We start from the raw sequence: 57,671 nt of genomic DNA, 5'->3' as shown, positions 1-57,671 counted from the left end.
CGACCCGCGGAGGACCGTGTGAACGACCGTCCGAGCAACCGTGTGAGCAGCGCCGGACGGCCCGATGGCCTGGCCCGGCGCCGGTTCCTGCGCGGCACCGCCCTCGCCGGGGCCGGCCTCGCCACGGGCGCTGCCGCCGCCCCGGACGGCGCGGCCGGCACCAGCGCCGTGATCGCTCCCTTCCACGGCGTCCACCAGACGTCGGTCCTCGCGGCCCCGCGCCGGGCCTGCGTGTTCGCCTCCCTCGACGTGACCGCCGGGAGCCGGGCGGAACTCACCGACCTGCTGCGCACGCTCACCGACCGGGCCCGCTTCCTCACCTCCGGCGGGACGCCCTCACCGGCCGGCATCACCGGTCCGCCCGCCGACTCCGGCGTCCTCGGCGACCCGCTGCCCTCCGGCCAGTTGGCCGTCACCGTCGGCGTCGGCGCCTCGCTCTTCGACGACCGGTTCGGGCTGGCCGCTCTCCGGCCCCGACGGCTGACCGCCATGCCCGCCTTCCCCGACGACGACCTCCGGACCGACTGGTGCCACGGCGACCTCAGCCTCCAACTGCACGCCGACGAGCCGGACATCACCCTGCACGCACTGCGTGATATCGCCCGGCACACCCGGGGCGCGATGCAGGTCCGCTGGCGGCTGGACGGCTTCTCCAGCCCGCCCCGGCCCACCGGCACCCCGCGGAACCTGATGGGCTTCAAGGACGGCACCGCCAACCCGGACGCGTCCAGCGCCCGCGAGATGAACCGCCTGGTGTGGGTGGGCCAGGGCATGGGCGAGCCGGACTGGGCGGTCGGCGGCAGCTACCAGGTCGTACGGCTGATCCGGATGCTGGTGGAGTTCTGGGACCGGGTCTCGCTCAGCGAGCAGGAGCGGATGTTCGGCCGCGCGCGCTCCTCCGGCGCGCCGCTGGACGGCGACCACGAGCACGACACGCCGCAGTACGCCGACGATCCCAAGGGTGATGTCATCCCGCTGGACGCGCACATACGCCTCGCCAACCCGCGCACGCCCGGCACGGCCGGCCAACGCCTGCTGCGCCGCGCCTACAACTACGACCGGGGCATGGACGCCAACGGCAACCTCGACATGGGCCTGCTGTTCACCTGCTACCAGCAGGACCTGAAGCGGCAGTTCGAGACCGTGCAGCACCGGCTGGCGGGCGAACCGCTGACGGACTACATCACCCCGTTCGGCGGCGGCTACTTCTACGCGCTGCCCGGGGTACGGGACGCCTCGGACTGGTACGGACGTGCCCTGTTGGGCTGAACCTGTCCGGACAACTCGGCGAGCGACCAAGTCAACACACAGTCAAGTTTTGCCCCAACATCCCTGACTTGGTGTTCACCCACAGGTCATCATGGCTCCGCCGACGCGCCCCGCAACGGGCGCAGCATCCGTGCTCGTACAGCGCACAAACGTTCAGTCCGGAGGGGAAGTCCACCATGGCCAGCAGAGGAACACGAGCCGCGCTGCGCAGTCTCGGCGCGCTCGCGGGAGCCGCCGCGCTCACCGCGCTCGGCAGCAACGCGCCCGGCTGGGCGGCCGTGCCCGCAGGCCAGGTCTCGACCGCGACGCCGGTCAAGCACGTCGTCGTGCTCTTCGACGAGAACATCGCCTTCGACCACTACTTCGCCACGTACCCGAAGGCCGCCAACACCGACGGCACGAAGTTCCACGCGGCGAAGAACACCCCGAAGAACATCGACACCCTCGCGCACGCCGGGCTGCTGAAGCACAACCCGAACCAGTACGCGCCCAAGCGGCTGTCCCCGTCCCAGGCGATGACCTGCGACCAGAACCACTCCTACGGCGCCGAGCAGTACGCCTACAACGGCGGCAAGGCCGACCAGTTCGTGCAGAACACCGAGGTCGACAAGTGCAGCGGCGGCCTGTTCGGTGAACCCGGCCTGGCGATGGACTACTACGACGGCAACACCGTCACCGCGCTGTGGAACTACGCCCAGCACTACTCCCTGAGCGACCGCTCCTACAGCTCGAACTACGGCCCGTCCACACCCGGCGCACTCAACCTGGTCTCCGGCAACACGCACGGCGTCGTCTCCGTCGACCCGGCCACCGGCAAGCAGACGGCGAAGCCGGACCCGTACGCCGTCCAGTCGCCCGACGCCAAGGGTGTCGGCACGATGATCAACGACCCCGACCCGGCCTGGGACGACTGCTCCGGCAAGGACCACACCAGCAGCAACGCGCTGGCGGCGATGCAGGGCAGGAACATCGGTGACCTGCTCAACGCCAGGAAGGTGAGCTGGGGCTGGTTCCAGGGCGGCTTCCGTCCGTCGACCGCGTGGAACGGCACGTCCGGCTCGTACGCCAAGTGCGACACCACCCACACCAACGTGGGCGGCGCGGCCGTGGTCGACTACAGCCCGCACCACAATCCGTTCTCGTACTACAAGTCGACGGCGAACCCGCACCACCTGGCGCCGAAGAGCGTCTCGGAGATCGGCCACAACGGCCGGGCCAACCACAACTACGACCTGACCGACTTCTCCGCCGCACTGAAGGCGGGCAAGCTGCCGGCCGTCAGCTTCGTCAAGGCCGGTGCGTACCAGGACGGCCACGCCGGCTACTCCGACCCGGTCGACGAGCAGCACTTCCTGGTGAAGCAGATCAACGCGATCCAGAGCTCGCCGCAGTGGAAGTCCACCGCGGTGGTGGTCGCCTACGACGACTCCGACGGCTGGTACGACCACGCCTATGCCGTCCCGCGCAACGGCTCGAAGGACACCTCGCTCGGCTCCAACGGCAAGGCCACCGACAGCCCGGCCTGCCAGAAGGGCCCGAAGGCGGCCGGCGGCTACGCGGACCGCTGCGGCCCCGGCACCCGCCAGCCGCTGCTCGTCATCTCGCCGTACAGCAAGGTGAACAAGGTCGACCACACCCTGACGAACCAGGCGTCCATCACCCGGTTCATCGAGGACAACTGGAGCACCGGCCGGATCGGTGACCACTCCTTCGACGCCACGGCCGGCTCGCTGGCGGGCATGTTCGACTTCCGGCACCCCAACGACAAGCAGGTGCTGCTGAACTCCGACGGCTCCGTGCGGCACGTCGGCCCCGTCCGGCACATCGCCCCGGTGGTCACAAGCATCACCCCGGGTCCGGCCATGCAGAACACGGCCGCTTCGACCGACGCCTCCGGCTTCCCGGTCCTGCCGGTCGGCCTCGGCGTGGGCGCCCTGCTGGCCGCGGGAGCGACCGGCACGTACCTGACGCTGCGCCGCAGGCAGCACGGCACCGCCTGAGCCCGTACCAGCACGAGTGACCGCGCCCCCGGAGGTCGTCCGGGGGCGCGACGCCATGCCGGACGCAGGCGTCGGGGCGTACGCGCGGTCGCCGAGCCCGGGCCGCGCGTCGGACACTGGGCCGTATGACCCGTCCGTGTGCGCCCGGCGCTCCCCCGCCCGGCCGGCGTGCCGTGCTCGGTGCCCTGGCCGGTGTCGCGTTCGGCGTGGCGGGCTGCTCCGGCCGTACGGCTCCGCCCGAACGCCCGCCCCAGGGGCCCGCGACGCCCACCAGGCCGCCGTCCGCGTCACCGGCGTCGCCGTTGCCCGCTCTGCCCCGCACCAGACCCTGGCGGCCCACGTCCGCCGAGGTCCAGCCTGCGGCGAAGCTGCGCGCCGTACAGCTGGTGGAGGCGATCGGGGCCTGGGGTGACGGGCACGGCGGAGTCGCGGCGGCACGGGCGCGGGTCGCGGCGCTCGGGCTGCCGGGGAACCTCGTGGGGCAGGCGGGTCCGCTGCTGCCGACGGCGGACCAGGCGGCGCTGCAGGTCGTGGACGCGCAGTACGGCGGGATCCTGTCCCGGTCGGCCAGTGTGCTGGTGGTGTGCCGGCAGTGGACCCGGCGCGGTGGCACGGTGAGCGCCGGCGGGACGACCGTCGACGTACGCCTGTCCCGGTCGGGGCGCGGCTGGACGGTCGACGCCCTGCGTCCGGCGCACCCCGGGCCGGCCGCACGCTCACTCGCGCCGGAGGTGCGGGCCGCGCTGTCCGACGACCGGATCGTGCTGCCGCCCGCCGCCGCGGCGGACCTGCGCAGCGGTCAGGTGCACACCAGCGTGGCCGAGGCGATGCTCGCGCTGGCGCGGACATACCGGCTGGAGGTGAGCGTCGTCCGCTCCGGGCATCCGCTGGACGTGTTCGGCACCAGCCGGCCCAGCGACCATCCGCGCGGCCGGGCCTTCGACGTGTGGCGGATCGACGGCCACCCGGTCGTCGACCCGGCGACGCCTCGCGGTCTGATCGAGCGGTTCATGCGGGGCGCGGCGGCCGCCGGGTCGTACAACGTGGGCGGTCCCGTGCCGCTGTCGGGCGGCGCCGCCGGTCAGTTCTTCAGCGACCCGACGCACCACGACCATGTGCACATCGGCTTCCGTGCCTGACACGTCACCCGGATGGCCGCGCGGCCCCCGTGCCCTCGCCGCCCCGGAGCGGCCCCACCACCGCCGGGTTTCCGGCTCGTTGCGGGGTTGCGGGGCGCGGGCGGACGCCGGAACGCTGGAGCGGACACGCCTCCGGGAGGGTCATGTGACTCCGGGACACGAAACAACCCCCTCCGACGGCCTCGGCCGCCGGCGATTTCTCGCCCTGTGCACCGGTCTGGGCCTGGGCACGGCCACCGCGTGCACGGCCGCGCCGCCGCATCCGCACGACACGACCGCCCGGGGCGGCCGGCGGCTGCGGCCGGAGGCGGAGCAGGACGCGCCGGGCACCGCCGACTGGCGTCTGGGGCCGACCGGGCCGCCGGACGCCGTGGCCGGCTACACGGACCGGGTGAGCGTGAGGCCGGGCGAGGCGTTCGGGCTGCACGTGTCGACGACCGCCGCCTCCTTCCGCGTCTCCGCGTTCCGGGTCGGCTGGTACGGCGGCCGGCGGGCCCGCCGGATCTGGGCGTCGGAGCGCATACCCGGCCGCTCCCGGCCGGCCCCGCGCATGCTGCCCGCGACGCGTACCGTGCGCGCCGACTGGCCGAGGACGCTGCCCGTGGACACCTCCGGCTGGCCGGAGGGCGCATATCTGCTGCGGCTGGAGGCGGACAGCGGCCACCAGCGGTACGTGCCCCTGATCGTCCGCTCCGCCGAGGGCGCGGGCCGCACGGTCCTGTTGCACGCTCCGGCGACCTGGCAGGCGTACAACCGCTGGGGCGGCAGCAGCCTCTACGCCGGCGCCTCCGGGGCGTACGCCACCCGCTCCCTCGCGGTGAGCTTCGACCGCCCCTACGACGGCGAGGGCGCCGAGAAGTTCCTGGTGTACGAGTGGGCGCTGGTGGTGCTGGCCGAGCGCCTGGGCATCCCGCTCGCCTACAGCACGGGCCTCGACGTCCACCGGGATCCGGGGGTGCTGCGGGGCGCGCACGCCGTGGTCTGCCTGGGGCACGACGAGTACTGGACGCCGCAGCAGCGGGCCCATGTGGCCGCGGCCCGCGACGCCGGTGCGAACCTCGCCTTCCTCGGCGCGAACACCTGCTTCCGCCGGGTCCGGCTGGAGGCCGGGGAAGCCGCGGACGACCGTACGGTGATCTGCTACAAGACCGACTACCGTGCCGACCCCTGCTACGGCTCGCGTCCGGCCCTGGTCACCACCGACTACCGGCTCCCGCCCGCCGCGGATCCCGAGTCCTCGCTGACCGGTGTGCTCTACGAGGGGTATCCGGTCGACGCACCCTATGTCGTCCGGGCCGCCGATCACTGGTTGTACGACGGCACCGGCGTACGCTCCGGCGACGCCTTCGCGCATCTCGTGGGTGTCGAGTACGACCGGGTCACCCCCGGCGCGCCCACCCCCGGCCCGCTGGAGATCACCGCGCATTCGGCGCTGGTGTGCGAGGGGCGGCCGAGCCACAGCGACTCGGCGTACTACACGGCCGTCGGTGGCGCGGGCGTGTTCGCGACCGGCACCATGCGCTGGGTGGAGGGCCTGGTGGCCGGGACGGGCATGTTCGGGCGGGACCACGGCATGGACGCCCGTACCCGCGCCTTCGTCACCCGCACCACGGAGAACCTTCTGCGGACCTTCGCCAAGGGACCCGCGGCGCGGCACGCGCCGCCACCCCGCCCCAACGCGGCGGCGCTGTACGGCGAGACCTGAGCTCAGGGCAGCGGCGTGCCGCCGGTCGCGTTGAGGATCTCGGCGGTGATGTAGCTCGCCTGTGGCGAGGCCAAGTAGACATAGGCGGGGGCCAGTTCGGCGGGCTGGGCCGGGCGGCCGAGCGGTGCCTGCTTGCCGAACTCCGCCGTGTCCGGCATGGTCGACGGGATCAGGGGCGTCCACACCGGCCCCGGTGCGACCGCGTTGACCCGGATGCCGCGCTCGGCGACCATCTGCGCGAGCCCCTGCGTGAAGGTGACGATCGCGCCCTTGGTCATCGCGTAGTCCAGCAGGTGCGGGCTGGGTTTGTAGGCCTGCACGGACGTCGAGTTGATGACGCAGCCGCCGGCCGGGATGTGCGGCAGAGCGAACTTCGTGAGCCAGAACATGCCGTACAGGTTCGTCCGCATGACCCGGTCGAACTGCTCGGTGCTGATCGCCTCGATGCCGTCCGGCTGGGACATCTGGTAGGCGGCGTTGTTCACGAGCACGTCGACGCGGCCGAACTCGGCGACCGCCCGCCCGATCAGGGCCCGGCAGTTGTCCTCCTCGCGGATGTCGCAGGAGACGGCGACCGCCTTGCGTCCGGCCTCCTCCACCAGCCGGGACGTCTCGCGGGCCTCGTCCTCCTCCTCGGCGAGATGGGTGAACAGCACGTCGGCCCCCTCGCGGGCGAAGGCGAGGGCCACCGCGCGGCCGATGCCGGAGTCCCCGCCCGTGATCACGGTTTTACGGCCGTCCAGCCGGCCCGCGCCGCGGTAGGACTCCTCGCCGTGGTCGGGCGGCGGGTCCATCGGGCCGGTCCAGCCCGGATGGGGCTGCTCCTGGGAGGGGAAGTCTGGGCGGGCGTGCTGGGTGACCGGGTTCGGCCGGTCACCGTGCTGGTCCGTCACGGTGGCCTCCTGCGTCTCGGGCGGACAGGACAGGCGACCGGGTTCCCGGATCACGCGGGCCGAAAAGCCCGGGAAGCCGGTAACGGCCCGCTGCGGCCGGTCGGTGACGGCCCACTGCCGTCAGTCCGTCGCCGCGTGCTGACCTCCCGCGCGCATGTGGTCCCTGCGGGCGAGGTTGTAGATCCGCAGGAGATGCTTGGCCACGGCACAGGCCGCGCGGTCGGCATGGCACTGACGGCACGTGCGCATGTGCTGCTCGTAGGTGAGGCGCGCGTTCTCCAACGCGCCGTTGACAGAAGACATCGACATCTCCGGGCAGGGCGCCGTCCCGGGGAACGGCGCCAAAGTTGACTGACTGGTACACCCAGAGACAAGGTGATCATGTTACTGGCGGTACTGGGAAACCGTGCCCTCGGTCACCGCCGCACGGGGGCCGGCGCGTGCGGGACCACCTCCGAGTGCGGCCTGCCGGGCGTCTGGGACGAGCCTCCGGTGGAGGGGCCGACCCCGCCCGCTGTCGCGCGGGCCCTGCATGATTCCTATTCAGATGACTGAATAGCCCGAGGGGGCCGGGCGGCTACTCGCCTGGCGCCAGGACGCGGGCCACGATCCGCGCCGCCTCCGCGACGAGCGCGTCGTCGGCCGGTGCGTCCTGGGCACCCTTGGCCGACAGCACGGTCAGCAGGAGCGGTGTCCCGCGGGTCGTCCAGGCCACGCCGATGTCGTTGGCGCTCCCGTAGTCGCCGGTGCCGGTCTTGTCCGCCAGCACCCAGTCGCGCGGCAGCCCCGCGCGGAACCGCGCGGCACTGGTGGTGTTGCCCCTCAGCCAGCCGACGAGCCGTTCGCGGTCGGCGCGGGCGAGTGCCCGGCCCAGGGTGAGCCGCTCGAAGCTGCGGCCGAGGGCCTGCGGGGTCGTGGTGTCGCGCGGGTCCCCGGGGACCGCACTGCCCAGATCCGTCTCCCACCGGTCGAGCCGGCTCACCCGGTCGCCAAGCGAACGGAAGAAGCGGGTGAGTCCGGCGGGTCCGCCGATCTGGCGGAGCAGCAGGTTGCCGGCCGCGTTGTCGCTGTACTGGATCGCCGCCGCGCACAGGTCCGCCACGGTCATGCCGGTGTCCACGTGCTCCTGGGTGCGCGGCGAGTTGGGCAGGATGTCGTGCGGCGGATAGTGGATCACCTTGTCCAGCGGCGCGCAGCCGCCGTGGTCGCGCAACACCGCCGCAGCGGCGAACGCCTTGAACGTCGAACACATCGCGAACCGCTCCCCCGCCCGGTGCGCCACGGTCCGGCCGGTGCGGATGTTGCGTGCGTAGACACCGAGCCGAGCGCCGTGCCGCTGCTCCAGCGCGGTCAACTCGGCTTCGGCGCTGCGCTGTTCACTGTCGGCGGTCGCCGAGGCGGCGGCTTCGGAGACCGCGCCCGCCGCGACGGCCGCGGTGGTGAGCACGAGGCCCGCCCTGAACAGACCGCGGCGGGCCATGGGGCGGGGGCCGGGGCCCTGGGAGCTGGGGCGGTGGGAGCCGGTCATGGGCACAGTCCTCCTGGTGGTCCGTGATCGCAGTCGTGGATCTTCGACGGGACCAGCGAAACAGGCGGACTCCTCCCATGTCCAAGAGGAAACTTTTAACGCTGCATGTCTTATTGCTATGAGAAGCCGTCTCTCCGGCCTGCGAGGACACCGGTTCATGCCGCTGCGAGTGAACTGAGATCCAGCCCGGTGACCGGGAGTGTCCCCCGGCGCGCCGGCATACTCGCTGAGCGGGGTACTCGCGGATTGTCTGACTGCTCGGGCTCGACGACGAACCGGTGCGGACGCAGGCCGCGTTGGCGCGGGACATCGGTGCCGACAAGGCCCGGATCATCGGCGTCCTCGATGACCTGGAGGAACGTGGGCTCATCCGGGCTGATCCGGCGGCATCCCTACCCTGCCGACCGGCGGGCGCGCGTACTCGCCCGGTCGCGGCCATCAACGAGTGGCTGTGATCAGCATGCGTCGCTAGAGCTCGTAGTCCTGGGCCAGCTCCTCCCAGCGAATGCTGCGAAGCGCAAGATCAGCATCCTCGCCTGACGGTACGTCCGGGATGGGCTGGAACCAGACGACGGTGAGGGCGGAACGGTGCAGCACCGGGTCGAGCTCGGGAGCGACCGCTGTCGAGCGGAAGACGCCGACGCAAGCCACGGAAGGCAGCACCTCAACAGGGCCGAAGGCGCCAGCGGTCTGGTCCGGGTACTCGCGGAAGGGCGGAACGAGATGAACCGGCGTGGAGGGAAACGAGCGTTCGGCCTCCCGCCGGAGGCCGCTGACCTTCATGTCGTTCATGGGCTTGCACGGGTAGCCCTCCAGCATCCCTCCGTAGGTCGAAGACATCCGCAGCTCGGTGAGCTCGATCGAACGACCGGACGAGAGGAGTATGTGGCTCAGCGACATGCCGACACCCTATGCGAGGCGGATTCCCCTGACCGCAGTGTCGAAGACCGGCCGGTACCGGTTCCACTGCTCGTTCGGCGCAGAGAGGAAGATCACGTACTGCGTGCCGTCGGTGCCGCTGAAGGCCAGCTCCACCGCCCGGTACTTGCGTACCCTGCCCTCGAACGTGAACTCCCAGTAGCCGGCGGGCCGTCCCCGGAAGGTCGTGCGTTCCATCCTGGCGCGTTCATAGCCCGGGTTGTCCCGGCGTGTCTGGGCCTCTTCGGTCTCCTGCCAGTGCCGGACCGGATCGCCGCCCGCGAACTGGACGACGCTGATCCTCAGGCCGGCCAGCCCGGAGATGTAGCCGACCTCGTCTCCGGGCAGGCTCTTGGAGGTCCAGCCGTCCCGTACGGGGACGGAGACGCCCGGGGCCGTCTGCTCCAGGTGGTATCCGCGCGGAACCGGCGGCAGCGACGGCGATGAGGAAGCACTCGGAGTCGCCGACGGGCGGGCGGGCGGCGCAGCGTCACCGCTCCCGCGCCAGAGCACGCCGCCCGTGATGGTGGCGGCCACCACCACCGTCGAGACGCTCCACAGCGTCATGCGGCGGCCGCGCTTTCGACCTCGTCGCGCGGGAGCTGCGGGGCTGGCCGCAGGCGCCGGTATCTGCGTGGTCGAGCGGACACGCGCGTCCACCTGCGTGGGCGGGTAGTCCAGGTCGGCGTTCGTTTCGGCCGCACGGCGCAGGAGGCGTTCGGCTTCGTGGGCGTCCATGCGCCGCTCGGGTTCCTTGACCAGCAGGCCCTCGATGACGGGGGTGAGGTGCCCGGCGTTGCCGGCGGGCGGGATCTCCTCGGTGGCGATGGCGTAGGCCGTCTCCATCGGGGTGCCCCGCTGGAACGGGGGCGACCCCTGGACGGCCTGGTACAGCGTGGCGCCGAGGGCCCACAGGTCGGATGCGGGGCCGGGCTCGGTGGTCCCGGGCCGGAGGCGTTCGGGTGCCAGGTAGTGGATGGTGCCGACCAGCTCGCCCGTCCTGGTCAGTGACGGCGTTCCGGTTTCCACGGCGATGCCGAAGTCGGTGAGGACGATCCGTCCGTCGTGCCCGAGCAGGACGTTGGCGGGCTTGATGTCCCGGTGCAGCACTCCGGCGTCGTGCGCGGCGCGCAGCGCGGCGGCCATGGCGCGGCCGATCCGGGCCGCCTCGCCGGGCGCAAGCGTGCCCTGCTCCTTGAGGAGGTCGCCCAGGGTGACGGAGGGTATGTACTCCATGACGATGCACGGCAGCCCCTCGTCATCGACGACGTCGTGCACCACGATGACGTTGGGGTGGGTGATCCGGGCGGCACTGCGGGCCTCCCGGCGGGTGCGCTCGTGGAGCCGCTGGACCTCGTCGTCGTGCAGGTGCGGCGGAACATGCAGCTTCTTGACCGCGATGTGCCGGCCGAGCAGCTCGTCCTCGGCTCGCCAGACGGTGCCCATGCCGCCACGGCCCACACGCTCCACCAACCGGTATCGGTTGGCTATGAGCCGCCCCAGATCCGACACCGTGGGACCTCCGCGCTCCTTGCATGCCTGAGCATGACCTGACATTTGCAGAAGCACCCTAACCCGTACCGCTTACAGGGACGTGACAGCGGCCTTCCCCGCCGGCACGGTATCCGGGCCATGGGCAGCCGGTTTCGGCCCGGTCAGGAGCGTGCACTGTAGGCAATCAAGGGGGAGGCGCGTGCCCTAGCGACGCCCGGCGCGGTCCCCGGGCATATGTGGAGTCTCATAGCCGCTACGGCGGTCGGCTGCCGTGCTGACTCCGACGCGGGCCGATCACCTCATGCCAGGGGGTCGAGGAAGGTGAGGGTGGAGGCGTCCTCCTCGATCAGTGGGGCGAGGGCGGCGTTGACCGGCCGCCGTACGGGGCCTTCCGCTGTGCCTGGAAGGCGTCCTCCTCCCGGTAGACCTCGAAGACAAGTTCCTCGCCCGCCGCGTCAGCATCCTGATGGTGTGCCGTCCGTCGGCACCGACCACTCCCACCTGAAGACCCATCGCGCCGCGGGGCTGCCCGTGGTCTTCATCGACCGGCCGGCCGTCGGCCTGTCCGCGGACAGCGTCGTCAGCTCCAACCGGGCGGGCGCCCACGACGGGGTCGCCCATCTCATCGCCCACGGCCACCGGCGTATCGGCTTCGTCGGCGACCTGCCCCTCAAGCTGTACACCCGCCGCGAGCGCCTCGCCGGATACCGAGCGGCCCTGGAGGAAGCCGGTCTGCCCTACGACCGCTCCCTGGTCACCAGCGCCCACGACCAGCAGGGGGCCGCCGCAGCCACCTCCCAGCTGCTCGGCCTGGAGGATCCCCCGACGGCCCTGTTCGCCGGCAACAACATGGTGGCGCTGGGTATGGTCGCCGAACTCTCCCGCACGGAACGGAAGGACGTCGCCTTCGTCGCCTTCGACGACGTGGCGCTCGCCGAGGCACTCGAACCGGCCCTGACCGTCGTCGCCCAGGACCCCGAGGAAATCGGCAGGGCGGCCGCGACCACCGCCCTGTCCCGCCTCGACGGCGACCGCTCCCGCGCCCGCACCGTCGCCGTCCCCACCCGCCTGATCGTCCGCGGCTCGGGCGAGCGACCCGCACCCGCGGTGCCGTAAGAACATGACGCGCCATCAAAGGACGCAGGTTCACATGGCGATCCGCACGGGCGAAGCAAAAGCCCCGGTCCACTCCGGGGATCCGGCACTGTGACCTGCACGTTTGCCATCAGGAACGACCGCCGCCAGGTGGACGCATCAGATGCCATATTGATATGAGTGCAGGGTGGATCTCCTGGCGCACCTCGAGGCGTACGTCGCGACGGCCGACGAAGCGAGCTTCTCCCGGGCGGCGGACCGGCTCGGTATCGCCCAGCCTTTGCTAAGCCGCCGTATAAAGACGCTGGAGGAGCACTTCGGCGGCCTGTTGTTCGACCGTGCGCGGCGGCAGATCACGACCACGGAGCTGGGGTTGCTGCTGCTGCCGTACGCGCGGGACGTGCTGGACCGGACGCAGCGGCTGCGGCAGGTCGCCGGTGCGGCCGGGCGGACGCGGATGCGAGCCGTCGGGGTGCCCGCGCACTGCGCCCCGGCGGCGCTGGCACGCGCGATCCGCGCCGGCGCCGAGCGCGGAATCACCCTCGGCATGCGTGAACTGCCGCCGCAGGAAAGGGTTTCCGGGCTGGCCGACGGCTCGCTCGGCTACGCGCTCGTGCGGGTTCCTCCGGAGCGGGGCACGTTGCGGGTGCCGCTGGGCCTGGCGTCGGCGCCCGAGGCAGCGGACGACGAGCGGCTTCCGGCGTACGACGGCCCCCTGCGCTCGGTCCATCTGGAGGATCTGCGGCCCCGCCGGCGCCGTACTCCCGAACCCCCGCCGCCACTGCCCGTGTTGACCCTGCTGGAGGACCACATGCCCAGTTGCGAGGACCGGTTGGAGCGTGCAGCAGCCCGGGCCGGGCTGCCCCCGGGCCGGTTCCGGCCGGCCGGGTCCGCCGCCACCGCGCTCGCCGACACCCTGGCCGGGCGGGCGCTGCTGCTGTGCGCCGAACCGTTCGCCCGGCAGCACGGGGCACGGTGGGCACCGCTGGGCGACCGGTCACTGCACCGGGGGTACGACGTGAGCGCCGCCCCGGACCGGGCCGGCGTGGCGGGCGTGCCGGACTGGCTGGCGCCGCTGCTGGCGTCGGCCGTGGGAGCCGTCGTCACCGGTCCCGGCGCACCGGGCCCCGGCGCCGGGGACGCCCCCGCGCGACTGGCGGCACGCGGATGAGCGCGGCACCGGTGCACCACCCGGTGTACGTCGGCGACCACGGCGCCCTCCTGGACGTCGCGGAGGCGATCGCCGCGGACTGGGCGGCCCTCGGTGTGCGTGGGTCGTTCCTCGCACGGAACCTGGACACGGGCGAACGACTCGGCTTCGACGTCGAGGAGATGATGCCGCTCGCGTCGGTGGTGAAGGTCCCGCTCGCCCTCGTCGTACTGGACCGGATCGCGGCCGGGGGCCTCGACCCGGCGCACCCGGTGACCGTCGATCCGGCGCGCAGCAGCGTGGGTCCCACGGGGCTCGCGGCGTTCCGGCACCCGGCGACCGTGGCCGTCGGCGACCTGCTCCTGCAGATGCTGTCGGTGAGCGACAACGCGGCGGCGGACACCCTGCTGGAACTGGTGCCGGTGGCGGACGTGGACGCGCGGCTGCGTGACTGGGGGTGCGGGGACATCCGGATGCGGCACCGGATGAACCACATGTACGAGTGCGCCGTCGGGGCGGCGGGGAACGATTTCTCCCTCGCGCTGGAGCTGGCCGTGCGGGACGAGCGGACGGGCCGGCACACCATCGAGACCCTGGATCCGGCGTCCGCGAACGTGGGGTCGGCCGCGGCGTTGGTGGGGCTGTTGCGGCGGGTGTGGTGCGATGAGATCTCCGTTCCCGGGGCGACGGCGGAGTTGCGGCGGCTGATGGGCCTGCAGGTGTTCACGCACCGGCTGGCCAACGAGTTACGGGCGGACACATTGCGGTGGAGCGGGAAGACGGGGACGTTTCTGCATCTGCGACACGAGATCGGTGTGGTCGAGGCGGAGTCGGGGGATCGGGTGGCGGTGGCTGCACTGACCCGTGCGGGGCGCTGCGCTGGGCTTGCGGCGGATGTCGACCTTGCGATCGGGGTCGCCGGGCGGGAGGCGTTTGAGGTGTTGCGCCGGTGAAGAAGGCGTTCGCGTCGGCGCCGTCCGGGTGGGTTTGTCCGGCGGCTGCGGGCGCGCCGGGGTTGGGGTTGTCCGGCGGCTGCGGGCGCGTCGTGGTTGTTCCCGCCCGTCTCCGCCCTCCTCGCGCCGGTGTTCGCGCTCATCGGCATGGGCTTCGGCGCGGTGATCCGGCACACCGCGACCAACCTGGTCACCACCGCCGGGATGCTTCTCCTGCTGCCCGACGTCTTCAACGACAGCCATCTCTTCGGCCCGGGGCCTTACCCCCAGACGATCGCCGGCTCATGGAGCACCTACGCCGCCTGGCTGCTCGTCGCGGTGTGCCTGGCGCTGGTCGTCGTCCATCACCGCGACGTGGGATGCCCGACAAGGCCTGAAACCTGACAAGGCCTGACGAGACAGTCGGTCCCGGTCGCGGGCAGCGCCGACCGGCGACCTGGGGGAGGCGGTACGTGCAGGCGGGACGGCGGCTCCGGGCCGCCGGCTTGCGGAGGGCCCCGTCGTGGCTGCGTCCTCTCCGGCGCGGTCGGCGGAAGGGCCCCCACTGTGCCTACGCGGCCGGGAAGGCTCGGCCCCGCGGCAGGCCGGCGGTGCTCCGTGCGGCGTGGCCGGCCGGGACCTGTACGCCCGCACCCTTGGCCGGATCGGGAGGGGTGGGCGCTCCGTGCTGGTCGCGGGCGTCTCGGGCGGCGATCCTCGGATGCCGGACGGGATCGCAACGGTGGGGCGGACGGCCCGGCCGCCGTCTGTGCCGGGCCGCCCGCTGATGGAGTGCCGGTCAGGCAGGCTTCACCGCCGTGACCGCCGTCGCGACGACGGTGTTGTCGCACTCGGCGAACTCCCCGTCGTTCAGCGTGACTTGGTGGGCTCCGGCGCCGGGCAGGCCGACCACGAGCGTCGGGTAGACGGCGGGCTTCGCGCCGGACTTGCAGTAGCCGTCGCCCTCGCCCTGGACCTGGTGGAAGGTCAGCTTGACCCATGCCTTGCCGCCCGGCGCGAGGCGCACGGCCGATGCCGCGCCCGTGGGGGTCACCTTCAGCGGGCTGTTGTGCTCGGGGGAACCGTTGCCCGCGCCGGCCACCGTCGGGTGGCCCTGCAGGACGCACGCGTGTGCGGAGACGTTGGTGAACTCGACTATCGCGGCGCCCGTGCCGGTGCCGACCGGACGGTCGGCCGCCTGGTAGGCCGCCGCCTTCACGGCCGACACTGTGCACCGCGGCGCCGTAGCGGCCGTGGCGTGGGACGCGGGAGAGACCGGGGCGGCCGGAGTGGTCGACCTGCCGCCGGAGGAGGACCCCGAGGCCGACGTCGCCGTGGGGCCGGGACTCGCGGGGGTGGGGGCGGTGCGGGACGGGGCGGCGGAGGCCGGGGGCGCGGAGTGCGTCTTGGCCGTCCCGTCGCCGTCTCCCGGCCCGCATGCCGTGAGCGACAGCGCGGCGGCGATCACGGCCGTCGCCGACGCGGCGAGGCGAATGGTGTTGCGGTGCTGCATGGGGTCCCCCGATGTCCGGTGTTCGTGGTGCGACCGGCTCCCTGCCGGTGCTCATCGAGGGAGACAGAGCCGGCAGCCCCCGGGTTTCCGCTGTGGATCAGCTGTGACCGTTGTGGATCAGCTGTGACAGTTCCGTGAGGGGCAGAGGGGGGAAGACCCCGCCCCCCGGGGTACGGCAAGGGCGTCCGGCCCGACCTGTGCAGGTCGGGCCGGACGCCCTCGGAGCGATGCTCAGACCAGGTCGAACCGGTCCAGGTTCATGACCTTGTCCCACGCCGCGACGAAGTCCTCGACGAACTTCTCCTTCGCGTCGTCGGAGGCGTAGACCTCGGCGAGCGCACGCAGCTCGGAGTTGGAGCCGAAGACCAGGTCGGCGCGGCTGCCGGCCCACTTCAGCTCGCCCGTGACGGCGTCGCGGCCCTCGAACGTGGTCTGGTCCTCGGAGGTCGACTTCCAGGTCGTGCCCATGTCGAGCAGATTGACGAAGAAGTCGTTGGTGAGGACGCCGGGCGTCTTGGTGAGGACGCCGAGCTGGGACTGCTGGTGGTTGGCGCCGAGCACGCGCAGACCACCGACGAGCACCGTCAGCTCGGGCGCGCTCAGGGTCAGCAGGTTCGCCTTGTCGACCAGCAGGTATTCGGCCGGCAGACGGTTGCCCTTGCCGAGGTAGTTGCGGAAGCCGTCCGCGGTCGGCTCCAGCGCCTCGAAGGACTCGGCGTCGGTGTGCTCCTCGGTCGCGTCCACCCGGCCCGGCGTGAAGGGCACCCGGACCTCGAAGCCGCCCTCCTTGGCGGCCTTCTCGACCGCGGCGACACCGCCCAGGACGATCAGGTCGGCCAGGGAGACCTTCTTGGCGCCGGAGGAGGCGTTGAAGTTCTGCTGGATGCCCTCGAGGGTGCGCAGCACCTGGGCCAGCTCGTCGGGCTCGTTGACCGCCCAGCCGCGCTGCGGGGCCAGGCGGATACGGGCGCCGTTGGCACCGCCGCGCTTGTCGCTGCCACGGAAGGTGGAGGCGGACGCCCAGGCGGTGGTGACCAGCTGGGACACGGACAGGCCCGAGTCGAGCAGCTTGGTCTTCAGGGTCGCGACGTCGGCGTCGTCGATCAGCTCGCCCTCGCGCGCCGGCAGCGGGTCCTGCCAGATCAGCGTCTCCTCCGGGACCTCCGGGCCGAGGTAGAGCGACTTCGGGCCCATGTCACGGTGCGTGAGCTTGTACCAGGCGCGGGCGAAGGCGTCCGCGAACTCCTGGGGGTTCTCGTGGAACCGGCGGGAGATCGGCTCGTAGATCGGGTCGAAGCGCAGCGAGAGGTCGGTGGTGAGCATCGTCGGGAGACGCTTCTGCGACGGGTCCTGCGGGTCCGGGATGATCGCCTCGGCGTCCTTGGCCACCCACTGCTTGGCGCCGGCCGGGGAGTCGGTCAGCTCCCACTCGTAGCCGAAGAGGATGTCGAAGAAACCGTTGTCCCACTGGGTCGGCGTGGCGGTCCAGGTCACTTCCAGGCCGGAGGTGATGGCGTCCGCGCCCTTGCCGGTGCCGTGGGTGCTCTTCCAGCCGAGGCCCTGCTCCTCGAAGCCGGCGGCCTCGGGGTCGGCGCCCACCGCGTCGGCGGGGCCGGCGCCGTGGGTCTTGCCGAAGGTGTGGCCGCCGGCGATCAGCGCGACGGTCTCCTCGTCGTTCATCGCCATGCGGCGGAACGTCTCACGGATGTCGCGGGCCGCGGCCAGCGGGTCCGGATTGCCGTTGGGGCCCTCGGGGTTGACGTAGATCAGGCCCATCTGGACGGCGCCGAGCGGGTTCTCCAGCTCGCGGTCGCCGGTGTAGCGCTTGTCGTCCAGCCAGGTGGTCTCGGGGCCCCAGTAGATGTCCTCCTCCGCCTCCCAGACGTCCTCGCGGCCGCCGCCGAAGCCGAAGGTGTCGAAGCCCATGGATTCCAGGGCCACGTTGCCGGCGAGGATCATCAGGTCGGCCCAGGAGATCTTCTGGCCGTACTTCTTCTTCACCGGCCACAGCAGGCGGCGGGCCTTGTCCAGGTTGGCGTTGTCCGGCCAGCTGTTCAGCGGCGCGAAGCGCTGCTGGCCGGCGCCGGCCCCGCCGCGGCCGTCGCTGATGCGGTAGGTGCCCGCGCTGTGCCAGGCCATGCGGATGATCAGCGGGCCGTAGTGGCCGAAGTCGGCCGGCCACCAGTCCTGCGAGGTGGTCAACACCTCGGCGATGTCCTGCTTCACGGCCGGAAGGTCGAGGCTCTGGAACGCCTCGGCGTAGTCGAACTCCGCACCGAGCGGGTTCGTCACGGGCGGGTTCTTGGCAAGGATCTTCAGGTTCAGCCGCTCCGGCCACCACTGGCGGTTGTCACCACCCTGCGTCGGGTGCAGAGCTCGGTCATGGGCGACGGGGCAGCCGCCGCTCGCCCCCTGCGCCTTCGGGTCAGTGACGATCGCGTCGTGGTTCTCAGTCATGGCAATCCTTCCGAACTGTGCGGAACTCGGTGCTCAGGAACTGTGGCCGGTGGAGCAGTCGGGGCACGTGCCCCAGTAGACGACCTCGGCCTCGTCGATGGCGAAACCGCGGTGGTCGGAGGCGGTCAGGCAGGGCGCGTCGCCGACCGCGCAGTCGACGTCGGCGACGGCACCGCAGGACCGGCACACGATGTGGTGGTGGTTGTCCCCCACACGCCCCTCGAACCGGGCCGGGTGACCGGCCGGCTCGATACGGCGGACCAGACCCGCCGCGGTGAGTGCGTGCAGGGCCTCGTAGACGGCTTGCAGGGAGATGTGGCCTACGCGGTCGCGGACCCCGGAGGCGATCGCCTCGACGCCGAGGTGGTCGCCCGCCCGGACGGTCTCCAGCAGCGCGACGCGGGCCGCCGTCACGCGCAGGCCGGCACCGCGGAGCTCCTCGGCGGTGGTCGGGGTCGGGGAGGCGGTCATGAGGGGGAACCTACCCTCATAAACACGAAGGGTTCAAGAAAACGAACGATGCAATTTTGGTCGCGTTCCGTCGCCTGCCGGCCATCTCCGCGTTCGCCCCCTCACCTGCCCGGACGTTCGCCTTCGCGTTTGCGTTCGCAGGGCACTGGCCGAGGGAGCGGGCAGCACAGCGCTCGGCGGCGGAGCGGGTCGGCGGGTGGGTCCGGGACATGCCCGCATCATGTGGCCCCGGATCGGCGACGGCCGTGCGGCAAGCCGGACGATCCTCCGAACGGGTGAGCCGGAGTGACGGTCATCCGATGGGCGGCTTGCGATCGCTGCGGGCTCACCCCTGTACGCCGGTTGCGACACCGGTACGCCGACTGCGGCACCGGCGCGATGCCGCACGGAGCGGGCAAGCACCCGGCACGCCGGTACGAACGGGGCGTCAGTCGGACTTCGGTCGCCGACCGGCGATCACCTCACGCCCCTGCGGGGTGGTGAGGTCGAGCAGTCCGGGCCGGTTCGCCGCCGGGTGCGGCGTCGGCGAGACGGGCGACGACGGCCGGCCGAATGGGGTCGCTCAGAGCGGCCGGCACGGTGGTGAACGAACACCTGCCTGGGCACCCGGCCCGACGCAGGGGCCTCGCCTCCACCCGGTCGTCCTCGGCCCGGCCCAGGGTGTCGTACGAGACAGCCGAACTCCGGCAAGGACGGCCAGCGTCGGATCAGCGGACGTCCCCGCGTCCGGCTCGGGCGTACTGGTATCGGCGGGCCAGGGCGTGGAAGGCCTCCTTCGGTTCCCAGTGCCAGCCGGAGGCGGGGTCCTCCGGGTGGTCCTTGAGGGTCTTGGTGAGGGCGTAGCTCGCCAGGTCGAGGTCGTGGCGCGGGTCGCCCGGGCGGTGCGGGGCGTCAGGGGTCACGAACTCGAACGCCATCGCCGCGTACAGGTCCATCGAGGAGAAGGCGTCGAGCAGGTGCGTCAGGTAGGCCGCCTGGGTGCGCTCGCTGCGGACCAGGTCACCCTTGATCTCCGGGGGTTTCTTGTCGTAGTCGACGACGTCCCAGCCCATGCCGTCGGTCTGGGGCGCCCCGACGTAGGCGCAGGTGCCGAACTCGGTGATGGCCAGCGGTTTGCCCCAGCGCAGATAGCGGCTCAACTCCCTTGTGTAGTCGGCCCGGTGAGGGAAGTACGAGTAGTAGTCGATGCCCATGATGTCGAAGAGGCGCCAGTCGACCTTGTCGTCCTGCGCGGCGGCGTAGCTCAGCCGGCCGTGGAAGACGGACCGCCCGACCACGGCCGCCTTCGCCGTGAACCGGTCGAGGCGGCGCTGCATCGCGGCGGGGTCCACCTTGCCGTCGAGCAGGTTCCGGATGCGTTCGAAGACGGTGTCGCCGGGGACGATCCCGGGCACGAACAGCCAGAACTCGCAGCCCACACTGAGGTCCACGGCCGCACCGTGCCGCCGCAGCCGCTCCGCGAACCGGCCGGTCTCGGCGAGGTGTTCCAGGATGTCGCGTTCCGGGACGTCACCGAGGGTCGGCTGCAGCCAGACACGCAGTCCCCGTTCGGCCGCCTCGGTGGCGGTGGCTGTGAGCCGTTCCACCCCGTCGCCCGTCACATCGACGGTGTCGGCGTGCAGCTCGTCGCGGATGACCCGGATGTCCTCGCGCATCCGGGCCGCGCTGAAGGCCGTGCCCGGCATCTCCCCCGCGCCCACGGTGTACACGACCCCGTGGTGGCGCAGTCCGTGACGCGGTCCCCGGCGCGGTCCGCCCTGCGCGGCGCGGGCCTCGCCCGACGACAGCACGGTCGCGGCCAGGCCCGCGGACGCCATGCCGGCCAGGAACTGTGCGCGCTTGATCCCCTTGCTCCTCTGCATACGGTCACCCTGCCGGGCCCGCCCGCCCCGGAGCCGTCCGCCGACGGTCTACGGCGAGGGACCGAAAGATGACCGTCCGGCGCCGAAGGATGACAGGGCCGGCATCAAAGGTCGCGTCCGCCTTCATGGTCCCGCCCCACATGGATAAAGCCGTATCTACGCCACATAAACCCCTCATGGTGAGAAACTCGGACTCCCACCCCGAAGGTGGCCGTCGAGAGGGACGCTGGTGGACCTGGACGCCGTCGCCGACGAGCTGTACGGGCTGCGGCCGGAGGACTTCGTCGCCGCCCGCGATCGCCACGCCCTGGACGCCCGCAAGGCCGGTGACCAGGCCCTCGCCCAGCAGATCGGCGCGTTGCGGCGGCCGAGCCTGGGAGCCTGGGTCAGCAATCTCCTCGTACGCCGGCAACGGGAGGAGGTCGAGCCTCTGCTGACCCTCGGCGAGGAGCTGCGGCGGGCCCATCGGGAACTGGACGGTCCGCAGCTGCGCAAGCTCGCCCGCCGGCAGAGCGAGGTGATCGGCACGCTCGGGCGGCAGGCCCGGCGGCTGGCGGCGCAGGCCGGGCGTCCGGTGGGCGAGGGCGTCCAGCGTGAGGTCGAGGAGACCCTGCACGCCGTGCTCGCCGATCCGGAGGCCGCCCGGGAGTGGTCGGCGGGACGGCTCGTGAAGCCCCTCAGCTCCACGTCCGGGTTTCCGGAGACCGACGAGGGGGTCCTCGAACGCCGCCCCACCGCCCCGTCGGCGACCAGAGCGAAGCAGCGCGCCGAAGAGGAGAGGACCGGCGGACGCGGCGCAGAAAGGCAGCACTCCGAAGGCGAGGGAACCGGCGGACGCGGGGCAGGAACGCAGCACACCGAGGGCGAGGGGGCCGGCGGGCGCGGGGCGGACGGGAGGAAGCGCGGCGCGGCGGAGGTGCGCGAGGACGAGCTGGCACACCGGCGGCGTCTCGGCGAGGCCCGCAGAGCCGCCCGTGACGCCGAGCGGGACCTGCGCGCCTGTGAGGCGAAGGCCCGGGCCGCCGAGCGGGAGACGGAGGAGGCCGGCGACCGGGTGGCCGCGGCGGAAGAGCGCGTGCGTGAGCTGCGCGCGGAGCTGCGCGCTGCCGAGGAGGAGCAGCGGCAGGCGCGTACGGACGAGCAGGCGGCTCGCGACCGGGCCCGGCAGGCCGATCGCGCCGTACGGCAGACGCGGCGGCACGCCGAGACGGCCGCGGCCCAGGCGGAACGGGCGGCCCGCGCGTCCCCGGGCCGTGCGCACCGGCTGGTCACCAGGTAGCACCGTGACGGGCGGCCCCGGACAGGAGGCGAGGAGCGATGGCGAGACCGATCTGGACCGGTGTCCTGACCTTCGGGCTGGTCACCCTGCCCGTGGGGCTGTACACCGCTACCGAGGACCACACCGTGCACTTCCACCAGCTGCAGCGCGGCACCTCGGACCGGATCCGCAACAAGCGGGTCAACGAGCGCACCGGCAAGGAGGTGGCCCCAGACAAGATCGTCAAGGGATACGAGATCGACGAGGGCGAGTACGTCGTCGTGGAGCCGGAGGAGCTGGAGGAGATCGCGCCCGGGCGGTCGAAGGTGATCGACCTGGCCGGGTTCGTCGACCTCCACCAGGTCGAACCGGTGCACTTCGCCCGCACGTACTACGTCGGCCCGCGCGGCAAGGAGTACGTGAAGGTGTACGAGCTGATGCGGGCGGCGCTGGACCGCTCGGACAAGGCCGGGATCGCCACGCTCACCATGCGCGGCAAGGAGTACCTGACCGCGTTGCGTGCGCAGCCGGGCGTGCTCGTCCTGCACACCCTGCACTGGTCCGACGAGGTGCGCGACCCCGCCGATGTGGTGCCCGAGCTGCCGGAGCGGCACGCGAGGGCCGGCAGCAAGGAGCTGCGGACGGCCGAGCAGCTGATCGACGCCCTCACGATCGACTGGGACCCCGGGGACTACCACGACACCTACGAGGAACGGGTCAAGAAGCTCGTCGCCGCGAAGCGGAAGGGCGAGGAGGTCGTCGGCGAACCGGAGCCGCCGGAGGCGACCAACGTCATCGATCTCATGGAGGCGCTCAGCCGGAGCGTCGAGCAGAGCCGGTCCCGGGGCCGCAGGGGCGGCGGGACACAGGCCTCCGGCAGGAAGCAGGCCGACGACCTGGCCTCTCTGTCGAAGGCCGAGCTGTACGCACGCGCGAGCGCCGCCGGCGTACCCGGCAGATCGAAGATGACGCGGGATCAGCTCGTCAACGCGCTCACCCGCAAAGCAGCCTGACCGTCACCGGACTCACACCGGCGGCGGCCCGCTGGTCCCGCGTAGGCGAGTTTCGGGTCCAACTCCGCCTCTACGGGCGCCAGTTCCGGGTTGGGCGGACAGAGGTCACTGCCGATGTGTGCCGGCGGATCAAGGCGGTGTGCGATGATCACTCGTACGGGTGCACCCGGTCCGGCCGTCCGTGGCATCAGGGAGGGGTCCGTCGTTCGGCAGCGAGTGTGATGTTTGCCATGTGACGTGATGGACCAGGGGTGAACGGGCAAGGTACCCCTTCATGCCCCACGCCAACCCTCTGCGGCAGGTGATTCGATGACCACGGCGACGACCCGGGCGCTCCGGACGACGCCGCCCGCCCGTACCGGCGAGACGACCGCCAGGGATTCCCCGGCCACCGCCATGCCCTCACTGCCGTCCCTGACGGGGCTGCGATGGATGGCGGCGCTCCTGGTGTTCGGACTGCACGTGAACAACTTCGGCTACTTCGGCGGTACCGGTGGCCGCCTCGTGACCTGGGGCTTCGGTGCCGGTGCCACCGGGGTGTCCTTCTTCTTCGTGTTGTCCGGCTTCGTACTGACCTGGTCGGCACGGCCCCGCGACCGCGCGCTCGCCTTCTGGCGGCGGCGTATCGCGCGCGTCTACCCCGTGCACCTGGTCACCCTGGCCGTCGCCCTCGTCATGGCGTACTCGCTGGCGCACCAGCCGAGGCCGACGCCCAAACAGGCCCTGTCCAACCTGTTGCTGCTCCACTCCTGGTGGCGCCCCTGGTGGCAGACGCTGAACCCGGTCAGCTGGTCCCTTGCCTGCGAGGCGTTCTTCTACGCCTCCTTCCCCCTGCTGTTCCTGTTGTTGCGCCGGCTCGGCGCGCGCTGTTCGGCCGCGCTGGGCGCGCTGTCGCTGGCGGCGATCATCGTGCTGGCCTGGGCGGACGCCCACCACTGGTGGACATACGCGCTGTACTCCTTCCCCGCGGCCCGGCTGCCGGAGTTCGTCCTCGGCGCGGTCACCGCGCGGCTGGTGCTGCTCGGCCGGTGGCGCGGGCCCGGTCTCGAGGCGTCGCTCGCCCTGGCGATCATCGGTTACTTCCTCGTCCCGCAGGTCACGCCCGGCTACTCCGCCACGGTGTGCACCATCGTCGGGTTCTCGCTGCTCATCCCGGCCGCGGCGGTCGCGGACGTCCAGGGGCTGCCCTCGCTGTGGCGGCGCAGGCGGCTGGTACGGCTCGGTGAACTGTCGTTCGCCTTCTACATGATCCATCTGCTGGTGCTGCGCGCCGGCACCCAGTTGCTCGGGGCGAAGCCGCACTTCGGGCTGCTCGCGGGAGTGGCGGTCACCACGGTCGCGTTCTCCCTTTCGCTCGGCCTGTCCTGGGTCCTGTACGAGGCGGTGGAGTGCCCGGCAAGACGTCTGCTGCTGCGCCGACGCCGCCGCCCCACGCCCCCGCCGGACCCGGTGGAGGCACACGTGGAGACACACGGGGAAGCACCGGTCGCGGCACGGGACTGAGCAGGGTGAGGTCCTGAAGGTCTGCCGACCGGCCTCCCGGGGGGTGGCCCCGGCCTCCCTCCGCCACGCTCTCAGGCGCCCGGCGGTGCCCTGCCTGCTGGGCGGGCTGTTCACGCCGGAGGCCGACCTCTGGAGCCAGGGCGCGGCCGCCTGGTGGGGCGCCTTCTGCACGGACCCGGACAGACCGGTGCCGTTCTTCGCGGCGAAGCCGGACGAGCACCAGCTGTCCTGCCCGGACCGGTGGACGCCGTCGGTCTCTCCCCCGCCGCGCTCGCGTGGGCCGAGGAGCGTGCTCGGGAGACGGGAGCGTCGATGGGCATCGCGGAAGGCGAGGTCGGGGCCGGGGCGGCGTGCGGTTCCACTGCGGCGGCGCCCTTTTCCCTGACCACGCGGGCCACGGCCGAGCCGCGCGGGCCGTACGACCTGGTCTACGACTCCGGCTGCTTCCACCCTCTGCCCCCACACCGCCGCGTCAGCCGTCTCGCGCTGCCGGGACGCGTGCCGGCGCCCGGCGGGCACTTCGCGGCCCGCACGGCGGGCTCGCCCGCACACCCTGGTCACTGCGCCGGATGTTCCCCGGACCGGAGGGGATCGCACTGCGCGCGATGCGGCAGCAACCGGCGGACTCCGCGCTGTTCGCGGAGGACCCCTCCGGACGGCCCTGTTCCGCCGTCCCGGTCAGCCGGCCGCGTCCTTCCGGGAGTTCCCGGCCGGATCGCACGCACGGGTGACGTCGGCAACAGCCAGGAAAGTCCGGCGTGATCCGGGGTAGTCGGCCCACCGACACGGCCCGGTGGCACCCGCCGCCGGGCCGACACCGCTTGGCGCGACGCGGGAGCTGAGTCGGCACGCCAAGTGACCCCCGAGTCAAGGGAGTAGGAGAGAATGAGAGTGCCCGAGCAGGACATGGCCGCATCGGCGCCACAGGTGGTGAGTTCCTTCCTGGAACGGCGCCGGGAGCAGGTCGCCCAGCGCTGGGCCGACGCCCCCTTGTTCCGCTCGGTCTTCACCGTCTCCCGCGACGAGGCGGTGGAGGCGTGCAAGGCCGTGGTGGACTCCCTTTCCGACGTGGCGGTGAGCGGACGTCTGGAGGACATCACCGCACCCGGATTCGCGCCGGTGCGCGACCAGTTGGGGCGCATGACGCAGACCCTGGCCCTCACCGGCTCGACTCCGTCCCAGATCGCCGACGAGGTGGCCGGACTGCGCGTCCCCGCCGTGGAGTTGCTGCGCGAGGAGTTCCCCGATGCCGCCGCCCCGCAGGCCCAGGAGAGCGTGCTGGCGCTGACCCTGCTGCTGGGCACGCTGCGCCTGGTGGTGATGGAGACGGCGCTGGACGCGAACGCGGAGCTGATCGAGCGGCAGCGGCAGCAGCTGCTCGAAGTCGCCACCCCGGTCATCCAGCTGTGGGAGGGCACGGTCGCCGTCCCGCTGATCGGAACCCTGGACAGCGCCCGCAGCCAGGTCGTCATGGAGTCGCTGCTGGAGGCCATCGTCGAGCAGCGGGCCCGGTTCGCCATCCTGGACATCACCGGAGTGCCCACGGTCGACTCGCTCGTCGCCCAGCATCTGATGAAGACGGTGGCCGCCGCACGGCTGATGGGCGCCGAGTGCATCGTCTCCGGCATCCGTCCGGCCATCGCACAGACGATCGTGCAGCTGGGCATCGACCTCGGCTCGGTGCTCACCCGCGCCTCACTGGCCGACGCCCTCGCCTACGCACTGGGCCGACAGGGCATCGAGGTCTCCCGTGCGGACGCGGGTGCGAGCGCGCGGTGAACCAGCCCACTCCCGGTCAGCCGGCCCAGGTGCCGGTGCTCGCCCTGGGCGACGTCCTGCTCGTCTCGCTCCAGGGCGAGCTGCACGACGGCATGGCCGAACAGCTGCAGCAGGACATCACCAGCCGCATCGCCAGCAGCCGGGTGACCGGCGTGGTGCTCGACATCTCCGGGGTGGACGTCGTCGACTCGTTCCTCGGCCGGGTGCTCGCCGAGATCGCCTCCACGGCCCGGCTGCTGGCGGCCCGTACGGTGCTGGCCGGGATGCGGCCCGCCGTGGCGATCACGCTCGTGGAGCTGGGGCTCGCCCTGCCCGGTCTGGTCACCGCGCTCGACGTCGACCGCGCTCTGGAACTGCTGGCCCGGAGGGGGACGTGATGCAGGCGTCCGGCCAGGCGTCCGCGACCAGCCTGCCCATCGGCTCGGACGCGGATCTGGCCTGGGTGCGGCAGCAGGTGCGGCGGTGCGCGGCCCAGCTGGGCTTCGGGCTCGTCCAGCAGACCAAGCTGGTCACGGCGGCGAGCGAGCTGGCCCGCAACACGCTGGTGCACGGCGGCGGCGGCCGGGCGGAGATCACTCCGCTGAACAACGGCCGCAGCCGGGGCCTGAGGATGTGCTTCACCGACAGCGGCCCGGGCATCCGCGATCTGGAGCTGGCCATGACCGACGGCTACACCACCGGAGGCGGTCTCGGCCTCGGCATGAGCGGCGCCAAGCGGCTGGTGCACGAGTTCGCCGTGGACACCGAGCCCGGCCGGGGCACGACCGTCACGGCCGTCGCCTGGGTGACGCAGGTTCCCTCGTCGCGTCAGGGGGCGGGATGAGCCGGGTGTGGGAGGTACCGGTGGGCGACTCCACTCGGGTACGCGATGCCCGGACGGCCGCCCGGGAGGCATGCGCGTACGCGGGCCTCGCCCCGCGACGGACCGCGGCCGCCGAACTCGTCGCCACCGAGCTGGCCACCAATCTGCTCAGGCACGCGGGCGGCGGCCGCATGGTGGTCAACCTCGTCGGGCCGCCGGCCGGCGGTCCGGGTGTGTCGGTGCAGCTCTTCTCGCTCGACCACGGGCCGGGCATCGCCGACGTCCCCGCGGCGCTGCGGGACGGCTACACCACCGCCGGGGTCTCCCTCGGCGCCGGTCTGGGCAGTTGTCTGCGCAGCGCCGACACCTTCCATCTGTACAGCGCGCCGGGCCGCGGCACCACGGCGACGGCCCGGTTCGACCCGGGGCACGCCGGGCCCGGGACGCCCGCGGTGCAGGCGCCGGCGGGCGGGATCTGCGTCTCGCTGGCCGAGGCCGAGCAGTGCGGTGACGCCTGGAGCTGGGTGCGCTGCGGTGCCCTGCTGACCCTGCTCCTCGCGGACGGTCTCGGGCACGGACCCAAGGCCGCGCACGCGTCCACCGCCGCCGTGGCGGAGCTGCAGCGGGCCGCGCACCTGCCGCCCGCCGAGATCCTGCGCCGGCTGCACACGGCGCTGCGGCCGACCCGCGGCGCGGCGGTCGCCGTGGCCCAGCTGGACACGGACCGCTCGGAACTCGGCTTCGCCGGAGTCGGCAACACCGGCGCCCGGCTGCGTACCGGGGAGAGCTGGACGTCCCTGGTCTCCCATCCGGGGATCGTCGGGGCGTACTTCCCCGCGCACATCCCCGTGCGCAGGATGCCGTGGCGCCCGGACAGTCTGCTCGTGATGCACAGTGACGGACTGCCCAGCCGCTGGACGCCGCCGGACGATCCCCGGCTGCTCGCCCAGGATCCGGCCGTGCTGGCCGCGGCCGTCCTGCGCGACGCGAGCAGCCCCGCCCGCCCCGTACGCGACGACACCAGTGTGGCCGTACTGGCCCCCGACCGCCGGACCCGCACCCATGACAGCCGTCTCTGACACCTGGACCCTCGCCTCGGCCGCCGACGCGGCCCGTGCCCGTGCCCTGCTGGCGCGGCTCACCGCGGACGCCGCGGTGCCCGCGTGGGACCGCACCCGTTTCCTGGCCGCGCTCGGCGCCCGGCTGCGGCCCTGCCGGGCCGGGGCCCGCGTGGAGCTGACCGTGACCGCACACGCCGACGGCACCCTGCAGGTGCTGCTGCGCGGGGCCGGTCCGTGGCAGCGCACCCTCGTCTGCCCCACTCCCGTCACCGGGCCGCTGCCGCGGCCCGCCGACTTCGACGACGCCCGGCTCGCCGAGGCCCTCCTCGACGCCGACGAGGAGGCGTCCGCCGTTCTCGCGCACCTGGCGGAGACGGAGGAGCTGATCCGTTTCCATCGGGAGGAGCTGCACCAGACCAACCAGGGTGTGCTCGCCCTGCACGCCGAGCTGGAGGCCGCAGCGCTGGCCCAGCGGGAGCTGCTCGACGCCGAGCGGACGGCCCGCGCGGAGGCGGAGAACGCCCGGCGGCAGCTGACCTTCCTCGCCGATGCCAGCGCCGCCCTGAACGCCTCGCTGGACCACGAGGACATCCTGCGCCGGCTGCCGGAGCTGCTGGTCCCTGAGTACGCCCGGCACGTCGACGTCTGGCTCGTGGACGACGAGCGGACGCCGCCGGCCGAGCGGGCGGCGGCCTCGGTGACGGCGGCCCGCACCGGCCGGCCCCAGCACGCGGGCCCGCGGCCGGGCGGGCTGCCGGGCGTGGACGACCTGCCGGCCTCGGCGCTGTCCCCGGACCGTCCGCTGCTGTGTCTGCCGCTCGGCGTGCGCGCGGTGCAAGGTGTGCTGACCCTGGCCGCGCGCGGCGACCGTTTCGACCCGGACACCACGGTGATGCTGGTCGAGCTGGCCCGGCGCGCGGGCATCGCGCTGGACAACGCCCGCCAGTACCAGCAGCATCGCAACGTCGCCGAGGAACTGCAGCGCGCCCAGCTCACCGACCTGCCCGCCACGCCGGGCCTCGCGCTCGCCGCGCGCTATCTGCCGGCCACGCACGGGATGAACATCGGCGGCGACTGGTACGACGCCTTCCCGCAGCCCGACGGCAGTGTGCTGGCGGTGATAGGGGACGTCACGGGGCACGGGCTGCGGGCGGCGGTCATCATGGGCCAGCTGCGCACCGCACTGCGCGCGTACGCCGTCGAGGGCAACGGGCCCGCCCGGATCCTCACGCTGCTGCACCGGATGCTCCGCCACCAGCAGCCGGAGCTGTACGCGACCTGTGCCATCGCCCGGGTCAGGCCCGGGGATCCCCGGGTGGTGTACGCGGCCGCCGGCCATCCGCCGGCCGTCGTGCGCCACCCCGGGGGCGAGGTGCGGGTGCTGGAGGCCAGACCCGGGATCATGCTGGGCGTCCCGGTGCCCTTCGAGTACGAGGAGCACACCGTCGAGCTGCCCGCGGGCTCGACGCTCGCGCTGTACACGGACGGGCTGGTGGAGCGGCGGGCCGCCGGGATCGACACGGGCATCGAGCGGCTGGCACGGGCCATGGGCGCGCTCGCCCCGGTGCAGCTGGAGGACCTGGAGACCGCGGCCGACTCGCTGCTGAAGCCGATGCTGTACGACTCCGAACACGACGACGACATCTGCCTGTTGCTCTGCCGCACCACCGGGACCTGAACAGCCGCGCACCGGTTGACGCGGGCGTCAGGCGGTGGACGGGAAGCGGTCCCACACCCGGTGGGCGCCGAGGAGCCGGGTGAGCTGCTGGAAGACCGTCGTGGCGCCGTCGCCGGCGATCACACCGGGCGCGTCGGCGGGGATGCCGGCCGCCTCCAGCACGCTCTGTGCGCCCTTGGCGGCGCCGATGGCCTTGCCGTGCCGGTACGCCTCCGCCAGCAGCAGGCCCACGCGCGGGTCGGGAGTGCCGTTCCGGTCGGTGGGCAGGCCCGCCTTGGCATCGCGGGCGCCGAAGGCGTCGGCGCCGACGCCCGGGGAGCCGGCCACCAGCAGGGCGTCGAACTCCACGGAGCGTGCCGTGGCGTAGGTCCGCTGCACGCTCAGCGCGTCCTCGCCGGAGCCGAGGGTGCCGCCCGTCGGCGCGACGACCAGCGGGACCATGCCGCCGTCCAGCACCTCCTGGCGTACGGCCCGTACGCCGTCCAGGTCGCCGTCGGGGCCGGTGACGATGCCGATGATCCGGCCGTCGGTGGGCCAGGTGTGCCCGACCTGGGACAGGGCGGGGCTGGGCGCGACGTCGGCCAGGGGCACGGTGGGCTGCGGGGCGGGCAGGCCGAGGCCTGTGGCGACGCCCGCGCACAGCTCCGGGTCGATGTTCGCCAGCACCTGCAACGCCCGTTCCCTGATGGCCTGTTCGTAGCACTTGGCGAGTTCGAAGGTATAGGCGCCGATGATGTGCTCACGCTCCACGGGGCTCATGCTGAGCCAGAACCGGCGGGGCTGGCTGAAGTGGTCGTCGAACGACGCCGGCGCCTCGCGGACCTTCGTCGCCTCCGGCACCCGCACCGGAGTCTCGACGAACGCGCCCGCGTCGGCACCGGCCGTGAACGGGCAGCCGCCGTCGAGGGAGTTGGGCCGGTAGGGGGCCGCGCCCCGGTGCACGGCCGTCTGGTGCATGCCGTCGCGCAGCATGTCGTTGACGGGCGCGTGCGGCCGGTTGACGGGGATCTGTGCGAAGTTGGGGCCGCCGAGACGGGTGATCTGGGTGTCCAGGTAGGAGAACAGGCGCCCGGACAGCAGCGGGTCGTCGGTGATGTCGATACCGGGGACGAGGTGGCCGGGGTGGAAGGCGACCTGCTCGGTCTCGGCGAAGAAGTTGGAGGGGTTGCGGTTGAGGGTGAGCAGTCCGATGGGCTGCACGGGGGCGAGTTCCTCGGGGACGATGTTCGTCGGGTCCAGCAGGTCGATGCCCTCGAAGGTCTGGTCGGGGGTGTCGGGGAAGGTCTGGATGCCGAACTCCCACTCGGGGTACGCCCCTGCCTCGATGGCGTCGGCGAGGTCCCGGCGGTGGAAGTCCGGGTCGACGCCGTTGATGATCTGTGCCTCCTCCCACACCAGCGAGTGCACGCCCAGCTTCGGCTTCCAGTGGAACTTCACCAAGGTCGTCCCGCCGTCGGCGTCGACCAGGCGGAAGGTGTGGATGCCGAAGCCCTCCATCGTCCGGTAGGAGCGCGGAATGCCCCGGTCGGACATGTTCCACAGGGTGTGGTGGGTGGCCTCGGTGTGCAGGGTGACGAAGTCCCAGAAGGTGTCGTGGGCGCTCTGCGCCTGCGGGATCTCGCGGTCGGGCTGCGGTTTGGCGGCGTGCACGACGTCCGGGAACTTGATCGCGTCCTGGATGAAGAAGACCGGGATGTTGTTGCCGACGAGGTCGAAGACACCCTCGCTGGTGTAGAACTTCGTCGCGAAACCGCGGGTGTCCCGGACGGTGTCGGCGGAGCCCCGGGAGCCGAGCACGGTGGAGAAGCGGACGAACACCGGGGTCTCGACGTCCTCGGCGAGGAAGGCCGCCTTCGTCACGTTCGCCGCCGTGCCGTAGCTGCGGAAGATCCCGTGCGCCGCCGCGCCGCGGGCGTGGACCACACGCTCGGGGATGCGTTCGTGGTCGAAGTGCGTGATCTTCTCCCGCAGGTGGTGGTCCTGCAGGAGCACCGGCCCACGGGGTCCCGCCTTGAGCGAGTGGTCCGTGTCGTACAGCCGGGTGCCCTGGGCGTTGGTGAGGTAGCTGCCGCTCTGTGCCGTCCGGGCCTGGTCGGCGCCGGTGGGCTGCCCGGTGGGCGAAACGGTGGCGGGGCCGGTCTGGTCCGGCTTGGGCGGGAAGGGCTCATGGGGTTCGGTCGGCTCGGCGACCGACGGCGTGCGGGGACCGGGCTTGCCGGGGATGCCCTCCTCCGGGCCCGCGCCGTCACCCCGGAGGGCGTCCGTCACCTTGTCCGCCGCTCGCTTCAGGGGGTTCGTCTCGCTCATCTCCACCATTCCTTCGGTTCACGGGGCGGGCCCGGCACCGGCGTGACGGGGTGTCCGGCCCGCGTCGGCCACACCCGGGCATACGGCCGGCACCACGAACACATCAAGGGAAAGGAAAACGGGGGCGGCACGGCCTCGTACCGAGGTCCCCGGGCCGGTGCGTCCGAAACCGGCAATCACGGGGGATTTCCGGTCGGGGTGAAGTCGGGCCGTCTCCCATCGAGTAGCCGGGACGGCTGGCCCGCCGGACGCGTCCGTCCGGACCCGGGGACCGTTGAGCAGGGCCAAGTGCCCCCTGCCGAGGGTGTCGTCGTCAAGAGGGCAGGTTTCTTGACCCGAGCAGGCAAGCACCCGGCCGCCCGCACGAGCCACCTTAGGCGCTGCCCCCGGCCCCCGCAGTTCGGGAGACCCGGTCACGGGCGGTCACGGGTGGGTCGTGACCCGGATGGTCTTCAGTGACGGATCCGCCGCGTCGGCGATGAGGAAGCCGTGCTCGACTCCGCTGCGCAGGTACTCCAGCACCTCCTGCGTGATCACCTCGCCGGGCGCGACCACGGGCACGCCGGGCGGATAGGGGCTGATCATCTCGGCGGCGATCCGGCCCACGGCACGTTCGGCGGGCACCTGCTCGGCGGGCCCGAAGAACGCCTCGCGCGGCAGGACGGCCTGTTCGAGTTCGAGCACGCGCGGCTCGGGCAGCCGGACGGCGGGCCGTCGCTCCAGCGCACCCGCGTTCTCCACCAGGGAGCGCATGGAGTCCAGCAGGATCTTCTCGGTCTCGTCGTCGTCGGCGTGGGTGATGGAGGCGCTGATCCGGCAGGTGTCCGAGCCGCCCACGTCGACGTGCCGGTCGGTCCGCAGCCATTCGGCCGCCTGCATGCCGCTGATGCCGAGGTCCCGGACATCGATGACGATCTTCATGGGGTCGAACTCGGCCGCGAGGCCCTCCTCGATGACCTCGCCGCCCATCACGCGCAGCCCCGGCAGTTCGCGCAGTGCGGCCCGGATCCGCTCGGCCCGGTGGACGGCCCGCTCCAGCAGCTCGTGGCCCTGCTCGGCCATCTGCCGCCGCCAGCCGTCCAGGGCGCCGTACACCAGGCAGGAGGCGCTGGTGGTGCCGAGCAGGTCCTCGCGCTGCTTGAGCACCTCGGGTGCCACCCGGTCGTGCTGGAGGTGGAACACCGAGCTCTGCTCGATGGCACCGCCCATCTTGTGGACGCTGGTGACGACCAGGTCGGCGTCCGCGTCCATGCCCCACGCCGGGAGGTCCGGGTGGAAGGGCAGATGGGCGCCCCAGGCCTCGTCCACGATGAGCGGGACGTCGTAGGCGTGGCAGGCGTCGGCGACGCCCCGGATGTCGGCGCACGTGCCCCAGTCGGTGGGTGTGATCAGCAGCATGCCCTTGGCGTCGGGGTGTTCGCGCAGCCGGTCGCGGACGTCGTCGGGCTCCGGCGGATGGGCCAGGTGCCGCTCGGTGTCAAACTTCGGGTGGACCCAGATCGGCTCCACGCCGTTGATGATCACTGCCGCGATGACCGACTTGTGGGCGTTGCGGGACAGCAGCAGCTTCTCCCCCGGGCCCGCGACCGAGCACATCGCGGTCTTCACGGACAGGGAGCTGCCGCAGGTGGAGAAGAAGGCGTGCTCGGCGCCCACCGCGTCGGCCATCAGCTCCTGCGCCTGTTCCAGCACGCCCTGGGACTGCCGGCGGTCGTCCAGGCCGTTGAGGGTCAGTACGTCCGAGCGGAAGACGTCGATGCCGAGGACGTCGGCGACCCGGGGGTCGGTGCCGCGGCCCTGTTTGTGGCCCGGCGGCCCGAAGACCACGTCGCCGCGGCGCCGGAAGTCCTCCAGGGCCTCGAGTACGGGGGCGCGCGAGTGATCCATGAGTGTCCTCTTCCTCTGCCGGCGTACGCAGGGTGCGGCCCCCGAACGGGGCCGCACCCTCCGTGTTGCACTCGTCGCCCGCTCGAAACCCGGGATCCCCTCCTCAGCGACCCTCCCTCGCAAACCAAGCCTTCAGGGCCGTACGGCCTCAGAATCGCAGCCCGTGTCCGCGGGTCAGGATGAAATGCGGGTCGTGGCGGTGTTTGGCCTCGGCGAAGGCCGCCCAGCGGCTGCCGTAGTGGTCCCGCCAGTCGGCGTCCGACAGGGGCAGCGCGTTGACGGGATAGGCGACGGCGCCCCGGGACCGGGCGAGTTCGTACGCGGCACGGTTGGCGGCCACCATGGCCGCGACCGTCTCGGGACTGCCGGGCGAAGCCGTGCGCAACAAGGCGAACAGGTACAGCACTTCACCGGACGGGCGGCTGAAGGAGGGGGCGCGCAGCCGGCTGGAGAGCACCGGGTACAGCAGGACGAGGCCGGTGTCCCGCAGGTCGCGGAAGGCCGGGTCGGCGAGTACGGCACGGACGACGGGCTCGGCGCTGTCGTGCGGCAGCAGCAGATTGAGCCAGGGATGCGGGTGGAGCCACTCCCCCGTCGCCCGCAGGACCTCCTCGTCCGTATCCACGCGGTGGGCGAACTCCCCGTATCCGAGATCCTCCGCCTCCAGGGCCGCGGGATCGTACGAGAGCCCGGCGAGCAGGGTGCTGTCGTCGGGCGGGTACGGGCCGTCGTGCGGGGCCACGGCCTCGATCATGTACTGCCAGTCGTGCTCCCCGATCGGCCGTGCCTGACCCTCCAGACAGCTGAACCGCGGCTCCTCGGCGAGCCGCCGCTGGTCGGCGAGGCAGCGGGCCAGGCCGGGGTAGTACAGGCAGTAGCGGCGCACCCGGTCGGGAGCGGGGACCAGGCGCAGGGTGGCGGCCACGATGACGGCGCACTGGCCGAGACCGGCGAGCACGGCGTGGAACAGCTCGGGGTCCCGGCCGGGTGAGCAGATCCGGTGTTCCCCCGCTCCGGTCACCACCTCCAGTTCCAGGACCTGGTCCGCGACCAGGCCGTGCCGGTGGGTGGCGCCGCCGAGTCCGCCCGCCGACAGGACACCGCCGACACCCGCGCCGAGGTAGTCGGTGAGGACCGCCGGGGTACGGCCGTGCGGCAGGGTGGCGGCCAGCACCTCCCGCCACAACGCGCCCGCCTGTACGGTCACCTGGCCGTCCGTCACGGGACCGACCCGGTTCAGCGAGCGCAGGTCCAGGACGATCCCGCGGTCCGCCTGGCCCTGGCCGTACATCGAGTGTCCGCCGCCGCGCGCGCTCACCGGGATGCCCCGGGGTCCGGCGAACTCCAGCAGGTCCTTGATCTCGGCGGCGGACTGCGGGCGCAGGACGCCGAGCGGCTCGGACCGCACGAGGTGCCCGAAGTCCTGTGCGGCCTCCTGGAGGATCTCCGGACGGGTGTCCAGGGCCGGCCCGAAGCGGGCGGCGAGGTCGTGGGCCGTCGTCATGCCGGAATCACATCAGACGGGCCCGGCATGCGTCGAGACCGCCGTCAACTGCCTTCTGCCGACTGATTCTTGACGAGGTGCAGCAGGGCGGCGTGTGTCTCCGCGTCGGCCGCCGCGACGAGCCCGTCCGCACCGGTGAGCACGGGCTCGCCGTGCAGACCGGTGACCGTGCAGCCGGCCGCCTGGCACAGGGCGATACCGGCCGCGAAGTGCACACTGTCACGCAGGTCGCCGTCGGTGACATAGGCGGCCCGGCGGCCGGCGGCGACCCAGGCCACGGCGACGGTGCTGGAGATCACCCGGGGCCGGAAGCGTTCGGCGAAGCCCGGGTCGGCGAGGAGCCGGACCGCCTGGAAACCGGGGGCGTTGGGGAACGGCGGGTCGAGGTTCACGTCCACCAGCGCGGACCCGGCCGAGGGCGTCAGCCGCTGGTCCGCGCCGTCCCTGCTCACCCACGCCGTGTCGCCGTCGGTCCAGAACACCTCACCGCTGAACGGGTCGGCGGTCGCGGCGGCCGTGACCTCGCTCCCCTCGCGCAGGGCGACGTTCACGCCGACGAGCATGTTCCGTACGGCGTAGTTGAGGGTGCCGCACAGCGGGTCGACGAGCCAGCGGCGGTGGGCGTCGGCGGCGCCCGAACGGCCGCTCTCCTCGCCGGTCACGGCGTCGTCGGGCCGGGTGGCGCGCAGTACGTCCAGGATGGCCCGCTCGGCGGCGAGGTCCGCCTCGGTCGCGAAGTCACCGGCGGACTTGTCGTAGCGTGCGAGCCGGCTGCCGTAGAGGTCACGGACCACGGCGGCACCCGCCTGGGCCGCGGACAGGGCCAGGCGGGCGTCGGATTCCCCGTTGGTGATCGACATGGGCGCAGACTACGCGGAGCACCGACGGTGTCAGTACGCGCCGGTCGGCGAGAAGGACAGGATCTGCTGGGCCGCGGTGCGCCCGCCGCCGACCGAACTGCCGCTGGTGTCGGTCCAGTTGCGCGGCGGGGTGGTCTCGGCGACCCGGCCGGAGAGGCCGAGCACGAGGCCGCTGTAGCGGTTGACCAGGCGGTAGGTTCCGGCGGTGGACGCGTTCGGGAGCAGGAACCACTGCTGTCCGACGGCCGGCCGGCCGCCCGGTGCCGCCGTGACCGTCGGTCTGGCGCCCCAGGCCCGGCCGGCCTTCTTCGTGGAGTCGACGCCGAGCAGCCGGCCGCTCGCGGCGTTGGTGAGGGTGTAGGCGCCGTCGCCGGTCGGGGTGAAGACCCAGGACGCCCGGGCCGAGCCGGTGGGCCCGGCCGGTGCGGTGGTGGCGGAGCCGCCCGGACCCTGGGCGAGGATGCGGCCGGCGCCGCCGGCGATGCGGTAGGCGCGGCCGGTGTCCACGGGCGCGGCCGCGGGTTTCCCGGTGTCGACGGTGATGTCGACGTACTCGCCGGAGGAGTCGTGCGAGCAGCCGAAGGCGCAGTAGGAGCGGAAGGACCTGCCGACGATCGTGGAGCCGGTGCGGTTGGCGCTGTCCAGGAACCAGCGGTACCAGGAGGCGTCGGTGTAGCCGCCGGTGTCCCCGATGAGGTGCCACTTCTGGGTCGTCAGGTCGTCGGTGGCGTAGAGGTACTGCGGCGATTTCCCGCTCTGGTCGACGGCCTGCGGTTCGCCGATGTACAGCCCGAGATGGGCGTCGTAGGCGATGTTCATGACGAACAGCGGAGAGGTCGGGGGCATCTTCCCGGCCGCGATCTGTTCGGCGGCGGTGCCGGTGTTGGCCGGGTCGTACTCGGCGGAGGCCGGGGTGTAGCCGGTGGGGTGGTCGGCGTCCACGGGGACGATGTCGCTCTCCCTGCCGCCGGTGCCGGGCTGGGACCAGGCGCCGGCATACCACTTGCGCCAGGAGCCGGGGGCCATCTTGGCGGAGATCGGGGCACGGGCCACGTGCTCGTAGAACGCCTTCCAGCCGCCGCTCTTGTCGATGATCCGGGAGCCGTAATAGACGTAGAAGTAGCCGGAGGCGGTGTCGACGAAGAGGCGCTGGTCGCCGTCGCCGTAGGAGTACGTCTGGTTCGGGAAGGCCGTGGTGTCCCCGCGCCCGGTGCTGTACGGGGAGGTGAGCACATGGTCCTTGACGGTCCAGGTGCGGCCCTTGTCGGTGGAGACGGCGTAGTCGACGGCGTCGTAGTGCAGTCCGTCGCCGAAGGGCTGCGGGGTGAACTCGTTGTGCACCAGGCCGTACCAGTCGCCGGTGTCGGGGTCGACCCACACTCCGGACAGGTCGCAGTAGTTCTTCTGGGCGTAGCCGGAGCCGCTCGGCGCGTAGGTCGCTTCACGGCCGGTGGGGCTGTTGTTGCAGCGCCAGGTGGTGTCGTCGTTGCGGTCGGCGGGGTTGGCGGGGTTCACCGCCTTGCTCAGTGTCTTGTCGAACGTGGCGGTGTCGAAGTCCTTGCCGGTGTAGAAGTCCCAGGTGCGCGGGTCCTTGGCGCCGTACAGCGCGGCGGACTGCTGGTAGTGGAAGGTGCCGTCCCGGTCGAGGTAAGGGCCGGCGGGGGTGTCCGTGGGGTGGGTGAAGGGCACCGGGGTCCCCACGGTCACGGTGTAGGTGGCGTCGGCGGGGGCCTGGGCCGATGCCGGGGACGCGGTGCCGCCGCACAGGACCAGGGCGGCAGTCGTCGACAACACCGCCAGGGCGCCGCCTGCTCTGTTCAAGAGTCGCAACTGTGCTCCTTGTTGCCGAAGGGCCGGTTGCACGGAACGATCCGGCCCGGCGGTTTCCTTCGGCAATGGACTCCAGTGCTGCGCCTCTTGCACTTTCGCGTGTGTAAGTCCGCCGGGGTGCCCCGGTCAGTGCTGCTCGGGCGGGGCGTCGGGCAGCAGGATGTCCCAGGTCAGCTGGTGGATCAGCGCCTCGTCCGGCTCCGTGGGACGGGCCGCGACGGGAGACGGGCGGGAGGGGCTGTGGCTGCCGCGGGAGATGCCTCCGCTGACGGTGATGTTGTGCTCCACCCGCGGGCGGCGATGCCTTTCGTAGGCGGCGAACGCGGCCTCGGGACCGGGCAGATCGCGCAGGGCCTTGGCGAGGACGACGGCGTCCTCCAGGGCCATCGAGGCGCCCTGGCCGGTCGCCGGGGAGGCCGCGTGTGCGGCGTCCCCGATGAGCAGGGTGCGTCCCTTCCGCCACAGCACGCCGAGCGGCATCTCGGTGGCGTTGGTGACCATCACGGGGCCCTCGGACGCGGCGACGATGTCCGCGGCGGGGGTGGCGTCCTTGCGTAGCAGTGGCAGCAGCTCCTCGCGCCACGGGGAGGGGTGCGCGGCTCCGCCGGCGGGCAGGGGTTCGGTGCTCACGCGGGCGAACCAGTACGTCTGCCCGGTCGGGGACGTGGCGTATCCGAAGGCGGTCTCGCTGCCCCGGACCATGGTGATGACGCCGGTGCCGTCCGCGCCCGGTGCGGCGCGGCTGTAGCCGTAGAAGACCCGCTGGCCCGCGTATGTGGGCCGGACACCGGGGGTGAGGATCCGGCGCACGGTGGAGTTCAGCCCGTCGGCGCCGACGACGAGGTCCGCCTGAGCGGTGCTGCCGTCGGCGAACCGGGCGGTGACGCCGTACGGACCGTCCGTGACGTCGGTCAGACGGGTGCCGTGGCGCAGGCGGATGCCGCGCCGGGCCGCCGCGCCCTGCAGGGCCGCGAGCAGCTCGCCGCGGCGCAGACAGCGGTACCGCAGGTCCGGGTCGGCCATCTCGCCGAGCGGGGCGTGCGTCAGCTCGGTTCCCTGGCTGTCGAGCAGCCGCAGGGAAGTCAGCGGAAAACCGACGGCGGTGACGGCGTCCGTGGCGTCGAGCTGGGCCAGGGCGCGCATGCCGTTGCTCGCCAGGGTCAGGAACGCCCCGCTGTCCTCGGCCGTGTCGGGGTGTGCCTCGTACACGGTGACGCCGTGTCCGGCCTTGTACAGCCCGAGCGCGGCCGCGGTCCCCGCGATGCCGCCGCCGATCACCAGTACCCTCGTCGCATCCGTCCCGCTCAAGTGCCGCTCCTTGCGCCGACAGTGGTGGTGACCATCTAAGGGCAGGGGCGGGCCGGTGCGGGGCTACGGGGGCCGAGATCCGGACAGGACCCGATCGGGGTGCCGAGGGGGCTGCCGGATGAAGGAGCCGGCGTTCACCGAGGCGGACCTGGTGTGCGCGCCGCGAGCCGTTCCGAGAGACACAGCCGCCGGTGCTGTGCCCTCAGGCGCCCCCTGAACGACGGGTTCCTGACGGGAAAATGGGTACTCCTCGGCCATGCGGGTGAGTGTGGTGGATGCGGGGTCGAACACGGTCCGGTTGGTGATCGCGGATGTGGAGGGCGGTGTTCCGCTGCCGGTGCACACCGTCAAGTGGAAGCTGCGCCTGTCCGAACATGTCGGTCCGGACGGCACCATCGCCGACGAGGCGGTGGAGCGGCTGGTGAAGGCGGTGGGCGCGGCGGGTGCCACGGCTCGCAGATGGCATGCGGCGGGACCGCTGGCCTTCGCCACCGCGGTGGTGCGCAACGCCCCGAACCGGCAGGAGGCGCTGCGCCGGGTCGCGGCAGGCACCGGGATCCGCATGTACACGCTGCCGGGCGAGACCGAGGCCGAGCTGACGTTCCTGGCGGCCCGGCGCTGGCTGGGCTGGCACGCCGGTCCGCTCGCGGTGCTCGACATCGGCGGCGGCTCCCTGGAGGTGGCCTTCGGCCGGGGCCGGCTGCCCGACTTCGCCGCCTCCCTGCCGCTCGGCGCGAACCGGCTGACCCAGGAGTACCTGGCTGACCAGGACCCGCCGGAACAGGCCGAGCTGAAGGAGCTGCGCCGCCGGATCCGCCATGAGCTGCGGGACGTGGCCTCCCGGATCCGCTGGGAACGGCCGCGCACCGCCGCGGTCAGCTCGCGGACCTTCCAGCAGCTGGCCCGGCTGTGCGGGGCGGCGCCCGGGCGGTGCGGCCCGTTCGTGCCGCGGGAGATGCGCTGCCGGGATCTGCGCAAGGCGGTCCGCACCCTGGCCGCGCTGCCCGCCGCAGAGCGCGCCCAGCTGCCCGGGATCTCCGCGCCGCGCGCCGCGCAGAGCCTGGCCGGAGCGGTCGTCGGGCACACGGCGCTGAAGCTCATGGGGTTGGGCGGGGCCGTCGTCTGCCCGTGGGCGATCCGCGAGGGCGTGCTGCTGCGCTACATCGAGGACGGCGCGGACTGGTGGACGGACGCCACCGGCGCCACCGGCAGCGCGGCATCACCCTCCGCGGCACCCCTGCGCATCGCCGGCCCACCGGCCTGACCGGACCTCGGTCGACGGGGTCCGCCCCGCCTGCACCGGCTTGCCCCGGTTCGTATTTCTCCAAGGATCCCGAAAGCCGCCACCGATCTGTAGCGATCATGACAAACGGGGGGTAGTCATGCCGGTATGGCATTACGTCGATCACGTTCGGGAACGCAACGGCTCGCCGCGCTCGTCGCCGCTGCGGCGCTGCTCCTCGTGGGCTGCGACAGCGGCGGGAAGGCGCCCTCCGGCGACGGGCGGCAGCAGCTGACCGTGGCGGCGCTGCCGCTCACCGACTCGGCCGCCCTCTATCTCGCCCGGGACCGCGGGCTGTTCGCCAAGGAGGGCCTGGACGTGCGCATCCAGCCCGTCCAGCAGAGCATCCAGGCGCTGCCCGCGCTGCTCAAGGGCCAGGTGGACGTGATCGCCAGCGCGAATTACGTCACCTATTTCCAGGCGTACGAGAAGGGCACCCTGGATCTGCGCATCCTCGCCGAGGGCGTCCGGATCGCCCCGCACATGATGGACGTCCTCGTGCCCAGGGACTCGGCGCTGAGGACACCGAAGGACCTCGCGGGCAGGAAGGTCGCCGTCGCCGTCCTCAACAACATCCAGTCCCTGACCCTGAACGCGATCCTCGACGCCCGGGGCGCCGGGCGGCCCGTCTACCGGCAGCTCCTGTTCCCGCAGATGGGCCCCGCCCTGGAGAAGGGCCAGGTGGACGCCGCACACGCGGTCGAACCCTTCGACACCGCCATCCGGGGCGAGTTGGGCGCGCGGGTGCTGCTGGACGCCGGGTCGGGCCCGGCGCGGGGCCTGCCCGCCAGCGGGTACGTCACCACGGCCGACTTCGTGAAGAGGAACCCGAAGGCGGCGGCCGGCTTCCGGCGTGCCGTCGAGGCGGCCTCCCGGCTCGCCGCCGAGGATCCGGGGGCGGTGCGCACGGAACTGCCGAAGTACGCCAGGGTGAGCGCGGACCAGGCCAAGTCGATCCATCTGCCCGCCTATCCGGTGACCGCCGACCCGGCCGCGCTGCACCGGCTGATCCGGCTCATGCGCGCCCAGGGGCTGTTGAAGAAGGACGTCGACCCGGCACCCCTGCTGGTGAAATGACCCGGCGTCAGGAGATCCTGCTGGGCCTGCTCGGCGCGGCGGTGACCTTCGGGGTCTGCGAGGCGGTCGCCCGCGCCGGGATCGTACGGCGCAGCTACCTGCCGCCCGCCTCCGAAGTCCTCGCCCGCGCCGTCCGGCTGGCGGGTGACCCGGCCTTTCTCGACGGGGTGGGGGTGACGCTGCGGGCGTGGGCGCTGGGCCTCGGGCTCGCCTGCGCGATCGCCGTTCCGCTGGGGCTGCTGCTGGGCGCGGTACCGGTCGTGGAGGCCGCCGTACGCGCGGTGATCGAGTTCCTGCGGCCCCTGCCGTCCGTCGCGCTGATCCCGCTGGTGTCGCTGCTGCTCGGGTCGGGCACCGAGACGGAGGTGGCGCTGATCGCGTACGCCTCGCTGTGGCCGGTGCTGTTCAACACCGTCTACGGCCTCGGCGAGACCGACCCGCTGGCCAAGGACACCCTGCGCGCCTTCGGGTTCGGGCGGCTCGCGGTGCTGCTGCGGGCGGAGTTGCCGGCCACCGCCCCGTTCATCGCCGCCGGTGTGCGGATCTCGGCCGCGGTCGCCCTGATCCTCGCCGTCGCGACGGAGATCCTCTCCGGCTTCGGCCAGGGCCTCGGCATCTTCATCGCCCAGGCCGAGACGGCGACGGACGGTACGCGGGACGTGCTGGCGGGGGTGGTGTGGGCGGGCGCCCTGGGGCTCGTGATCAACGGGGTACTGGTCGGGGCGGAGCGGCGCCTGTTCGCCTGGGCACAGCAACCCCCGGAAGCGGCAGGGCGGTTGCGGCAGAGGGCGCGGCGATGAACCGCACGACGCTGCCCCTGGTGCTGCGCTGGGCCGTACTCCTTCTCGCCGTCGTCTGCTGGGAGGTGGCCGCCCGTGCGCAGGGCAGCGTGTACTTCCCGCCGCCGCTGCGCATCGCCCGGCACGCCCGCGACCTGTGGTTCTCCGGACCCTCCGGCCATCTGTTCCTCACCCCGGCCGCCGTCGACACCATCCTGCCGAGCCTCGGCCGGATGGCGGCCGGTTTCGCGCTCGCCGCCGTCGCCGGGACCGTCCTGGGAATCGCGGTGGGCCGCTCCCGGCGGGCGTACGCGCTGTGCAACCCGGTGCTCCAGTTCGCCCGGGCCGTGCCGCCGCCCGCGCTGGTGCCGGTGTTCGTCGTGGTGTTCGACTTCGGTACGCCCATGCAGGTGGCGTCGATCGCGTTCAGCGCCGTGTGGCCGGTACTGGTCAACTCGGCCGAGGGCGCTCGGGCCACCGACCCGCTGCGGCTCCAGGTGGCGGCGGTGCTGCGGCTGACGGCACCGGAACGGCTGTGGTTCCTGATCCTGCCCTCGGCGCTGCCCCGGATCTTCGCGGGGCTGCGGCTCAGCCTGTCGCTGTGCCTGATCCTGATGGTGTTCTCGGAGCTGCTGCCGGGCAGCGACAACGGCATCGGCTTCACCCTCACCGACGCCCAGACCCGCTCGGACCTGCTCACGGTGTGGGCGGCGCTGGTGCTGCTGGGGACGCTCGGGTATCTGCTCAACACCGGGCTGCTGGCGATCGAGAAGCGGCTCGTCGGACCTGGGGCACCAGCGAGGAGGACGGCATGACGGCGGGCACGGTGCGCGAGGCGGTCGTACGGTTTCTGCGCGACACCGGCATGACCACGGTGTTCGGCAATCCGGGCTCCACGGAACTGCGGATGTTCCGCGACTGGCCGGACGACTTCACCTATGTGCTGGGCCTGCAGGAGTCCGTCGCCGTCGGCATGGCGGCCGGGCACGCGCTCGGCACCCGGCGCGCCGCCTTCGTCAGCCTGCACTCGGCCGGCGGGGTGGGGCACGCGCTCGGTGCCGTCTTCAACGCCTTCCGCGACCGGGTGCCGCTGGTGATCGTGGCCGGACAGCAGGCCCGCTCCCTCATCCAGGTGCGGCCGTTCCTCGGCGCCGACGAACCGGCCCTGTTCCCGCGCCCCTATGTGAAGTACGCCCGCCAGCCGGAGCGGGCCGAGGACGTGCCCGCCGTGCTCGCCGAGGCGTACCGGATCGCGATGACGCCGCCGCGCGGCCCGGTGTTCGTGTCCGTGCCCGAGGACGACTGGGACCGGCCCGCCGAACCCGTCACGCCCCGCACGGTGCACACGGCGTTCACCGCCGGCCCCGACGCCCTCGACGCGCTCGCCGCCCGGCTGGCTGCCTGCGCCCGCCCGGCGCTGGTGGTGGGGCCGGGCGTGGACGACGAGGACGCGCTGGAGCTGGTCCGGGCGCTGGCCGAGCGGATCCGGGCCGGGGTGTGGATCAGCCCGCTCTCCGGCCGCTCCGGCTTCCCCGAGGCGCATCCACTGTTCCAGGGGTTCCTGCCGCCGGTGGCCCGGCAACTGGCCGCGCGGCTCGCACCGTACGACGTGGTGGTCGCCCTCGGCGCACCGGTCTTCACCTACCACGTGGCGGACGACGGGCCACCGCTCACGCCCGGCACCGAGCTGTTCCACCTGGACTGCGACCCCGGCCAGGCCGCCTGGCTGCCCACCGGCACCAGCATCGTCACCACCCTGCGGCCCGCCCTGACCCGGCTCACCGAGCTGCTCGAGGAATCCGACCGCGACCCGCCCCCAGCCCGGCCGGCCCCCGCACCGGCCCGCGCCGGGCAGCACATCACCCCGGAACTCCTCTTCGACCTGCTGCGCGCCCGGCTCCCGGGCGAGCGGGTCCTCGTCGAGGAGGCACCGAGCCACCGCGACACCCTGCACGCGCGCGTGCCCGTCGCGACGGGCGGCGGCTTCCTCACCACGGGCAGCGGGGCGCTCGGCTGGGGCCTGCCCCTCGCGGTCGGCCGGGCGCTCGCCGACCGGCGCCGGGTGGTGTGCGTGGTCGGCGACGGCTCGGCGCTGTACTCGGTGCAGGCCCTGTGGACCGCGGCCCGGCACGCGGCGCCGGTCAGCTATGTGCTGCTGGACAACGGCGGCTATGCGGCCGTCCGCGCGCTGGGCCGCCGGATCGGCATCGCACCCGTCCCCGGCACGGACATCACCGGCATCGACTTCGTGGCCCTCGCGGAGTCCTTCGGCTGCCCCGCGGCCCGCGCCGAACACCCCGAGGTGCTGCCGGCCGCCCTGGACCACGCCCTGGGCCGGGGCGACGACACGGGCCCCTTCCTGCTGCACCTGCCGGTCACCGGCAGCGTGGGCACCCTGTACGAGCCCTGGGCCGGGTGAGGGATGCTGCGCCTCGACTCCGTCAGCCGGCACTTCGGCGACCAGCGGGTGCTGGACGGCATCAGCCTCTCCGTGCCCGACGGCCAGCTCCTCAGCGTGGTCGGGCCCTCCGGCTGCGGCAAGTCCACGCTGCTGCGCACCATCGCCGGGCTGCTGCCCGCGCAGGAGGGCACGATCACGATCGACGGGACACCGGTGACGGGCGTACCGGAGCGGCTGGCGGTCGTCTTCCAGGAGTACGGCCGCTCACTGCTGCCCTGGCTCACCGCCCGCGACAACGTGGCCCTGCCGCTGCGCCGCCGGGGCCTCGGGCGGGCGGCCCGGCGGGCCGAGGCCGAGACGATCCTCGAACGCGTGGGCCTGCCCGGGGCCGCCCGGCGCCATCCCCGCGAGCTGTCCGGCGGTATGCAGCAACGCGTCGCCATCGCCCGTGCCCTGGTGTGCCGGCCCTCGCTGCTCCTCATGGACGAGCCGTTCGGCTCCCTGGACGCGGGCACCCGCGAGGACCTGGAGGACCTGCTGCTGGAACTCCATCGCACGAACGACACGACCATCGTGTTCGTCACCCACGACATCGACGAGAGCGTGTACGTCGGCGACCGCGTCGTCGTCCTCTCCCCCGGCCCCGGCTCCCACGTGATCCGCGACCTGCCGGTCGGCCTGCCCGGCGAACGGGACCAGATCAGCACGCGGAGCCTGCCCGGGTTCGTGAAGCTGCGCACGGAGGTGGGACGGGCGGTGCGCGGCGGTGGCTGAGGCATCCTGGGAGGCACCAGGAGGCCGGGAGGTGGTGGCATGCGGTGGTGGGCCGGCGGGTGTGCGGTCGCCGCGGTCGTCGTGCTGGCGGGATGCGGGGCGTCGGCGGGCCGGGGAGCGGGTGCCGGCAACGGTGCGTCCGGGAGCCGGTCGGCACGCCCTTCCGGGGCGTCTCCCAGCGCCTCCGTGACGCCGTCCGGGAGCCGGTCGGCACGTTCTCCGGGGTCGTCCCCGAGCACCTTGGTGACGCCGTCCAAGGCCGCGCCCGCCCCGCGCTGTACCGCTGGGCACACGGAGGTCTCCGTGGCCCCTGGTGACCCGGTCCGGCGCCGGCTGTGCGTGCGCCCCGGGGCGGTGGTGACCCTGACACTGTCGCCGCGCCTGGACGACAAGCGGTGGACGAGCGTGCTGAGTTCGGCGCCCGCGCTCGTCGTGGCGTCCGCTTGGCGGGTGGACGGGCACGGCACGGGGCACGCCACCCTGCGCTGCGCGGGCATCCGGGGCGGTACGGCCGAGGTCACCGCTTCCGCCAAGGCGCCGGATGTGGCAGGCGCCGCGCGGCCGGTCTTCACGCTGGACATGAGCGTGGTGCCGTACCCGCAGGAGGGATGACCCCGGCACTCCGGAGCCGCCCCTCCGGTCCAGTGCCGGGAGAAATGGACTGGCCATTGTCCTCTGTGGGTGGGCAGGGACACACCAAGGACCTCCCGGAGTGCAGCGACGCTGCTGACGCAGGAGACCCGGCCACGCGAACGCGCGAACGTCAGCCGCTTGAGGACGTTTGGGCAGGAACCTGCCAGTAGTTACCGCTCCGGAGGCCGGATTTCCCGGGCGACCGGGGAAGCCGCCACGCTCTGGGCGCGGAGCCTGCCCGCCGTCTTCAGCAGCCGGTCGGCCGGATCCCGCAGTCCGGGATGGGCCAGCACTGTGTTCCGCAGTCCGCGCACCGGCCTGCGCCACAGCCGCTGGGCCAGCGCCACCGGGTGCGGGCGGGCCGCGAAGCCCTCGGCGACCCGCAGTTCACGGGTCTTCAGCCAGTCCTTGTACTCCTTGTCGCCGCGCCCGAGGTCCACGAGGGTCACGCCGTGCCGGGCGGCCGCCTCTGCGGTTCTCAGGTGCATCATCAACCCGGGTGAGTAGTAGTGCAGTTCGGGATCGTAGGCGGTGAACCAGGCCGCCAGCACGGTGCTCGACCGGGGGCCGAAGTGGGCCGCGACCGGCCGGTCGCCCGCGTACAGCACCGACAGCACCCCGGTGAAGTGCTCCTCACGGACCCGGAAGAGATGGTCGACGAGGCCGACGATCCACGGCCGGGAGAACCGGTCCATGCGGCCGGTCCTGCGGTACTGCGCGGACTTCCAGCGCATGAGCGTGCGCAGCGCCTGCGGATCGCGCTCGTCGAAGACGAACCGCAGCTCACCGATGTCCCGGCCGAGCCGCCGCTCCTTCTTCAGCGTCGTCTTGGCCAGGCCTGGATAGGTGCCGCGCAGCCACTCCGGATACCCGCCGTCGCCGGGCTTCACATCGATCACCGGTGAGGCGAAGGTCCCGGTGACGTGCGGCGCGAACGGCCGCTGTTCCTGGACCAGATGGTCGAACTCGAAGATGCTGAGCCGGCAGGCCCGCAGCAGTTCGCCCGTATCCCAGGTGACCCCGGGCCGGTGCACGAGCGCCTGACAGTCGGACAGTCCGAGCCCGATGGCCCGTCCGGTGCCGAGTGGCCCCCGCTCGTACGGGAAGAACCCGGCGGGCTCCCCGCCCTCACGCAGGACCGCGACCCGCGCGCCGCCGCGGTACCGGCCGACGCCGATCGTGAACTCCGGTGCGAGGAAGGGGTTGGCGTACTCGGGTGACTCGTCCATCGCGCGGTGCCAGGCCCCGCGCAGCTCGGGCGTCAGCTCGCCGGGTCTGTGGATGGTGATCTCCACCTCAGTTCGACCGCCCTTCGCAGGTCGCCCTGCCGCAGGTCGCTCTTCCGCAGGTCGCTTTCCCGCAGGACCGGCGAGCGGCGTGCCCGAGTCGGCACCGGTCGGTGAGGCGTGTGAATCATGGCTCATGGATCGCATGGGCGACCGCTCCCCCCATGACGCGCCGAACGCGTCCTGCCATTGGTACCGGTGTGCGCCGAATCCCCTCCGCGCGCGACTGCTCAAACGTCGCGAAACAGTACGCACACTGTCAAGGGTGCCTCAGGCGACGGATGATCCGCCACGGGTCTGCGGACATCGGGGTCAACCCTTTGCTCTTGACATGAACCTGTGCCAGCCCCGAGGCTTCCTGCTTGAAGTTGCTCGATTGACGCTCATTTCGAGCTCTTCCAAGCATCAGGAGCAAGAACAGCAAGACAGTCCGCAGTGCTGCGAGGGGAGCTGTTCCGCCGTGCAAAGACCGCGAAGACTGCGCCATCGTGTGCCGTGGCCGGCCTGGATACCGCTGGGGCTGGCGGCCGCCCTGGCGGGAACCACGCTCGCCGCCCCTGCGCCCGCCCAGGCCGCCGCCACCGCGACCGGGGCCGTACTCGACCCCGCCCACAGCAGCGTCAGCTGGCAGAGCCCGGTGTACGCCAAGGGCACCGGCGGCGGTGCCGAGAGCTGTCCGGATGCCGCGACCGACCCGGACAACAAGGTCTGCGACCGTTTCGACCTGACGGTCTCGGTGCCGGAGGGCTACTGGGACGACAACCCGGAAGGCGGCGTCCCGCTGTCGGTCAAGTGGGAGAAACCGTCCGACGACTTCGACCTGTACGTGTACGACGACCACGGCAAGCAGGTGGCGTCCAGCGCGGGCACCGCCGATCCGGAGGCCACGGTGATCCCGCGGGCGTCGGGGACCTACCACGTGGTGGTCGTGCCGTACGACGTGCACGGCAACTCCTTCACCGGCACCGCGTACCTGCCCGCCACCACCGACGCCGGTGACCTCACGTCCTTCTCGGGCGGTGACGGCAGCTACACCATCGGAGCCGGGCGGCTGACGGCCCGCGCCGACTTCCTGGCAGGCGGTCGACTGCGGCTCCAGGCCGACCCGTCCGGCTCGCTGAGCGATCCGGCGGGCACCGCCATCGTGCGCAAGCAGCCCGCCCCGGAGCGGCACACCTCCTCCTTCGACGCGGGCGACTACTACGGCATCCTTTCGCCGCGGGCCGTCCTGCGCGTGTACAAGAGCCCGCTGCGCTTCGGGCTGTACAAGCCCGACAACCGCACCCGCGTCTGGCAGGAGGACAAACCGCTGCGCTGGTCGACCGGCGGCATGCGGCAGAGCCTCGTGCGCGGCGCGGACGAGCAGTTCTTCGGCGGCGGCGAGCAGAACGGCAGTTTCTCGCACCGCGGGCAGACGATGTACGTGTCCAACAGCTTCGACTGGAACGAGGGCGGCTACAACAACTCCCAGCCGTTCTACCTCTCCAGCGCGGGGTACGGCGTCTTCCGCAACACCTTCGCCCCGGGCGTGTACACCTTCGGGCAACCCGTGACCACCGGGCAGCAGGAACGGCGCCTGGACGCCTACTACTTCCTCGGTGACGCCAAGCAAGTGATCGGCCAGTACACGGCCTTGGTGGGCAAGCCCTTCATGCCCCCGGTGTACGGCCTCGAACCCGGCGACTCGGACTGCTACCTGCACAACGCCAACCGGGGCGAGCGGCACACCCTGGACGCATTGAAGATCGCCGACGGGTACACGCAGAACCAGATGCCGCTCGGCTGGATGCTGGTCAACGACGGCTACGGCTGCGGGTACGAGAACCTGGAGCAGACCGCCAAGGGCCTGCAGGACCACCACGCCCAGCTCGGCCTGTGGACCCAGGACGGCATCGACAAGCTCGCCGACCAGGTGAAGGCGGGTCAGCGGGTGGCCAAGCTGGACGTGGCCTGGGTCGGCAACGGCTACAAGTTCGCCCTGGACGCGTGCGACGCCGCCAAGAAGGGGATCGAGGACAACAGCGACGCGCGCGGTTTCGTGTGGCTGCCGGTGTCCTGGGCGGGCGCCCAGCGCTGCGGGGTGCTGTGGAGCGGCGACCAGAAACTGTCCTGGGACTACATCCGCTGGCAGATACCGACCTACGCCGGCGCGACCCTGTCCGGTATCTCGTACAACACCGGTGACGTGGGCAGCATCTACCGGCACGACGCCAAGATGTACGCCCGGGACCTGCAGTGGAAGGCGTTCCTGCCGGCCGTCATGACCATGGACGGCTGGGCGACCGACCTCACCACGGGCAAGCCCGCCGACCAGCAGCCCTGGCTCGACGGCGAGCCGTACACCTCGATCAACCGGAAGTACCTGCAGCTGAAGGAGCGGCTGCTGCCGTACATGTACACCCTGTCCGCCGAGGCGGCGAAGACGGGTGTGGGCGCGGTGCGTCCGCTGTGGCTGGAGTACCCGGACGACCCGAACACCCTGGGGGACCAGGCGAAGTACGAGTTCCTGTCGGGCCGCGACTTCCTGGTCGCCCCGGTCTACCAGGACTCCGACACCCGCGACGGCATCTACCTGCCGAAGGGCACCTGGACCGACTACTGGACCGGCCGCACCTACCAGGGCCCGACCACGGTCAACGGCTATCACGCCCCGCTCGACACGCTCCCGTTGTTCGTGCGCGAGGGCGCGGTCGTACCCATGTGGCGCAAGGGGACGACGAGTTGGCAGACCCGGGACCGGCACGAGCTGGACTGGGACCTGTATCCCGCGGCCCACGGCACGAGCCAGTACACGCTGTACGAGGACGACGGGGTGACCCGTGACTTCGCCAAGGGAGAAGCCGCGACCCAGCGGGTGTCCGTGCGCGGCGACGGCAAGGGGACGACCGTCATGGTGGGCGCGAGCAGGGGTGACTACGCCGGCAAGGTGGACGCCCGCGGCTACCGGTTCACCGTGCACGGCGGCCCGGCACCCGCGCAGGTGCTCCTCGACGGCCGCCAACTGCCCGCGTCGGCCTGGTCGTTCGATCCCGCCACACAGGTCACGACCGTCACGACGCCGAGTCTGCCGCTGGACCGGGGGTTCTCGGTGCGGTTGGTCGACGGGAGGTAAAGAGACCGTATGGTCTAGTCCAAAGTCCTAGCTGGTCTAGTCCAAGTTATTGACGTGACCGCAACAGCTCTCGGAGGGTGGGGCTCCCCGCTCCGGGGACCTCCCCACCCCCACCCTCCGGAGGCACGCAGTGAGACCTCTTCGGGCATGTCTGAGCGCGGCGGCGGCCGTCACGCTCGCCGCCGCGGGCACCACCGCACTCGTCGCAAGCCACGCCTCGGGCGCGACCACCGCGCTGAGCAACCGCTGGTACGCCGCCGCCCCCTATCTGATGCCGCTGGACAACGACCCGCCGGACCCGGCCGCCATCATGGACGCGACCGGCCTCAAGGCCTTCCAGCTGGCCTTCATCCTGGCCCCCAACGGCGGCGGCTGCTCGCCCACCTGGGGCGGCACCGCGCCCGTCTCCTCGGACACGGCGGTGCAGTCGACGATAAACGCGATCCGCGCCAAGGGCGGTGACGTGTCGGTCTCCATCGGCGGCTACGGCGGCACCAAGCTCGGCCAGTCGTGCGCGGACGCCGCGTCCACGGCGGCGGCCTACCAGCAGGTCATCACCAAGTACGGGCTGCACGCCATCGACTTCGACCTGGAGGAGCCGGAGTACGAGAACACGGCGGCCATCAAGAACGAGATCGGCGCGGCCAGGATCCTCCAGCAGAACAACCCGGGCCTGTACGTCTCCGTGACGACGGCCGGTACGGCGGACGGCACCGGCTGGTTCGGCAAGCAGATGCTGCTGGAGGCCAAGTCCCAGGGCTTCACCCCGAACAACTTCTCCATCATGCCGTTCGACGGCGGCTTCAACGGAGCGGCGAGCCAGACCGGCGCGCTGACCAACTTCAACTCGATCCTGCAGTCCACCTTCGGCTGGGACCAGGCGACCGCGTACGCCCACGAGGGCTTCTCCGGAATGAACGGCCGCAGCGACACGGGTGAGTACTTCGCCCAGGCCGACTTCCAGACGGTGCTGGACTACGCGACGAGCCACGGCATGGACCGCTTCACGTTCTGGTCCCTGAACCGCGACCGGCAGTGCAGTCCGCCGGACAACGGGGGCCGTACGTCCGGCACGTGCTCCAGCGTCACCCAGAACTCCTGGGACTTCGCGAAGTACTCCGTGAAGTTCGCCGGCGCCACCCCGCCCACCACCACACCGACGCCTACCCCTACCCCTACGCCGACGCCGTCCTCCTGCAAGCCCGCGTGGAGTTCGTCGGCGGTGTACACGCAGGGCAACGAGGTCTCGTACGACAAACACAACTGGAAGGCCAAGTGGTGGACCCAGAACGAGGTGCCGGGCGCCTCGGAATGGGGACCGTGGCAGGACGAAGGGGCGTGCTGACGTGCAAGGCAGGACCCCCCACATGACCCGAGCCCGGCTCCTCGCGGTGCCGACCACCGCGGGCCTCGCCCTCGCCCTCACCCTGCTCGGCAGCACCGGCGCGGACGCCGCCGGCCCGCATGCCGCGCCCGGCGGCACCTTCGACCTGTCGGTCTGGGAGCTGCAGGAGCCCGTCGGCTCCCCCGGCCACCCGACCACCGTCCCGTCGTCCCGGCTCCAGGGAGCGAACGGCTACCAGGACGCCTACTTCTACACCGACACCCGCGACGGGGCGATGACCTTCTGGGCGCCCGAGAAGGGGGTGACGACGCCGAACTCGAACTACGCCCGCTCCGAGCTGCGCGAGATGAACCGCGACGGCAGCCCCGCCGACTGGGCGCTGTCCGGCGCGCACCGGATGAGCGCGACCCTGCGGGTGGTGTCCGTGACGCAGAACGTGTGCGTCGGGCAGATCCACCTCGGCACCGGCGGCTCCTCCACCAAGCCGCTGCTGGAGCTGTACTACCACGCGAACGGCGACATCGTCCTCGGCACGGAGAACTCGCCGTCCGGCGGGCAGACCGCGCACGCCGTGGGGCACGTCCCGGTGGGCAGGACCTGGAGCTACACCGTCGCCGTCTCCGGTGGCAACACCATCGACCTCACCGTCAACGGCGCCACCACCCACTACGGCATCCCGTCGTCGTTCCAGCGGTACAAGCAGTACTTCAAGGCCGGCTCCTACAACCAGTCCTCCTCGGACAGCACCACGAACGGCGCCCGCGTCGCGTTCTACGGCCTGACCGTCACCCACGGCTGAACCCGGCCATACCCGGCCCGACCTGCGCGACTGGTGCAATCGGCCGTACGGTCGTAGCGTCGGGTGCACGCGGTCGGACACGGTACGACGGGTGGGAGCGACCATGCGCGGATCAGTGATGGGAACGGCGGTCACCCTCGCGGCGGGCGCCCTGCTGACGGCGGCCATGACCACGGCTTCGGCGAGTCCGCCGGCCGCGGCCGGGCGGGTCGATCCCCCGCGCCCCGTGCTCGTCGACTGCACCTGGCACCAGAACGTCCGGCCGGCCGACTTCATCCTGGCCTGCGGCGACGGCAACAGCCGCCTCCTGGGGCTCCACTGGACGCAGTGGGGCCCGCACGGGGCGACGGCCACCGGTGTGAACGTGGTCAACGACTGCAAGCCGTACTGCGCGGCCGGTCGCTTCCACGGCTACCGGGTGACCGTCCGCCTGGACGAGCCCACGTCCTGGAAGAAGCACCCGTCCGTACAGCACTTCACGCGGATGAGCCTCACCTACGCCGGCGCCCGGCCGGACGCCTTCCTGCAGGTCATGACCTACCCACTCTGGGACTGAACCGCTCCGGCGGCAGCGGGCGGAGGCCCGGTGAATTGCGGTGCGGCGGCTCGTACCCCTCTGCTGAATCAGCTGGTCAGCGGGGTGGTCGACCTGCTGACCCTGCCGTCGTGGTGGGACGGTAAGGGGTTCGACGCGCTGGTCCCTTCGCTCTCCTCGCCCTCGGCGTCGGCCCCGCGGCACCTTCCCGGTGCCACGGGGCCTTTTCGTGTGTGCCGGGCGGTCGCGGCTCAGGCCAGCTCGACCAGCAGGTCGCCGCCCTCCACCTGCTGGATCCGGTTGATGGCGAGGCGCGAGACCCGGCCCGCCTTCGGCGCGGTGATGGTGGCCTCCATCTTCATCGCCTCGATGGTCGCGACGGTGGCACCGGCCGCGACCTCGTCGCCCTCGGCCACCGCCAGCGTCACCACCCCGGCGAACGGCGCCGCGACATGGCCGGGGTTGGCGCGGTCGGCCTTCTCGGTCACCGGCACGTCCGAGGCGGCGGCGCGGTCGCGGACCTGGATCGGGCGCAGCTGTCCGTTGAGCGAGGACATCACGGTGCGCATACCGCGCTCGTCGGCCTCGCCGACCGCCTGCAGCTCGATCAGCAGCCGGACACCGGGCTCCAGGTCGACGGCGTACTCCTTGGCCTGACGCAGTCCGTAGAAGAACGCCTTGCTGTCCAGGACGCTGGTGTCACCGAAGGCCTGCCGGTGCGTCTCGAACTCCCGCGTGGGGCCGGGGAACAGCAGCCGGTTGAGGGTGGCGCGGCGGTCCTTGGCCAGGCCCTCGCGGTCCTCCGCGGACAGCCCGGGCGCGGGCTTGGGCGCCGCCCGGCCCTGCAGGGCCTTGGTGCGGAACGGCTCGGGCCAGCCTCCGGGCGGGGTGCCGAGCTCGCCGCGCAGGAAGCCGATCACCGAGTCCGGGATGTCGAACCTGTCCGGGGTCTCCTCGAAGGCCTTCGGGGAGACGCCGGCGCCGACCAGGTGCAGGGCGAGGTCGCCGACGACCTTGGAGGACGGGGTGACCTTGACCAGGCGGCCGAGGATGCGGTCGGCGGCGGCGTACATGGCCTCGATGTCCTCGAAGCGGTCGCCGAGGCCGAGGGCGACGGCCTGGGTGCGCAGGTTGGACAGCTGGCCGCCGGGGATCTCGTGGTGGTAGACGCGGCCGGTCGGGGAGGCGAGGCCCGCCTCGAACGGGGCGTAGATCTTCCGGACGCTCTCCCAGTACGGCTCCAGGTCGCCGACGGCCCCCAGGTCGAGGCCGGTGGGCCGGTCGGAGTGGTCGGTGGCGGCGACCAGCGCGGACAGCGACGGCTGCGAGGTCGTACCGGCCATGGAGGCCACCGCGCCGTCCACCGCGTCGGCGCCCGCCTGGATCGCGGCGAGGTAGGTGGCGAGCTGGCCGCCGGCCGTGTCGTGCGTGTGCAGATGCACGGGCAGGTCGAACTCGCGGCGCAGGGCCGAGACGAGCTTTGCGGCGGCCGGGGCACGCAGCAGGCCGGCCATGTCCTTGACCGCCAGCACATGGGCACCGGCGTCGACGATCTGCTCGGCCAGGCGCAGGTAGTAGTCGAGGGTGTAGAGCCGCTCGGCGGGGTCGCCCAGGTCGCCGGTGTAGCAGAGGGCGACCTCGGCGATCGCCGTCCCGGTCTCGCGTACGGCGTCGATGGCGGGGCGCATCTGGCCGACGTCGTTGAGGGCGTCGAAGATGCGGAAGATGTCGATGCCGGTGGCGGCGGCCTCCTGCACGAAGGCGTCGGTGACCTCGGTGGGGTACGGGGTGTAGCCGACGGTGTTGCGGCCGCGCAGCAGCATCTGCAGGCAGATGTTGGGCACGGCCTCGCGCAGAGCGGCCAGCCGCTCCCACGGGTCCTCGGCGAGGAAGCGCAGCGCCACGTCGTAGGTGGCGCCGCCCCAGCACTCCAGGGACAGCAGCTGCGGCAGGGTGCGGGCGACGACCGGGGCGACGGCGAGGAGGTCCTTGGTGCGCACGCGGGTGGCGAGCAGGGACTGGTGTGCGTCGCGGAAGGTGGTGTCGGTGACGCCGACGGCCGGCGACTCGCGCAGATGGCGGGCGAAGCCCTCGGGGCCGAGGTCGACCAGCCGCTGGCGGGAGCCGGCGGGGGGCTCGCCGGCCGGCAGCGGCGGCAGCTTGGTGACGGGGTCGAGCAGGTCGGGCCGTTCGCCGTGCGGCTTGTTGACGGTCACGTCGGCGAGGTAGGTGAGCAGCTTGGTGCCACGGTCCGCGGAGGAGCGGGCGGTGAGCAGGTGCGGGCGCTGCTCGATGAAGGAGGTGGTGACCCGGCCCGCCTGGAAGTCGGGGTCGTCCAGGACGGCCTGGAGGAACGGGATGTTGGTGGCCACGCCCCGGATGCGGAACTCGGCCACGGCACGCCGGGCGCGGCCGACGGCCGCCTTGAAGTCGCGGCCCCGGCAGGTGAGCTTGACCAGCATCGAGTCGAAGTGCGCGCTGATCTCCGTACCGGCGTGGGTGGTGCCGCCGTCCAGACGGATGCCGGAGCCGCCCGGGGAGCGGTAGGCGCTGATCCGGCCGGTGTCCGGGCGGAAACCGTTGGCGGGGTCCTCGGTGGTGATACGGCACTGGAGGGCGGCGCCGCGCAGGGTGATGGTGTCCTGGGCGAGGCCGAGGTCGGCGAGGGTCTCGCCGGAGGCGATGCGCAGCTGGGCCTGGACGAGGTCGACGTCCGTGACCTCCTCGGTCACGGTGTGCTCGACCTGGATGCGCGGGTTCATCTCGATGAAGACGTGGTTGCCGTCGCGGTCGAGGAGGAACTCGACGGTGCCCGCGTTGCGGTAGCCGATCTCGCGGGCGAAGCGGACGGCGTCGCCGCAGATACGGTCCCGCAGTCCGGGGTCGAGGTTGGGTGCGGGGGCCAGCTCGATGACCTTCTGGTGGCGGCGCTGGAGCGAGCAGTCGCGCTCGAAGAGGTGGATGACGTTGCCCTCGCCGTCGGCGAGGATCTGCACCTCGATGTGGCGGGGGTCCACGACGGCCTTCTCCAGGAAGACGGTCGGGTCGCCGAACGCGGAGGCGGCCTCGCGGGAGGCGGCCTCGATGGACTCGCGCAGCTGGGCGGGGTCCTCGACGCGGCGCATGCCGCGCCCGCCGCCGCCCGCGACCGCCTTGACGAAGACGGGGAAGCCGATCTCCTCGGCGGCCCGCACCAGTTCGTCCACGTCATTGGAGGGCTGGGAGGACCCCAGCACGGGTACGCCGGCCGCCCGGGCGGCGGCGACCGCGCGGGCCTTGTTGCCGGTCAGCTCCAGCGTGGCCGCGCTCGGGCCGACGAAGGTGATGCCCGCCTCCTCGCAGGCGCGGGCCAGTTCCGGGTTCTCGGACAGGAAGCCGTAGCCCGGGTAGACGGCGTCGGCGCCGGCCCGGCGGGCGGCGGCCACGATCTCCTCGACGGAGAGATAGGCCCGCACCGGATGACCCGGCTCGCCGATCTCGTACGCCTCGTCGGCCTTGAGCCGGTGCAGCGAGTTGCGGTCCTCGTGCGGGAACACGGCGACGGTGCGCGCGCCGAGTTCGTAGCCCGCCCGGAACGCGCGGATCGCGATCTCTCCACGGTTGGCGACCAGCACCTTGCGGAACATCCTGGATTCCCTTCAGCTGCCTGCCGGCGACGAACACCATGGTGTCAGCCACGCCCTGCCGTACCTCGCGGCACACCCTAGGGGGTGCCCGCGCCTCTCGACGTGCGAAAACCATCACATCACCGGGGTGGGCGGCGCCACACTCGCGCGCTCTGGCCTCAGCATTCCAGGGATGTCATCGCCGCGTCGTGCGGATGCTCGGCGACCGTCTCCGCGGGCACGGGGTCGCGGTGCCGGGTCTCCGCGGGGACGGGGTCGCGGTGCCGGGTCCCGGCGGGAGCGGGGGTGCGGTGGTGGGTCTCCGCGGGAGCCGGGTCGAAGTGCGGGGTCTCCGCGGGGACGGGGTCGCGGTGCCGGGTCTCCACGGGGACGGGGTCGCGGTGCCCGGTCCCGGCGGGAGCGGGGGTGCGGTGACGGGTCTCCGCGGGAGCGGAGTCGCGGTGCCCGTTCCCGGCGGGAGCGGGGGTGCGGTGGTGGGTCTCCGCGGGTGCGGGGGCGTGGTGGCGCGTGGGCAGCAGGGGCCGTACGCGCGCACGCAGGCCTGCGCGGCGGCCGTGCAGGAGGCCGAGGACGATCGCCGAGCCCACCGCGACCAGGTGCTCGCGCCCGGCCAGGTTGGGCACGGCGAGGGACTCCCAGACCATCGAGCCGCCCGTCAGGGTGAACACCACGGGCGCGCGTCTGATCACCGAGAGATAGGTGAACAGACCGACGACTGCCGCGGAGGGTCCGGTGTCCAGCACCTGCCCGTACGCGTGCGGCAGGCCGAAACCCCACCAGCCGGGGCCCAGCGCGATCATCACGCG

General features: G+C 72.4%; 44 protein-coding genes and 4 pseudogenes (2 of these 48 only partly in view). 29 read left to right on the top strand and 19 right to left on the bottom strand.

The genetic code is table 11. The features are described 5' to 3' along the window. The 5 genes from ABZ624_RS02265 to ABZ624_RS02245 all read left to right on the top strand — a co-directional run. Positions 1-22, top strand: partial view of an EfeM/EfeO family lipoprotein gene (locus ABZ624_RS02265; protein WP_360081674.1) — the 3' end only. The gene continues 1,187 nt to the left of window position 1, outside the view; 22 of the gene's 1,209 nt are visible here — the last part of the coding sequence; its start codon lies off the left edge, out of view; the stop codon is at positions 20-22. Next, a complete protein-coding gene (gene efeB, locus ABZ624_RS02260) occupies positions 19-1,269 on the top strand; it encodes an iron uptake transporter deferrochelatase/peroxidase subunit (protein WP_360081673.1) in 1,251 nt (416 codons plus the stop codon). The genes ABZ624_RS02265 and efeB overlap by 4 nt, the downstream gene beginning before the upstream one ends. A gap of 176 nt (positions 1,270-1,445) precedes the next feature. Continuing rightward, entirely contained in the window at positions 1,446-3,269 is a 1,824-nt protein-coding gene (locus tag ABZ624_RS02255; RefSeq protein WP_360081672.1) for an alkaline phosphatase family protein, read from the top strand. Positions 3,270-3,394: 125 nt separating this feature from the next. Then, entirely contained in the window at positions 3,395-4,408 is a 1,014-nt protein-coding gene (locus tag ABZ624_RS02250; RefSeq protein WP_360081671.1) for a hypothetical protein, read from the top strand. Between the two features lie 145 nt (positions 4,409-4,553). Beyond that, on the top strand, positions 4,554-6,113 hold the full coding sequence (locus tag ABZ624_RS02245; RefSeq protein WP_360081670.1) for a N,N-dimethylformamidase beta subunit family domain-containing protein: 1,560 nt from the start codon (positions 4,554-4,556) through the stop codon (positions 6,111-6,113). A gap of 2 nt (positions 6,114-6,115) precedes the next feature. On the opposite strand, the gene ABZ624_RS02240 is transcribed toward ABZ624_RS02245, so the two are convergent. The 6 genes and pseudogenes from ABZ624_RS02240 to ABZ624_RS02215 all read right to left on the bottom strand — a co-directional run. After that, entirely contained in the window at positions 6,116-7,006 is an 891-nt protein-coding gene (locus tag ABZ624_RS02240) for an SDR family oxidoreductase (protein WP_360081669.1), read from the bottom strand. Between the two features lie 120 nt (positions 7,007-7,126). Next, positions 7,127-7,309, bottom strand: a complete 183-nt coding sequence (locus tag ABZ624_RS02235; protein ID WP_360081668.1) for a hypothetical protein — start codon at positions 7,307-7,309, stop codon at positions 7,127-7,129. A 274-nt stretch (positions 7,310-7,583) separates the two neighbouring features. Then, positions 7,584-8,534: a class A beta-lactamase gene (bla, locus tag ABZ624_RS02230; RefSeq protein ID WP_360081667.1), complete on the bottom strand. Its 951-nt coding sequence runs from the start codon at positions 8,532-8,534 to the stop codon at positions 7,584-7,586. 468 nt (positions 8,535-9,002) lie between these two features. Continuing rightward, positions 9,003-9,434, bottom strand: coding sequence for a hypothetical protein (locus ABZ624_RS02225; protein ID WP_360081666.1), 432 nt, complete (start codon positions 9,432-9,434; stop codon positions 9,003-9,005). A 9-nt stretch (positions 9,435-9,443) separates the two neighbouring features. After that, positions 9,444-10,964 carry a serine/threonine-protein kinase gene (locus ABZ624_RS02220; protein WP_360081665.1) on the bottom strand — a complete coding sequence of 507 codons (1,521 nt, stop codon included), beginning with the start codon at positions 10,962-10,964 and terminating at the stop codon, positions 9,444-9,446. Positions 10,965-11,245: 281 nt separating this feature from the next. Beyond that, positions 11,246-11,382 (bottom strand): annotated as a pseudogene (locus ABZ624_RS02215) (antibiotic biosynthesis monooxygenase); the annotation flags it as partial. On the opposite strand from ABZ624_RS02215, the pseudogene ABZ624_RS02210 reads away from it, so the two are divergent. The 4 genes and pseudogenes from ABZ624_RS02210 to ABZ624_RS02195 all read left to right on the top strand — a co-directional run. Beyond that, positions 11,380-12,062, top strand: a pseudogene (locus tag ABZ624_RS02210) (substrate-binding domain-containing protein); the annotation flags it as partial. The pseudogenes ABZ624_RS02215 and ABZ624_RS02210 overlap by 3 nt on opposite strands. Before the next feature lie 166 nt (positions 12,063-12,228). Continuing rightward, positions 12,229-13,212: a LysR family transcriptional regulator gene (locus tag ABZ624_RS02205; protein WP_360081664.1), complete on the top strand. Its 984-nt coding sequence runs from the start codon at positions 12,229-12,231 to the stop codon at positions 13,210-13,212. After that, positions 13,209-14,144 carry a serine hydrolase gene (locus ABZ624_RS02200; RefSeq protein WP_360081663.1) on the top strand — a complete coding sequence of 312 codons (936 nt, stop codon included), beginning with the start codon at positions 13,209-13,211 and terminating at the stop codon, positions 14,142-14,144. The genes ABZ624_RS02205 and ABZ624_RS02200 overlap by 4 nt, the downstream gene beginning before the upstream one ends. Positions 14,145-14,240: 96 nt before the next feature. Then, positions 14,241-14,528 (top strand): hypothetical protein, encoded by a 288-nt coding sequence (locus ABZ624_RS02195; RefSeq protein WP_360081662.1) that lies wholly within the window; start codon positions 14,241-14,243, stop codon positions 14,526-14,528. Positions 14,529-14,922: 394 nt separating this feature from the next. On the opposite strand, the gene ABZ624_RS02190 is transcribed toward ABZ624_RS02195, so the two are convergent. The 4 genes from ABZ624_RS02190 to ABZ624_RS02175 all read right to left on the bottom strand — a co-directional run bounded on the left by ABZ624_RS02190 (position 14,923) and on the right by ABZ624_RS02175 (position 20,426). Continuing rightward, a complete protein-coding gene (locus tag ABZ624_RS02190) occupies positions 14,923-15,636 on the bottom strand; it encodes a DUF4232 domain-containing protein (protein ID WP_360081661.1) in 714 nt (237 codons plus the stop codon). A gap of 231 nt (positions 15,637-15,867) precedes the next feature. Beyond that, entirely contained in the window at positions 15,868-18,093 is a 2,226-nt protein-coding gene (gene katG / locus ABZ624_RS02185; RefSeq protein ID WP_360081660.1) for a catalase/peroxidase HPI, read from the bottom strand. 33 nt (positions 18,094-18,126) lie between these two features. Beyond that, positions 18,127-18,564: a Fur family transcriptional regulator gene (locus tag ABZ624_RS02180; protein WP_360081659.1), complete on the bottom strand. Its 438-nt coding sequence runs from the start codon at positions 18,562-18,564 to the stop codon at positions 18,127-18,129. 707 nt (positions 18,565-19,271) lie between these two features. After that, positions 19,272-20,426, bottom strand: a complete 1,155-nt coding sequence (locus ABZ624_RS02175) for an abortive phage infection protein (protein WP_360081658.1) — start codon at positions 20,424-20,426, stop codon at positions 19,272-19,274. Positions 20,427-20,655: 229 nt separating this feature from the next. On the opposite strand from ABZ624_RS02175, the gene ABZ624_RS02170 reads away from it, so the two are divergent. The 9 genes and pseudogenes from ABZ624_RS02170 to ABZ624_RS02130 all read left to right on the top strand — a co-directional run bounded on the left by ABZ624_RS02170 (position 20,656) and on the right by ABZ624_RS02130 (position 29,520). Beyond that, positions 20,656-21,705: a hypothetical protein gene (locus tag ABZ624_RS02170; RefSeq protein ID WP_360081657.1), complete on the top strand. Its 1,050-nt coding sequence runs from the start codon at positions 20,656-20,658 to the stop codon at positions 21,703-21,705. A 38-nt stretch (positions 21,706-21,743) separates the two neighbouring features. Then, positions 21,744-22,697 carry a Ku protein gene (locus ABZ624_RS02165; RefSeq protein WP_360081656.1) on the top strand — a complete coding sequence of 318 codons (954 nt, stop codon included), beginning with the start codon at positions 21,744-21,746 and terminating at the stop codon, positions 22,695-22,697. Positions 22,698-23,006: 309 nt separating this feature from the next. Then, on the top strand, positions 23,007-24,200 hold the full coding sequence (locus ABZ624_RS02160) for an acyltransferase (protein WP_360081655.1): 1,194 nt from the start codon (positions 23,007-23,009) through the stop codon (positions 24,198-24,200). 85 nt (positions 24,201-24,285) lie between these two features. Then, positions 24,286-24,972 (top strand): annotated as a pseudogene (locus ABZ624_RS02155) (SAM-dependent methyltransferase). Between the two features lie 113 nt (positions 24,973-25,085). Further along, positions 25,086-25,979: an STAS domain-containing protein gene (locus ABZ624_RS02150; RefSeq protein WP_360081654.1), complete on the top strand. Its 894-nt coding sequence runs from the start codon at positions 25,086-25,088 to the stop codon at positions 25,977-25,979. Next, positions 25,976-26,356 (top strand): STAS domain-containing protein, encoded by a 381-nt coding sequence (locus tag ABZ624_RS02145; protein WP_360081653.1) that lies wholly within the window; start codon positions 25,976-25,978, stop codon positions 26,354-26,356. The genes ABZ624_RS02150 and ABZ624_RS02145 overlap by 4 nt, the downstream gene beginning before the upstream one ends. After that, positions 26,356-26,802: an anti-sigma regulatory factor gene (locus tag ABZ624_RS02140; RefSeq protein ID WP_360082163.1), complete on the top strand. Its 447-nt coding sequence runs from the start codon at positions 26,356-26,358 to the stop codon at positions 26,800-26,802. Before ABZ624_RS02145 ends, ABZ624_RS02140 begins: the two co-directional genes overlap by 1 nt. Further along, a complete protein-coding gene (locus ABZ624_RS02135; RefSeq protein WP_360081652.1) occupies positions 26,799-27,860 on the top strand; it encodes an ATP-binding SpoIIE family protein phosphatase in 1,062 nt (353 codons plus the stop codon). Before ABZ624_RS02140 ends, ABZ624_RS02135 begins: the two co-directional genes overlap by 4 nt. Beyond that, the gene (locus ABZ624_RS02130) at positions 27,844-29,520 is read left to right on the top strand and encodes a GAF domain-containing SpoIIE family protein phosphatase (RefSeq protein WP_360081651.1); all 1,677 of its coding nucleotides are present in this window, start codon (positions 27,844-27,846) and stop codon (positions 29,518-29,520) included. The genes ABZ624_RS02135 and ABZ624_RS02130 overlap by 17 nt, the downstream gene beginning before the upstream one ends. 27 nt (positions 29,521-29,547) lie before the next feature. Here the strand turns inward: ABZ624_RS02130 and ABZ624_RS02125 are convergent, their stop codons facing one another. From ABZ624_RS02125 to ABZ624_RS02100, 6 genes are all read right to left on the bottom strand, one after another. Then, complete coding sequence (locus ABZ624_RS02125) at positions 29,548-31,827, bottom strand: catalase (RefSeq protein WP_360081650.1); 2,280 nt, start codon at positions 31,825-31,827, stop codon at positions 29,548-29,550. A gap of 423 nt (positions 31,828-32,250) precedes the next feature. Then, entirely contained in the window at positions 32,251-33,714 is a 1,464-nt protein-coding gene (locus tag ABZ624_RS02120; RefSeq protein WP_360081649.1) for an aminotransferase class I/II-fold pyridoxal phosphate-dependent enzyme, read from the bottom strand. A gap of 148 nt (positions 33,715-33,862) precedes the next feature. Beyond that, on the bottom strand, positions 33,863-35,218 hold the full coding sequence (locus ABZ624_RS02115) for an FAD-binding protein (RefSeq protein ID WP_360081648.1): 1,356 nt from the start codon (positions 35,216-35,218) through the stop codon (positions 33,863-33,865). 44 nt (positions 35,219-35,262) lie between these two features. Further along, positions 35,263-36,078, bottom strand: coding sequence for an inositol monophosphatase family protein (locus ABZ624_RS02110; protein ID WP_360081647.1), 816 nt, complete (start codon positions 36,076-36,078; stop codon positions 35,263-35,265). Between the two features lie 30 nt (positions 36,079-36,108). Next, complete coding sequence (locus tag ABZ624_RS02105; protein WP_360081646.1) at positions 36,109-37,908, bottom strand: RICIN domain-containing protein; 1,800 nt, start codon at positions 37,906-37,908, stop codon at positions 36,109-36,111. A gap of 126 nt (positions 37,909-38,034) precedes the next feature. Continuing rightward, positions 38,035-39,216 carry an FAD-dependent oxidoreductase gene (locus ABZ624_RS02100; RefSeq protein ID WP_360081645.1) on the bottom strand — a complete coding sequence of 394 codons (1,182 nt, stop codon included), beginning with the start codon at positions 39,214-39,216 and terminating at the stop codon, positions 38,035-38,037. A 256-nt stretch (positions 39,217-39,472) separates the two neighbouring features. On the opposite strand from ABZ624_RS02100, the gene ABZ624_RS02095 reads away from it, so the two are divergent. The 7 genes from ABZ624_RS02095 to ABZ624_RS02065 all read left to right on the top strand — a co-directional run bounded on the left by ABZ624_RS02095 (position 39,473) and on the right by ABZ624_RS02065 (position 46,141). Beyond that, positions 39,473-40,480, top strand: coding sequence for a Ppx/GppA family phosphatase (locus ABZ624_RS02095; RefSeq protein WP_360081644.1), 1,008 nt, complete (start codon positions 39,473-39,475; stop codon positions 40,478-40,480). 126 nt (positions 40,481-40,606) lie between these two features. Continuing rightward, positions 40,607-41,575 carry an ABC transporter substrate-binding protein gene (locus ABZ624_RS02090; RefSeq protein WP_360081643.1) on the top strand — a complete coding sequence of 323 codons (969 nt, stop codon included), beginning with the start codon at positions 40,607-40,609 and terminating at the stop codon, positions 41,573-41,575. Further along, a complete protein-coding gene (locus ABZ624_RS02085) occupies positions 41,572-42,375 on the top strand; it encodes an ABC transporter permease subunit (RefSeq protein WP_360081642.1) in 804 nt (267 codons plus the stop codon). The genes ABZ624_RS02090 and ABZ624_RS02085 overlap by 4 nt, the downstream gene beginning before the upstream one ends. Beyond that, complete coding sequence (locus tag ABZ624_RS02080) at positions 42,372-43,169, top strand: ABC transporter permease subunit (protein ID WP_360081641.1); 798 nt, start codon at positions 42,372-42,374, stop codon at positions 43,167-43,169. Before ABZ624_RS02085 ends, ABZ624_RS02080 begins: the two co-directional genes overlap by 4 nt. Continuing rightward, positions 43,166-44,773, top strand: a complete 1,608-nt coding sequence (mdlC, locus tag ABZ624_RS02075; protein ID WP_360081640.1) for a benzoylformate decarboxylase — start codon at positions 43,166-43,168, stop codon at positions 44,771-44,773. The genes ABZ624_RS02080 and mdlC overlap by 4 nt, the downstream gene beginning before the upstream one ends. 3 nt (positions 44,774-44,776) lie before the next feature. Then, the gene (locus tag ABZ624_RS02070) at positions 44,777-45,529 is read left to right on the top strand and encodes an ABC transporter ATP-binding protein (protein ID WP_360081639.1); all 753 of its coding nucleotides are present in this window, start codon (positions 44,777-44,779) and stop codon (positions 45,527-45,529) included. Positions 45,530-45,832: 303 nt separating this feature from the next. Continuing rightward, positions 45,833-46,141, top strand: a complete 309-nt coding sequence (locus ABZ624_RS02065) for an acetyl-CoA synthetase (protein ID WP_360081638.1) — start codon at positions 45,833-45,835, stop codon at positions 46,139-46,141. Between the two features lie 191 nt (positions 46,142-46,332). Here ABZ624_RS02065 and ABZ624_RS02060 read toward each other — a convergent pair whose 3' ends face one another. Further along, positions 46,333-47,457, bottom strand: a complete 1,125-nt coding sequence (locus ABZ624_RS02060) for a GNAT family N-acetyltransferase (RefSeq protein WP_360081637.1) — start codon at positions 47,455-47,457, stop codon at positions 46,333-46,335. Between the two features lie 481 nt (positions 47,458-47,938). Here ABZ624_RS02060 and ABZ624_RS02055 point away from each other — a divergent pair, with 481 nt between their 5' ends. The 4 genes from ABZ624_RS02055 to ABZ624_RS02040 all read left to right on the top strand — a co-directional run bounded on the left by ABZ624_RS02055 (position 47,939) and on the right by ABZ624_RS02040 (position 53,260). Then, complete coding sequence (locus ABZ624_RS02055; protein ID WP_360081636.1) at positions 47,939-50,560, top strand: TIM-barrel domain-containing protein; 2,622 nt, start codon at positions 47,939-47,941, stop codon at positions 50,558-50,560. 130 nt (positions 50,561-50,690) lie between these two features. Further along, entirely contained in the window at positions 50,691-51,905 is a 1,215-nt protein-coding gene (locus ABZ624_RS02050; protein ID WP_360081635.1) for a carbohydrate-binding protein, read from the top strand. Positions 51,906-51,927: 22 nt separating this feature from the next. Beyond that, a complete protein-coding gene (locus ABZ624_RS02045; protein WP_360081634.1) occupies positions 51,928-52,704 on the top strand; it encodes a polysaccharide lyase family 7 protein in 777 nt (258 codons plus the stop codon). A gap of 103 nt (positions 52,705-52,807) precedes the next feature. Continuing rightward, positions 52,808-53,260, top strand: coding sequence for a hypothetical protein (locus tag ABZ624_RS02040; protein ID WP_360081633.1), 453 nt, complete (start codon positions 52,808-52,810; stop codon positions 53,258-53,260). Between the two features lie 230 nt (positions 53,261-53,490). On the opposite strand, the gene ABZ624_RS02035 is transcribed toward ABZ624_RS02040, so the two are convergent. Together ABZ624_RS02035 and ABZ624_RS02030 are read right to left on the bottom strand one after the other, a co-directional pair. Then, positions 53,491-56,865, bottom strand: coding sequence for a pyruvate carboxylase (locus ABZ624_RS02035; RefSeq protein WP_360081632.1), 3,375 nt, complete (start codon positions 56,863-56,865; stop codon positions 53,491-53,493). A 548-nt stretch (positions 56,866-57,413) separates the two neighbouring features. After that, a pseudogene (locus tag ABZ624_RS02030) lies at positions 57,414-57,671 on the bottom strand (hypothetical protein); its annotated part runs 432 nt beyond the window's last position; the annotation flags it as partial.

It is taken from the genome of Streptomyces sp. NPDC007205, from assembly GCF_040634095.1.
Lineage (GTDB): Bacteria > Actinomycetota > Actinomycetes > Streptomycetales > Streptomycetaceae > Streptomyces.
Note: the sequence above shows the minus strand (reverse complement) of the source record. Positions and strands in the feature narration are given on the sequence as shown.

Excerpts from the sequence above, each read along its gene's own strand:
- ABZ624_RS02255 (WP_360081672.1), top strand. The coding sequence starts at position 1,446 with ATGGCCAGCAGAGGAACACGAGCCGCGCTGCGCAGTCTCGGCGCGCTC.
- ABZ624_RS02250 (WP_360081671.1), top strand. The coding sequence starts at position 3,395 with ATGACCCGTCCGTGTGCGCCCGGCGCTCCCCCGCCCGGCCGGCGTGCC.
- ABZ624_RS02235 (WP_360081668.1), bottom strand. The coding sequence starts at position 7,309 with ATGTCTTCTGTCAACGGCGCGTTGGAGAACGCGCGCCTCACCTACGAG.
- bla (WP_360081667.1), bottom strand. The coding sequence starts at position 8,534 with ATGACCGGCTCCCACCGCCCCAGCTCCCAGGGCCCCGGCCCCCGCCCC.
- ABZ624_RS02225 (WP_360081666.1), bottom strand. The coding sequence starts at position 9,434 with ATGTCGCTGAGCCACATACTCCTCTCGTCCGGTCGTTCGATCGAGCTC.
- ABZ624_RS02200 (WP_360081663.1), top strand. The coding sequence starts at position 13,209 with ATGAGCGCGGCACCGGTGCACCACCCGGTGTACGTCGGCGACCACGGC.
- ABZ624_RS02190 (WP_360081661.1), bottom strand. The coding sequence starts at position 15,636 with ATGCAGCACCGCAACACCATTCGCCTCGCCGCGTCGGCGACGGCCGTG.
- katG (WP_360081660.1), bottom strand. The coding sequence starts at position 18,093 with ATGACTGAGAACCACGACGCGATCGTCACTGACCCGAAGGCGCAGGGG.
- ABZ624_RS02180 (WP_360081659.1), bottom strand. The coding sequence starts at position 18,564 with ATGACCGCCTCCCCGACCCCGACCACCGCCGAGGAGCTCCGCGGTGCC.
- ABZ624_RS02175 (WP_360081658.1), bottom strand. The coding sequence starts at position 20,426 with ATGCAGAGGAGCAAGGGGATCAAGCGCGCACAGTTCCTGGCCGGCATG.
- ABZ624_RS02165 (WP_360081656.1), top strand. The coding sequence starts at position 21,744 with ATGGCGAGACCGATCTGGACCGGTGTCCTGACCTTCGGGCTGGTCACC.
- ABZ624_RS02160 (WP_360081655.1), top strand. The coding sequence starts at position 23,007 with ATGACCACGGCGACGACCCGGGCGCTCCGGACGACGCCGCCCGCCCGT.
- ABZ624_RS02150 (WP_360081654.1), top strand. The coding sequence starts at position 25,086 with ATGAGAGTGCCCGAGCAGGACATGGCCGCATCGGCGCCACAGGTGGTG.
- ABZ624_RS02140 (WP_360082163.1), top strand. The coding sequence starts at position 26,356 with ATGCAGGCGTCCGGCCAGGCGTCCGCGACCAGCCTGCCCATCGGCTCG.
- ABZ624_RS02135 (WP_360081652.1), top strand. The coding sequence starts at position 26,799 with ATGAGCCGGGTGTGGGAGGTACCGGTGGGCGACTCCACTCGGGTACGC.
- ABZ624_RS02130 (WP_360081651.1), top strand. The coding sequence starts at position 27,844 with ATGACAGCCGTCTCTGACACCTGGACCCTCGCCTCGGCCGCCGACGCG.
- ABZ624_RS02125 (WP_360081650.1), bottom strand. The coding sequence starts at position 31,827 with ATGAGCGAGACGAACCCCCTGAAGCGAGCGGCGGACAAGGTGACGGAC.
- ABZ624_RS02120 (WP_360081649.1), bottom strand. The coding sequence starts at position 33,714 with ATGGATCACTCGCGCGCCCCCGTACTCGAGGCCCTGGAGGACTTCCGG.
- ABZ624_RS02115 (WP_360081648.1), bottom strand. The coding sequence starts at position 35,218 with ATGACGACGGCCCACGACCTCGCCGCCCGCTTCGGGCCGGCCCTGGAC.
- ABZ624_RS02110 (WP_360081647.1), bottom strand. The coding sequence starts at position 36,078 with ATGTCGATCACCAACGGGGAATCCGACGCCCGCCTGGCCCTGTCCGCG.
- ABZ624_RS02095 (WP_360081644.1), top strand. The coding sequence starts at position 39,473 with ATGCGGGTGAGTGTGGTGGATGCGGGGTCGAACACGGTCCGGTTGGTG.
- ABZ624_RS02090 (WP_360081643.1), top strand. The coding sequence starts at position 40,607 with ATGGCATTACGTCGATCACGTTCGGGAACGCAACGGCTCGCCGCGCTC.
- ABZ624_RS02085 (WP_360081642.1), top strand. The coding sequence starts at position 41,572 with ATGACCCGGCGTCAGGAGATCCTGCTGGGCCTGCTCGGCGCGGCGGTG.
- ABZ624_RS02080 (WP_360081641.1), top strand. The coding sequence starts at position 42,372 with ATGAACCGCACGACGCTGCCCCTGGTGCTGCGCTGGGCCGTACTCCTT.
- mdlC (WP_360081640.1), top strand. The coding sequence starts at position 43,166 with ATGACGGCGGGCACGGTGCGCGAGGCGGTCGTACGGTTTCTGCGCGAC.
- ABZ624_RS02070 (WP_360081639.1), top strand. The coding sequence starts at position 44,777 with ATGCTGCGCCTCGACTCCGTCAGCCGGCACTTCGGCGACCAGCGGGTG.
- ABZ624_RS02045 (WP_360081634.1), top strand. The coding sequence starts at position 51,928 with ATGACCCGAGCCCGGCTCCTCGCGGTGCCGACCACCGCGGGCCTCGCC.
- ABZ624_RS02040 (WP_360081633.1), top strand. The coding sequence starts at position 52,808 with ATGCGCGGATCAGTGATGGGAACGGCGGTCACCCTCGCGGCGGGCGCC.
- ABZ624_RS02035 (WP_360081632.1), bottom strand. The coding sequence starts at position 56,865 with ATGTTCCGCAAGGTGCTGGTCGCCAACCGTGGAGAGATCGCGATCCGC.